The sequence below is a fragment of the Methanobrevibacter thaueri genome (assembly GCF_015062905.1).
Lineage (GTDB): Archaea > Methanobacteriota > Methanobacteria > Methanobacteriales > Methanobacteriaceae > Methanocatella > Methanocatella thaueri_A.
On the sequence record NZ_SUTK01000008.1, the window covers coordinates 1 to 57,671 of the forward strand.

The following is a 57,671-nucleotide window of genomic DNA, read 5'->3' on the forward strand; positions in this document are numbered from 1 at the left end:
TAAACAAAGAGTTAAAAATCAAAACACGCAACTGGAAATGTCAAAAATGCGGAAAAACACTTGATAGGGACACAAACGCAGCAATTAATATTCTAAACCGCTGGTTCAACGGGGATAGCCTGAAAAATACTTAAATTAACCATTATTAAGTGAAAAAAAATTCAGGAATCCCCATCCTCTATAGGATGGGGTGGTTCAATAACTTATTCTTTTTATCGTAAACTTTTTTTTCATTAAATATTTAAACATTAAAAATCATATTTAATTATAATATTGACTTAGTCAATGTAAGATATTTTCAAACCAAGAGGTTATATTTTATGTATGTAAAAAAATTTGAGGAGTTAAGCAAATCCGATATTGGAATTGCAGGTGGAAAAGGTGCTAATTTGGGTGAATTAACTCAAGCGGGCATTCCAGTACCGCCAGGTTTTGTAGTAACTGCACAAGCTTATAAATATTTTATGGATGAAGCTGGAATTAATGATCAAGTAATGAGTATCCTTGATGCAATCGATATCAACGATACCAAAGCTCTTCAGGCTGCAGCTGAAGAAATCAAAACAATCATTATTGAATCTCCTATTCCAGAAGATTTGGTTTTATTCATCCGTGAATATTATAATGAACTTTGTCAAAGGGTTGGCGAGGATGACACCGATGTTGCAATCAGGTCATCTGCAACTGCTGAAGATTTGCCTGAAGCATCATTTGCGGGCCAACAAGATACTTTCTTGCATGTTTCCGGTGATGATGAAGTAATTGAATACATCAGAAAATGTTGGGCATCATTATTTGAAGCAAGAGCAATCTTTTACAGAGAAGAAAATGACTTTGAACATTCAAAAGTTTACATTGCAGTAGTTGTTCAAAAAATGGCAAATGCTGATAAAGCAGGAGTAATGTTTACTGTAAATCCATCCACTGGTGAAGAAATTGCATTAATTGAAGGATCCTGGGGACTTGGAGAATCAGTAGTGTCCGGAGATGTAACTCCAGATAACTATCAAGTTGATAAAAAAGACAACGAAATCATCAATGTAACCATCAGCGACAAAAAAGTAATGTATACTAATGATGAAGCTGGTACTAGTGTAAAAGTTGATGTTCCTGAAGATAAAAGAAAAGAAAGAGTATTGTCTGATGATGAGCTCATTGAATTAACCGAAATGGGTAAAAGAGTTCAAGCTCACTACGGTGAACCAATGGACACCGAATGGGCATTTGAAAAAGACATGTTATTCTTATTGCAAGCAAGACCAATCACTACATTAGGCAATGCCGATGAAGATGCTGGTGAAGCTTCATCCGAATTAGGGGATGTTTTAGTAAGAGGTCTTGGAGCAAGTCCAGGTATGGCTTCAGGTACAGTTAAAATCATTTTAGACATTGATGAACTCGATAAAATCAAAGATGGAGACATCATGGTTACAACAATGACCACACCAGATATGGTGCCTGCTATGAGAAGAGCAAGCGGTATCGTAACTGACGAAGGTGGAGTAACCTGTCACGCTTCAATCATATCAAGAGAACTTGGAATTCCTTGTGTTGTAGGAACCGGTGATGCTACAACCGTATTAGAAGAAAATTCCGGTGTTACCTTGGACGGTAAAAAAGGATTAGTATTTGAAGGAATCTCCCAAACTAAAGAAGAGGCAACTGTTGTTGCAGGAACTGTTGAAGCAGCTCCAATCATAACAGTAACTGAAGTTAAAGCTAATGTAAGTATGCCTGAAGCAGCTGAAAAAGCAGCAGCAACCGGTGCAGATGGTGTTGGACTTTTAAGAACTGAACATTTAATGTTAACCTCTGGCGTTCACCCTGGTAAATTCATTGCTGATGGAAGGGAAGATGAATTGATTGATACAATTGCAGACAATGTTCAAATTGTAGCAGATGCATTCTATCCAAAACCAGTATGGTACAGAACCTTGGATGCACCAACCGATGAATTCATCACATTAGAAGGTGGAGAAAACGAACCTAGAGAACATAACCCAATGCTTGGTTGGAGAGGAATCAGAAGAGAACTTGACCAACCTGAAATCCTTAAATGTGAATTTAAAGCAATCAAAAAATTACACGAAAAAGGATACACAAACATTGGTATCATGATTCCATTATCACAAAGTCCTGAAGAGCTTAAACAAGCTAAAGCACTTTGTTCCGAAGTGGGCTTCGAACCTCACAAGGATGTTGACTTTGGTATGATGGTAGAGATTCCAGCAGCTGCAATTATGATTGACGAGTACATTAAAGTTGGAATAGACTTTGTAAGTTTAGGAACCAACGACTTGACCCAATACACTCTTGCAGTTGACAGAAACAATGAGTTTGTAGCAAAACACTATACTGAAGAACACCCTGCAGTAATGAAATTAATAGAAAGAACTATTAGAAAATGTGCTGAAGCAGGTGTTAAATGCAGTATCTGTGGTCAAGCAGGTAGTGTGCCTCACATTGTTGAAAAACTTGTTGGATATGGAATTTCAAGCGTATCATCAAATACTGATGCTATCGCTGATGTGAGAAAAACTGTTGCACGTGCTGAACAAAAAATTATTCTCGACGCTGCCCGTAAACGTCTAGAATAATCTTTTTATTCTTTTTTTATTTTTATTTTTATTAAATTATTTTTAGATAGGTTACTTTATGGACGATAAGCCAATAGATAAGCAGGATATATTGAAGGAATTGGATGAACTTCACAAATTGGACCATAACTATGCTGATGGAAGGATATTAGGTTCAATGTGTACTGAAGCACATCCCTTTGCAAAGGAAGTATTTTGCAAATTTCTAGATACCAATTTGGGAGATCCTGGCCTCTTCAGAGGCACTAAACAAATTGAAAATAATGTCATAAAATCTATTGGCGAGTTATTGTCTCTTGATGATGCTTATGGCAATATTGTCACTGGCGGAACTGAAGCCAACTTGATGGCAATGAGGGCTGCAAGAAATCATGCAAGAAAATATAAGGGAATAAGTGATGGTGAAATAATAATTCCCGAATCTGCTCATTTTTCATTTAAGAAAGCTGCGGACATGCTTAACCTCAAAATTGTTGAAGCTAAAATCGATGAAAATTATAAGATTGATGTCGAATCTCTTAGGGATGCAATATCCGATAAGACAGTGGCAATCGTGGCAATTGCAGGAACCACTGAATTGGGATTAATTGACCCTATCGAAGAGATTTCCGAAATCGCTTTTGAAAACAATATTTATTTCCATGTCGACGCCGCTTTTGGAGGATTTTCAATTCCATTTTTAAGGCAAGCAGGTTATGATTTGCCTGTATTTGATTTTTCATTGGACGGAGTTTGCTCTATAACTGTTGACCCTCACAAGATGGGACTGGCTCCAATTCCTGCCGGAGGGATTATTTTCAGGTGTGAGGAATATCTTGATGTGATGGCAGTCGATTCACCTTATTTGACTGTTAAAACACAATCCACAATTGTTGGAACTCGTTTGGGCGCTTCTTCAGCTGCAACCTATGCAATAATGAAATATTTTGGAAGGGAAGGTTACACTAAGTTGGCTCAAAATCTAATGGAAAACACTAAATTCTTTGCCCAAAACTTAAAAAAATTAGGTTATGAAATTGTTTGTGAACCTGAACTGAATATTGTTGCATTCAACCATCCAGATATGGATACCAATGTTTTGGCTCAAAAATTAGAAGATTTGGGATGGAAGGTGTCTGTTGCAAAATGCCCTGTTGCAATCAGGGTAGTCTTAATGAATCATATTAAAAAGAATCATTTGGAAGAATTATTGAAAGATTTAGAAGATATATATTAATCTTCAATACTTTCAACATACATTAAAGGATAATTTAACTCTTCAATAAATTCAATTCTGATTACTGCAACAACTTCATCCACTTTTGTATGGATTTTAACGTCAAGCATATCTCCTGTAAGTGAAGTGTAGTCGAATTCTGTCATTGATTCTTCCAGCTTGTCAAATCTGATTTCAACTTCCACCTTTTCAATTGCAGGCTGCAGGTTTAGGGAGTCTTCCATTGCTTTTTCTAGACTTCCTTTTGTGTCTTTATTGACGGGTGTTCCTACAAATTGATGAAATAATGCTCCCATGCTGATTGCGCCTTCAAATATGGCGCGTTCACGTGTTGTTATATTTGAAAAGTATTCCTTGTCAACGTCCATTATAATCCTCCGTTTAAAAATATTATCTTATCGTATATCAGCTCTGATGGTATTGGATTTATGCAGCAATAGAACAGCACGGCTGAGATGATTATTACTGTTGCTAAAATGTATGGTCTGTTGTCTTTCGGATAGATTAAACTGAATATGAATCCAACAACCATGAATATTGCTGAAATTATCCATGCGTTTGATTCCTGCGGATTATCTTCCATGACTTGTATATTAACCGGACCTTTCTCGACCAAATCTCCCTGAACGATTATTCTGTTTTCAGTTGAACCGATAGGGTCACATGTAATCAGGTAAGATGAATTGGTTCCTTCAGGATAAAAGTCATATGTTCCAGGCACGATTTTTGTATCCACCACATTATATTTCAGTTCTCCAATTCCCGGCCATTCAATCAGGAATGTATCTCCAACACCCAGTTCATTCAGCCTTAAAAATGGGGATCCCTGAAGTGTCCTATGACCATATAATGCAACTGATTCTTCAGTTGGAATATTCTCTCCCGGATCGCTTAAAACTCCATAATTTAAAGTTTCATTGTTTATTTTTTCATTAACTCCAATTGAGGGGATTACGATTTTGGGAGAATCGACATTCACGCTTTTTTCAACAACGACTTTTGTTGAAAAATAATTCACTTCCCCCATTGCATATAATCCAATTATCAATAAACAAATTATAACAATTATAGTTGAAATGCTAGGTTTATTCATATTATCAAATTTGTCATCACTACTATAATACTATTTCTTAATTTTGGCTTGTTTCGCTGATTTCTTTCACAATCCAATCAGGTGCTTCTGATGTTGGAATTGTCAGAACGATGTTATCCATGTTGTTCAATATGAAATTGACCTTGTCTTGCGGTGTTTCAATCAAAAGCATATACTCTGCATCCAAATCGCCCAAGTTTATCTGTCTTTCGTAATTTGATAGTTTCACACCGTAATCCTCAAGCAGTTCAAAGGTTTCTTTTTCATCATATCCATTGATGATTGAAGCTTTAATCATTTCCAGGACATCTGATGAGAACGCCTTTGTGTCTTCATGGGGATTTGTGGAATTTCCTTCAACATTCATCTTGGATTTTGAATATTCCGAATCAATCTCTCCATTCTCCTCATATCTCATTATTGACAAGACGGTGCACCCTCTGATTTCGGGGGATGTCGAATTTGTAGCGTTTTCATCTGTCGAATTTGAATTTGTGTAGATGTCTACAATGCTGCCTTCCTTTACAAGGCCTGCCCCCGCCTGGAGACGTGAGACTAATATTGGAACTGAAACGGTGTTCGGCTCTTCAAATTTGATTTGTGAGAGAATCCTTGCGTCATTTTCATTTACAATTTCCATGGCTTCATATGTTGGAATGATTGTGCTTTTGTTTTCATTTTCATAAACTGCCATTGTTCTGTTGTATTTGTCCTGATGCAGATTAATGGATTTTTTGTGATGCTCCTTCCAGTCTTTTGTTGCGGGAGTCAAAATGTTAATTGATTCAACTTCATGTGCATTTCTGCCATCATTGATTTGGTTTTCAAGTAGTAATGCATTGGGGGAGGTTGTTAGCGCTCCGGAATACAGGTCGTGAAGCTCATTTAACTTTGTAGTTTTTGCTAGTGACAATGCCTCTTGTGCAGGTTCATAGATTATAAAATAATATGCTGTGATTATCAATGTCAATAGTATCAATGTTGTAATAATCACGCCTATTTTTCTTTTTTTCTCATCGTCAGTTATATCGATTGATTTTGGAGATAAATATATGCCAATTTTTCGATTTAACTTTTTCAGTGGTGTTAATTCATCAGTTTTTTCCTTTTTCATGGGTTTTCGAAGTTCGCTGGAAATCTGCTTTTTCAGTTCCTGTGTTTCTTCAAAACCTCTGGGATATAGTGGATCACGCGGTTTTTTGGTACTCATTTTAAAATACTCCTAATTTCAATTATTGATGGTTAACTTAATTAAATAGGAGTAATAATTACTTATCTTTTAATTAAATTAATTATTAGGTAGTAAAGACAGAATAATAGTAATATTAATGCAGGTATGTTAATATTGAATATTATAATGTTAATTGGAAGAATTAGAATCAGTATTAATACTGCAGATATTGCAATTATTGGTATGTTGTCGAATTTTTGATATCTGATATTACTTATCATCAGCAATGAAATGATGATGCTTAGTATTAACGCAATATATGGGTTAAATAATCCACTTAGGTAAAATGTAGCTATTACAAATGAAATTCCTGGAATTGGAAAACCGATAAAATCTGTTGTATCTAGTTTACCGGCAATTACATTATATCTGGTCAATCTTAAAACTCCACAAATAACAATGAATAAGCTGGTTAGAATTACTATTGCTTGAAATATGCCTGGGGTGGTGTTAATGCAACTGTAAATGAATATTGCAGGTGCTACTCCGAATGAAACGATATCGGATAATGAATCGATATTTTTCCCGAAGCCTAAATCGTCCTGTCTGTTTATTTTTCGTGCTACCCAACCATCTGAAGAGTCAAATATGATTGCAATAAGCATAAGGATTGCAGCCAGCTCAAAATTATGATTGATTGAGCTGATGGCTGATAAGAATCCAGAACTCATATTTAATAAGGATATGATGTCTGACAGTGCTATAAAACTTTTCATATCTGTGTTCATGTCGCTCATAATTTAACTCCAGTATTACTTTCTACTTCATTTCTTATTAATGTTATCTTATAATCCATGTAATTTTCACTTATATTCACATTTATTAATGCAGATATGTTATTTTTACCCAATTTGATAAATTTCTCTTATATATAAATATTGAGTTTGTATTATATAGTAATTTTGCTTAGATGTTATTGGTATTGTTTTAATATGTTAAAATCACGATTTTTCCAACTTTTTTTTAAAAAAAGTCCAATAAAAGATAAAATATATATAATAATGTTTTTAATAAATATTAATGGTTAGACTTTATAAACATCAATAAAATTCTTTATTTATGTATTAAATTGGGAAGTTCTTTCCTTAAATTTAATATTTTTAAATAATGTTTCTTGTTTGTTTAAACGACTAATTTATATTAATATATTGCGAGTAGTTAAATGATTGAAGATAATATACGTATGCTCAGAGAAGCCGCAATGGCTACATCAAGCGAAGACTATGTAATCGAAAAGGCTTGGGGTATTGTTGCGGGAAATGTTGAATTGGTTGACAATATGGCATATAAAGCTATTGCATCCAATTATCAAATTAAAATTCTATTCAGAGAGCATGTTATATTAACTAGTGGTAAGATGGATAAGAAATTCGATTTTATCATGTTTCATGGAAACGCGCTCAAATTAAAGGAGTTCAAGTCTGAAACCATAAGAGATGGTGGGGCATATGTTCAGGTCTCTAAAAATATTCTGGAAAAGAATCCCAATTTAATGGTATTTGTCGCTCCGGATGATGTGATTAGAAACATAGTGTCCACTATTGAAAAATTGAAGATTTCCTTTGCAATCTTACAGGAATCACAAACTACTGGATTTATAGATATTGATATAAGTAGCGAAGTTAAATTACCAAACTTTATTAAATCCTTTCTCAGGCCATTTTATGATGCAAATGAGGTTGTTTTATCAACAGTGTTATTGTCTGTTGAAAAAAAAGAGGCAGTTAGTAGAGTTCAAAGTATAGCTACATCTAATAAGGTTTTCGTTATCGATTTTAGAGACATTGTAACGGAGGATTAATCATGAATATTTTTGGAAATGAAGAGGAAGAACCACAAACTGAAAATACTAAGGTTATTAGTAACAGTTTAGGAATTGATTTAGGAACTTTAAACACAGTAATTGCAAAGCCTTCAGGTGATAAATTTGATTTATATCAAATCCCATCTGTTGTTGCAGTTAAAAAAGACGATCCTGCAGAAGTATTGGCTGTTGGTGAAGAAGCTAAAAAAATGCTCGGTAGGACTCCTGAAGATATTCTTGCAGTAAGACCTTTGAAAAAAGGAGTTATAGAAAACGTTGTACAAGCACAGGCATTACTTATTAAGGCAATGCAAATCGGTATTAATGAAGGTGAAACTGTAGGTAGAATCGTCATTGGTATTCCTGGTGATGCTTCTGAAGTGGAAAAAAATGCTGCTGAAGAAATCGGAAGAAAAGCTGGTGCTCAAAACATTTTAGTAATTAGTGAAGGATTGGCTGCTGCTATTGGTGCAGGCTTGCCTATTGCAGAACCAAACGGAACTATGGTTGTGGACATTGGTGCCGGTTCAACAGATATTGTAATCATTTCCCTTGGTGGTATTAATGATATTGAAACCGTTAGATGTGGTGGAGACGACATTGATACCAAAATAGTTGAACTTGTAGCGGAAAAATACGATGTAGCAATTGGTATTCATGATGCAGAGGCTGCAAAGATTGAAGTTGGTATGGTACATTGTTCCGAACAGCTTGAAAACTTAAGTGTTGAAGTAATCGGTAAGTCTCTTGAAACTAACAGGCCTAAAAAAGTTGTAATTGATTCAATGCTCGTTGCAGATGCAGTAGAACCATATATGCAACAAATCGTAGATGGTTTAAATGTGATTCTAGAAAGATTATCTCCAGAATTGATGATGGGTGTTTACAATAACGCTGTTGCTGTTGGTGGAAGTTCAAGACTTCGTGGACTTAAAAACAGAATTTTCGATGAAATTGGTATACCAATAGAAATTTCTGAAGATCCTATGACTGTTGTGGCAAAAGGTACTGCAATTGTTGCTGCTGAACCTCTTGCTTTAGAACCTGAAGTCCGTCTTAGGGCTATGAAATAAATTTATTTTATTTCATTTCTTTTTTTTATATTTTTTTTGATTTTTATGGATATATTAGGCATTGATGAGGCCGGAAGAGGATCTGTTTTAGGTCCTATGGTGATTGCAGGAGTAATTGTTCCTGAAAAGATGGAAAAGGTACCTGGAAGAATGGGCGTTAAGGACTCCAAAAGGCTGACTCCAAATCGTCGTACAATCCTGTCTCGTAAACTACGCAAAATGTTTGAATATGACATGATAATAATTTCAGCCCGTGAAATCGATGAGATGAGAGCTGATGGAATCAATCTCAACGAAATAGAAAAAAATGCTATGGAAGAATTGATTTTAAGATTGAAACCGGAAAAAGCCATTGTCGATGCTGTTGATGTTAAGGCTGAAAGGTTTCAGGAAAACCTTAAAAGGGATACTGGTTTTGATGTGATTGCTGAGCACAAGGCTGATGATTCGTATATTCAAGTAAGTGCAGCATCAATTATCGCAAAAGCTGAAAGAGATGCGCAAATTGCTGAGATAAACAAGGAATTCATCAAATCCGGAGGCATCGGTTCAGGCTATCCATCCGACCCGACAACAAAGGAATTCCTGGCTAACTATTCCTATGATGAAATGCCGGATTTTGTTAGAAGGTCATGGAATACTGTAGCAAAAATGAAATAGTTTCCAATCGTTTTTTAAATAATATTTAAGTATATGAATTGATAAAACATTACTTATAAACAATTTTCAATATAATATATTTAGGGATAAAAATGATTATTGAGTATATTATGCCATTAATTGATGGAATAGTTGACATTTTTACTCAAGGGGGAATTATCACTTATATAATTCTTTTCATAGGTATTTATGGTCTTATTATTGCATTGAGGAAAATAGCATATCTTAGAAGGATTAGTAAAGTTGATACAACCGAAATATTCGGTGTTGTTACCGCATCAATGGAAAGAGGCGGTGCTGTAGAAGCTTTAAAACAGATAAACGGTTTTAAAAATCCTATTTCTAGAATCATTTCCGAAACTTTAAAAATAGGATATAAGAACAAAACTGAAGTTGAGGAAAGTATGGAGCAGATCTTCATCGTTGAGGTTGCTAAGATGACTAAAGGTTTAAGCACCCTCAAGACCATTATCGAGCTTGCTCCATTTTTAGGTTTGATAGGTACTGTTATCGGTATTTGGATGACTTTCAAATCATTAGGGGTTCATCCGGATTCTGCTGCAATGGCGGAAGGTATTTATGTTGCCTTGACAACTACAATCATGGGGCTTTTGGTGGCTATTGTTCTATTGCCAATATACACATATATTCAAGGCCTTATTGAAGCGGAAATGGATAAGATTGAACTCGCTACAAAAATGACCAACTGGGGATATGCTGTTGTAAAAATTAGAGTTGATTCTAATGTAGAATGTGCCCTTGAAGCTCTTCAAGAAGCTGAGGGTGTTGTAAATACCAGATTAATTTCTGACCCTTATGCTAATATCAAGGTTTCTTTTAAGCCAAGTATGTTAGATAAGAGTATTGCGAATATTATTTTAGAAAAGTGTAATGTTAATGCTGAGATTACCGAAAGTAAACTAAGACAATAGGTGATTAGATGGCTATTGATGTAAAAAAGCATAAAAAGAAATTTTTAAATCAACAACCAAGTATCAATTTAGTTCCTTTTATTGATATCCTTTTCACAATCATGATTTTCTTAGTTGTAACTAGTAATTTTTCAGCTACAGATGTTCAAGCGGATGCTGCGGATGATGTTGAAGATTCCGGCGGAAAACCTAATGTAACTGATGTTTCTGGGGACCAGGAATATTATGTTATGCCAGTGGCCAATCTGCATAAGGTTACTGTAAACGGTCAAGATCGGTCGGATGCGATTGCGGGCAGTGCCGTGGGTGTTCAAGCTAATGTTATTGATCAAGGACAAGTTACCATTAAACCTGGTGAAATTGTTATAGAAACTCCTCCAGGTGTGCCTCCAGAGGTTGCTGTACAACGTCCTGAACTTAATTAAGGAGATATAAAATGTATACTGGTAGAATTTTATCAACTGGGATGAATAGTGAAGGTAAACCTTTTGTAGCCTACAGGGTATCAAGCAGGTCATTTCCAAATAGGGATTGCTATAAATTTGATGACCATGTGGCTGTTGTCCCGAAGGAAGGTTTTGAAAAAGATATTTATAAGAGCACTTATATTTCTTACAATTGCATCTGTTTTGCAAATGATGTTGCAGTTGTATCAAATGGTTCTCAGACAGATGTTATAGCGGATAAGATTCGTGTAGGAATGAATATCAGGGATGCAATGGCATATTCATTGCTTACTATGGATTATGAAAAAGATGATTATAATACTCCAAGAATTGCCGCTGCTGTAACTGCAACCGACAATGAAGATGAATATGAGTGTTATATTGGAATTGTTAATGACAATAAAATATTAGTTGAACAAGTGCCATATGGTGAAGCAGCATTTATTTCAACATACGGCAGTCAAGTGCCTGATAAAGTAGATTTCGAAGCTAAAACTTCTGAAGAGGCTGCAAAATATATTTTTGATGAAGGTACTTTTGCAAATTATGAAAAACCTGTCACATCCAGTGCAGCTGTTTTTGATGGAAAATGGACTACTGCGGTCTATGTTCCATAATTTTTTCTTTTTTTTAAGTTTTTTTAGATGATTATTATGAGTATTGAATTGTTTGGTTTAGAAGGTATTCCCATTATTGACGGGGATAGTGACATTTCTCAAATTATTAAAGAGGCTATTGAAAAGCAGGGTTGCGGTTTAATTCATGGTGATGTTGTCTTAATCGCAGAGACTCTGATTTCAAAGTCTGAAGAAAATTTCATCAGGTTGGATGAATTGACACCATCCGATTATGCAATCAGGCTTTCAAATGATTCCGGCAAGGACCCTAAACTGGTTGAAGCTATCTTAAACGAATCAAATGAGGTCGTACGTGTCGGACCTAATTTCATCATAACCGAAACAAAGCAGGGTTTTGTCTGTGCTAATGCAGGTATCGATGAGTCCAATGTTGGCGATGGACTTGCCACTCCAATGCCAAAGGATGCAGACAAGTCTGCTCGTGAAATTCGAGAATATTTGGAAGATGAATTCGGAGAAGAGATTGCTGTTATAATTACCGATACTCAGGGAAGAGCGTTCCGATTTGGAGCAATCGGTACTGCAATCGGGTGTTCTGGAATTTCACCTATCTGGAAACGTGTTGGTGAAAAGGATTTATACGGAAGGGAATTGGAAACAACTGAAATAGCAACCTGTGACGAACTGTCTGCAGCTGCATCCCTTATTATGGGACAGGCTGATGAAGGTCTTCCTGTTGTTATTATTCGTGGTTTCGACAGTTTTGATATATTGAGAAATGTTGATTCAAACATTAAACCTGTTTTAATGCCTAGAGAAGCGGATGTATTTAGAAAGTAGTTGATATTATGATTACTGTTTTATCTGGAGGAACTGGCACTCCAAAATTATTGCAAGGGCTTAAGGAAATTGTTGATCCTAAGGATTTGACAATTATTGTAAATACATTGGAAAACAATTACTTTTCCGGAGTTTATGTCTCAGCAGACATTGATACTGTACTGTATACTATGTCTGACATGATAAATGATGAGTTTTGGTATGGGGTTAAGGATGATACATTCATAACTCATGACAGGCTTGAAGAGCTGGGTTGTCCTGAACTGCTTAGAATAGGCGATATTGACCGTGCCACAAAGATACAGAAAACCCAACTGATGGAAAAGTATGGCCTTGCAAAGGCATGTGAAATCCAGGCCAGGAATATGGGAATCGAATCCAAAATCATTCCTATGAGTGAAGAGGACTCTGAAATAAAAATCGTCACCGATATCGGCGAGCTTGAGTTCCATGACTTTTTAATAAAGCACCAATCAGAACCTGAAGTGTTGGATGTCAAATTTTCCAATGTCAATCCAGCAGAAGGAGTTGTTGATGCCATTAGAAATTCAGATGCAGTAATTATCGGACCATCCAATCCAATCACTTCAATTTTACCAATATTATCTCTTGAAGGTGTTCGCGATGCTCTAAAAGACACTTATGTCATTGCGGTTTCACCAATTATAGGTTCAGGTGCTGTTTCAGGACCTGCAAACAAGTTCATGAAAGCTTTGGATATTGATGTTTCAGCTGTTGGCGTTGCATCACTATACAATGATTTCCTTGACAATATTGTTATTGATGATAAGGATGTTAATCTGAAATCACAAATAAAACAAATAGTTAATAAGGTAACAGTTACAAATACAATAATGAATAATTTAGGTGTCAAAAAAAATTTGGCGCAAATTATTGTAGATAGTATTCCTTAATAGAAAGAGGCGATTATCAAATGATACAAATGACATTAATACAAATTGACAATTATGGGCCTTGGACCGTAACTCCGAGACCAAGAACTGAATCCGACTTACAGATGCTTCAAGCAAGCTTATTTGCAGATTTAAATAACCATTTTGGAAACAAGAAAGGTTTAGTATTCTTTACAAGATTCGATAATTTACTTGCTGTTTCAAATGGTTTGGATGAAGAGGACCATTTAAGAATTCAAAGGTCTATCAGAAACAGATACCCAATTACCATAAGTATGGGTGTCGGTGCTGCTGAAACTCCTCATGAAGCTCAAAAATTAGCTACCATTGCACTTCAAAAAGCAGGAAGCGCTCAATCAGGTGAAAGAAAAGAAATTTTAGCTATTGACAGTTTGGTAAGTGAGGAAGACAGTTTTGTTCAAGCTGCTCATATTGACATCAACAGTGTTACAGAAACTTTAACAGATATTGAATCTGCTTTTGATACAAGTTTCATGGTTAATAAGGCTCAACACTATTTAATGACCAAATTGATTAAAAAAGGAGCATTATTGTTCTTCATCGGAGGAGATAATTTCATGTCTCCATGTAACGGATTGTCCGAACAGGAAATTGAAGACATCATGGTTGAAATTGATGAAGAGATTGGCATTAAACTCAAAGCAGGTATTGGCAGAGGTAAGAATGCTGAAGATGCTGCTTACATGGCAGATATAGGTCTTGAAGAAATCAGAGCTAATAATAATGAAATGTGGACCTGGGTAATCGAAAAAGAATATTAAGGGATATTATGATTAGAGTAGTTGCTCCAATGGCCGGAATAACTAACGCTGATTTTTTAAATAAGGTTATTCCATTGGGTTTTGATGTAGCTACTTTGGGCGGATACAGTTTAGATGCGCCTACAATTGAAGCAAGTAAAAAGATCATCGAGAGGGGAAGGGCAGAATTTGATTTTCCTTTAGATGAGATTTTTACCCATATTCAAAATGAAGTGAATTCAATAAAAAGTGTTCACAGTGATGTAAAAGTTTCAGCCAATGTGAGGGCAACAACCGCACAGCCGATTATTGATGTAGGCAATATCGAAAATTTGGATATTGTTGAAATTAATTGTCATTGTCGCCAAGAGGAAATTTTAGCTATTGGCTGTGGTCAGGAAATGTTGAGTCGTCCGGATTTATCTAATTTTATTTCTCAAGTCGTTGATAATGTAAAAAGCCAAGTGTCAGTCAAAATTCGGGCAAATGTAGAAGGAACTGATACTTTGGAAATTGCAAAGTTGATAGACGATGCCGGCGCTGACTATTTGCATATTGATGCAATGAAGAAGGGTGTTTTTGAAGCTGACTGGGAACTTTTAAGTGAAATTTCTAATAATGTTAATATTAAGGTTATTGGTAATAATTCAGTTAACAGCAGGGAAAATCTTGAAAAAATGATTAATACCGGTGTTGATGGATTTTCAATAGCTCGTTCAGTTATTTCTGGAAATTTGGATTTTAATATTACTGATTTTTAAAAAATTTAAAACAATTGTTATTAGAAAGTATTATTAATAGTTTAAAATAAAGATTAAATCAATAGGTGATTTCATGGATTTTATAACTCTTAAGAATATTACAAAAACTTTTGATGGTGTTGATGTTCTTAAAGATATTAATTTAAAGATTATTGAAGGAGAGACTTTAGGTATTTTGGGACGTAGTGGAAGCGGAAAATCTGTTTTAATCAACATGCTTAGGGGAACAAAGGAATACACCCCTGATGCAGGTAATATTATAATGAATATTGCTGTTTGTCCAGATTGTTTGGCTGTTGAATCCCCATCTCATGAAGGTGAAAAATGTAACTGTGGCGGAACATATGAAGCTAGGGAAGTTGATTTCTTTAATGCTGAAAGAAAATTATTTGCAAGTATCAAAAGAAGAATTTCCATCATGTTACAACGTAATTTCGCTTTGTATGATGAAGAAACTGTTATTGAAAATGTAATGAGGGCAGTGCCTGATAATGTAGAGTATGAAGAAGGATTATATTTTGCTTTGGAATTATTGGAAATGGTTCAGATGAACCACAGGATTACCCACGTTGCCCGTGATTTGAGTGGTGGGGAAAAGCAGAGAGTTGTGCTTGCAAGGCAATTGGCTAAAAATCCTATGATGTTTTTAGCAGATGAACCTACTGGTACATTAGACCCTCAAACTGCTGTAAAACTTCACAATACCTTGAAAGAAGGTGTTAAAGACAAAAATATTACCATGCTTATCACTTCTCACTGGCCTGAAGTAATGACAGAACTTGCAGACAATGTAATCTGGTTGGAAGACGGTCAAATTAAAGAAGAGGGAGATCCTCAAACAGTTGTAGATAATTTCCTAGAAACAGTTCCTGTTCCTGCAAAACCAGAAATTCCTGAGTTTGGTGAAGAAGAAATTATCATTAAGGACCTCAAAAAACATTATTATTCCATTGAACGTGGTGTAGTTAAAGCGGTTGACGGAATCAACCTAAACATCCACCATGAAGAGATATTTGGAATTGTCGGTTTAAGTGGTTCCGGTAAGACAACTACCACAAGAATGCTAATCGGATTAACTGAGCCAAGTAGCGGTGAAATTGACATCAAACTTGGTGATGAATGGATTGACATGACAAAAGGAGGTCCTCTCAACCGTGGTCGTATTGTTCCTTATATAGGTTTATTGCACCAAGAATATTCACTTTATCCTCACAGAACAATTTTAGGTAACTTAACCGATGCTATTAGTTTGAACTTGCCTGCTGAATTCGGTAAGATTAAAGCTATTCATGCATTAACTACTGTTGGTTTCGGTGAAGGTGAAGCTAATGTGATTTTAGATAAATATCCTGACCAATTAAGTGTGGGAGAAAAACACAGGATTGCTTTGGCACAGGTATTAATCAAAGAACCTAAAATCATCGTTTTGGATGAGCCAACAGGTACCATGGACCCTATTACTCGTGTTAATGTTACCGATTCTATTCTAAAAGCCCGTACAGAATTAGAACAAACTTTCATTATCGTTTCTCACGATATGGACTTTGTTTTAGATGTTTGTGACAGAGCGGCTTTAATGAGGGGAGGAAAACTCTTGGATGTTGGTACTCCTGAAGAAATTGTTAATCAATTAACTCCAGATGAAAAAGAAGATATGCTCAAAGACAGATAAATCTTCTTATTCATTTAATCTTTTTTTTATTATTTTCCAATCAGGACAGAATTTGTCCATCAGTTTTTTAAAATTTTTTCCATGATTGAATTCAATCAGATGGCACAGTTCATGTATCATCACATATTCAAGGCATTCCTTATCTTTTTTTGCAAGATTCAAATTAAGTGTGATTCTGCCGTCCTGCTTGCAGTTTCCCCAGTTTTTCATCTTTCGAACAGTGATGCTTTTAGGTGTTCTTCCAACGATTTTGCTACATTTGTCTAAAGCTTCTGGAATTGCCCTTTTCAGTTCCTGCCTGTAAAATTCGTCTAGAATATTTTTTCTTTTTTCTATTGTGCTTCTTTTTGGAATTGGCAGATAAATGATATTTTCATTAACCAATACATGCTTCACATTATGGTTTGAAATTAGCTGCAGTGTATGCTCCTTTCCCCACAGGTAGTGTTTTTCACCATTGACATATTTTAGGGGGGCTTTTATGTCATTTTCCAAAATGTACTTCTGTTTTTTCAAGATCCATTCCCTTTTTGACTTGACAAATGCAATTATCTCCTCATCACTTACAAACAAGGGTGCAGATACTTTTACATTTCCATCTGGTGGCTGGATACGGATATACATGTTCTTAATGTTTTTTCTATTTACGGTGACGGCAATATTTTCGATTAACATTTCATTAAAGAATAAGTTTTATAAGATATTTAAAATTTGTGTAGGTAAGACCTAATGGTATTTCTACAAAAAAGATTATATATTCATACTTTAAATAAATTATATTATTATTTTATAAATTTACTTGGAGAAATGAAAATTATTTTTGGAGGATATTATGACTTGGGAAGATGCACCATCTCACATTTGTAGAGGGGGAGATGTAAGAGGACTTGCTTTTTGCTGTCCGCCAGTAAAACCATGCCCAGTTTTAAACGCATTACAGGAAGTTAACTTAACTCCTCAGGAGTTCATTAACATTAAGATTCAATTTGGTAAAGAAACTAGATTAGGTGAGGGGGCTGGAACCTGTTTCGGTTCACTTGTATGGTGCTGTAAACCATCAAAACCATGCCCATTGAGAGACATGACTTTAAGGAATATGGGAATGAGTCATGAAGAGTATTTGGATTTAAAAAAGCAGTTATCCGAAAGATTGGTTGGAGTAAAAAAACCTGATCCTGATCAAAGAGCTGAAGCATTGGCTGAAACATTCAATATTTCCAAACTTGAAGCAATGAATGTTTTGACTGAATGCAATAATGATTTGAGAGCTGCTGTAAAAGTATTGCATGCAAAATCTCTTGAAAATTCTGATTAAAATGGATTGGACATCTATTTATCTAAAAACATCAACTTTAAATGTTTTTATTTTAGGCACCGGTGAAGTTGCAGCAAGAAGGGCCAATAAATTCTTGGACCATGGAGCTAACGTTAAGCTGGCCGGAAATAATCTGTCTTCCGATTTGATTGATAAGGGGGCAGAATTATGCGCCACAGAGGATGTTGATGAGCTGGTCAACTGGGCTGATTTGGTTGTGGTTGCCAGCGGTGATGAAGAAATGTCTGATTATGTTTCTAAAATTTCTGGCGACAAATTAATTAATCGGGCAGATTATCCATTAAAGGGCAATGTTATTGTTCCTACAAGTTTTAATATCGCAGACATTGAAATATCTATTTTTACCAATGGAAAAAGTCCATTGATGGCCCGTCAATTGAGAAAAAAGATCCAATCCATAATTACTGAAGAGGATATTTTAGAAATTGAGCTTCAGGATTATGCAAGGTTAAAATTAAAGGATGTCGTTGAAAATCAAAAGGAACGCAGAAAGTGCCTTTATGAGATTTTTGAGGATGAAAAGATAAATGAGTTAATTAAGAATAGGCAGATTGATGACGCTAAAGTTTATATTGATAATTTGATAAGGGGATTAAATTGATACTTAATTTGAGGGTTGACCACAAGATTGCAGATATCCAATCCATGGAGAATATTTCAAAGGACATGGATGAATTGTTTGGGCAATTGCAGGAAAAATATTCTATAAATGAATATGTTGAGATTTCCACCTGCAATAGGAAGGAATATTACATTAACAATGATTTCATTTCAGAAGATGATGAGCTTTTGTCTCATGAAAATCAAAGCATCATAATAGAATATGGACAATCTGCTGTTATGCATCTGCTTAGGATGACCTCAGGTCTTGAATCAATGATTGTTGGAGAGGACCAGATTTTGGGCCAGGTCAAGGATGCCAAGCACAAGGCGGTTAAAAACCATCATTGCGGCAAATCTCTTGATGCTGTTTTTACAAAGGCAATCCATGTTGGCCAGGTTGTCAGGAACAAGACCAATATCAACAAGGGTGCTGTTTCCATAGGTTCAGCGGCAATAGACTTGGCAGAAAAGCACATCGGCAGTTTGGATGATAAGTCTGTTCTTGTAATCGGTGCCGGAAAAATGGGTAAATTGGTTGCAAAAGCTTTGGCTGAAAAGAATCTGAACGCTATTTTCGTTGCCAACCGTACTTATTATGTTGCAGTTGACCTTGCCAAGGATTTAGGTGGTGAAGCGATACTATTTGCTGATTTGGAAGAGTATTTGGCCACTGCTGATTTGGTGATAAGTGCTACAAGTGCTCCACATGCGATAATTACAAAAGAGCGCCTTTTGGGAATAGATATGGATTATGAAAACATAATGATGGTCGATATTGCCAATCCTCGTGATATTTCAGATGATGTTTGTGAATTGGGCGTCAAGTCATTCAATATTGATGACCTGCGTGAAATTGCCGATGAAAATACCAGGCTCAGAATTAAGGAATTCGGTGAAGCGGAAAATATCATCAATGAAGAGTTCATTTTGCTTAAAGAATCGTTTAAAATAATGGAAGTTGATGAGATTCTTGGTAATTTAAGAGCATCTATGGAAGAGATAAGAGAACGCGAAACTCTAAAAGCATCAGTTAAGTTGGCTGATGTAGATGGAAGTGTCAAAATTCTAAATAATTTAACAAATTCCATCGTCAACAAAATTTTCTATGATATTTCTAAAAATCTGAAAAAAGCTGCAAAAGAAGAAAATAAAGATGTTATTGATGCAGCAGAGTATATTTTTGATTTTAATTAGAAATTTACTCAAACATTCCTTTAACATCACTATTTTTAATTTTAAATGAATTTAAGGCATATTCGATATTTTCCATTGTGATTGTGTATGAATCATTGGATATTGCATTGTGAAGTGAAGTCTTCAATATCTTTTCTTTGATGTCCCTGCCGGACAGTCCTTTGGTTAATTTGACAATCCTTTCCAAATCCAATTCATGATCCAGAGGCATTGTATTGAGATTTTTTTCCAAAATTTCCAGTCTTTCATTTTCGTCAGGCAATTTGAATTCGATTTCCTCTTCAAATCTGCTTCTGACTGCCAGATCCAAACTGCTTTGATTGTTTGTGGCTGCTATTGTAATGACTGATTTGTTTTCTTCAATGCCGTCCATTTCAGTTAAAAGTGAGTTTACAATCTCGGAGACGTCCCCCCTTAATGACTGAAATGACCTGTGAAGTGCAATGGCATCAATTTCATCAATGAATATTATTGAAGGTGCATTTTCAGACGCCTTTTTGAACAGGTCATGGATTTTAGATGAGGCATCTCCAACATGTTCTCCAATCAATGAGGTTGCCTTGACCAGATATAACGGAACGTCAAGCTCATTGGACAGTGCCTTTACAAGCATGGTTTTGCCTGTGCCGGGAAGTCCATAAAACAGAATGTTTTTTGGTGCCCAAGGTCCAAAGCTTTCAGGGTCCTCAAGGTATTTTGTTATGACCTTGACTTTGGATTTGGCATTTTCCTGGCCGACAATGTCATTCAGGGTGATGTCGAATTTGACATTTTCCTGCTTGTTTTCTATTTTATCCACAATAATCTTGATTTTTGTGTTGTCGGAAATTATTGAGTTGTTCGGTTTTGCAGTCACGATTTCAAAACCGTAGTCGGGGATTATTTTTTGATCAAATAAAAATGAGTTTTCACAGACAACCAAACCCAGCCATTGTTCCCGTGCATACTCTTCGAATAGATTGATGTTTTTGATTTCAATGTTTTCATCCATCATCGTGAAATCGAATGGATAACCAACAGGTTTGACTACAACCAGTTCCGCATATTCCTTATTTTCGCTTTCGATTTTCGCTGATTTTTGATTGGTTGTTTTGATTTCTGGTATTTTATTGTCACTTTTCAAATAATCACCTCCGAGTTTTTGTTACACATTCAAACATTAGCTTTAATAATTTAAATAGTTGTGGTAACAAAATTGTTTTTAGGAGTTGGATTCATGAGTTCTAGAATAAATAAGGTTATGTTTATAACGCCATTTTACATGCTGTTTGAATTTTTCTTGCTTAAATATATCTTTTTGTTAGTGGGAGGCATTGAAGATGGCTATTTATTAATATTGACTTTATTCATAGGTCTGAATCATTTCGTGCCGATGTTTTTTGAGTTAAAAAAATCCAGAGCGCTGACAAGATTTTTAATGGCGGTTGACGGGCTGTGGATGTGGGCATCGGTGATGTTTTTTATAGATATTGTAATCATTTACATTGTTGGAAGATTCATAACCCTACCGATTGAAGTTATTTTCATATTATTGGCTATTGTGCCTGTTTTGGGAATTTATAATTATTGGAAAGCCCACAATTTGGTTGTTAATGAGAAAACTTTGGAATTAACAAATCTAAAAAGGGACATAAACATTGCACACCTTTCAGATGTGCATTTTGGACCTATACGTCACAAAAAAATTATTTCAGATATTCATGACAAATTAAATGATTTGGATTGTGAACTGGCCATCATTTCCGGTGATTTGGCTGACGGGTCATCTGTTGTTGAGGAAGATGATTTGATGGCTCTAAAGGATGTTAAGATGCCGGTCTTGTTTACTCCGGGTAATCACGACTTCTATCATGGAATAGAAAGTGTAATCAACGCATGCAAAAAAGCGGGAATCACTGTTTTGGATAATCAGTCAATGCAATATGAATGTTTAAACATTCATGGCCAAACTTTTAGCTTTGATGATAGGGACGAACCTGAACTTGACGAATCCGTAATCATGGATGATATGGTAAACATTATTATTTATCATCCGCCTTATTTCTGGGAGAAATTTTCCTCGTTGGGCTTTGATGTTCAATTGTCCGGCCACACTCATGGCGGACAGTTTTATCCGGTTGTTTGGATAGGTGATTTGATATTCAAATACAATAAGGGCTTGTTCAAAAATGACTTGGGAAAATATATCCATGTAACAACGGGTGTCGGTTCTATGGGCACTCCGATGAGGTGGGGAACTGATTCCGAGATTGTAGTATTAAGGTTGAAAAAAGTTCAATAGTTTTAATGTTATATAATTTGAATATTAATTTTGACATAAAGTTATTAGTGTAGTGTATATAAACTTAAATATCATTTTGGAGTTATTAATTATAACCGGAATGATAGTATGGACGACAATACACTAAAGACGCTTGCTTATATAAAGATTTCCTCGTATAGAGTAAAAGCGATAAAAGCAATGAAAGAGGGAAACGAAACTCCAACTCAAATTTCTAATCATGCAGATATCAGATTGAGTCATATTTCAAAAGTTTTAAAAGAATTGAAAGATTGTAAAATTGCCGAGTGTATTAATGAGCAAGACCGTAAGAACAGGATATATAAGTTGACTGACTTGGGTCAGGAAATTGCTGATAATCTGGACTGAATCTAATACTTTTTTAAATTAGTTTAATCAAATATGTAGTCATGGTAGAAGATAATCACAATCATTTTTGTATTTACTGTGGGGCGAAGTTAGTTCCAAACCAGCATTTCTGTTCACAATGCGGTAAGGAAGTATATCATGACCCCGTTCAGGGTTTTAAAATTCATTCTAATTATGAATCAAAAGTCAAACAACTGGAAGAGGAATATAACTCAAAACAGGCGAAAGCTAGGGAACTGGTTGATAAGCTGTTTGACCCATCACACATATCATATTCCAATTTCACTGCAGCAATAGACAGATCCAATCAGTTATTTGCAAATCAGTTAAAGATAACCCAAAAGATGATGGAACTGGAAAGCAGTGAGGTTGTCAATAGGCAAATTGAAGATAAAATAAGGGTATTAAACACTTTCATTGATAAGATGGAAGAGCTGATAAACGAACTTGTAATCCAACTAAGCTCCAATAAGGATGACAATGATGACATTAATGCATTATTTAAGGATATGGATGATCTAATAGGCTCTGTTAAAGACTATTAAATCATTTCTTCATATATTTCCTTCATTTTAAGTGCATCCAAATCTCTTTGCGGAGTTTCACAAATGATATTTGCATTCCAGCCATTGTCGATTAGATTAGAGAGCAGATCTCTAATGTTTGGACCGTATTCATCACTTTCGTCCAATGTGTGATGCTTTACCTCACCGCCTTTGCCATATTCTATGGTGGTAAAGTGACAGTGCAGGATGTCAATGTCCAGGTTATCTTCAATTATTGAAAATATGCAATTGTAATCCTCTTTTTCATTTAAGAATCCTCGGCCTCTTGCATGGACATGCGCAAAATCAATTGTCGGCTCGAAATGGTCGAATGTGGCGCATAGTTCAACAACTTCTGAGACATTTCCAAGCTGAGTACGTTTTCCTGTAGTTTCCGGGGCAAAAGTAAACTCTTCAATGCCTTCGGCTTCGAGCTCTTCAAACAATCTGTTAACAGTATTTTTTGATATTTCCATTGCCTTTTCCGGCTTTCTGTTAAGGTAAGCTCCCGGATGGAACACCAAACGGTATGCTCCCATCCATTCGCCGGCACGGGCTGCAGATACCAGATGTCCGATGCTCTTATCGAGTTTTGACTCTTCCTTTGCACATAAGTTAATGTAGTATGGGGCATGCATTGAAATTAGAATGTCATGCTTTTCAGATTCCTCTTTTAATGTGGTTGCTGCCTTTTCACCAATCCTCACACCATAGGGTGATTGGTATTCATAGGAGTTTAGCCCTTCGTCTTGAATGTATTTGGGTGCCTTATAAGCTGCACCTTTATAGTTTACAGGGCTTCCGGCAGGTCCAAAAAGTACATTATGTTTCATGTTAAATCAGTAAAAAAATAGTAAAAAAAGAGGGAATTTAGAATATTCCCATAGCTTTGTTGGTTTTTGCAATTGATTTTTCGCTGTCACTTTCCATTTCTAAAAGTGCACGAATTGCATCAATGTTTTCAGGTATTACATCAGATTCCTGATGCACTGCTTGCATGTAGAACAGTTCATTGTCCACAACATTTATGGATTCTCTCCAAACTGGAATTTCGTATAGGTCATTTCTGTTTCTTCCAAGTTCTTTGGCATATTCCATTAGCTCGGCAGTTGAACCTAAACCTTCTTCAGCGGACACGACAATCACTCTTGAGCGTTTTTCCAATGCTTCAATGATTTCTTCGGTTTCAACATCGTTGTTGATTTCAACCATGATGTTGTGTTGGTGCATTAGTGTAGTAGGCACGAGCAATGCCATGGTTGTAACGTCGATACCTTTCATAACGGTTTTTACGTCTGGTCCGTGGTGAGATGGTACTTTTGGAGGGTTTGGGACAATAGCGTTGATTGGTCCTTTTTTAATTTCAGATGGGTCTGATCCTCTTCTTACCATTACTGCTCTCACTTTTTTAATGTCTGCAATCGGATCAATTGTTGATAATGTACGGGTTAAACCAGTAGTGTTACATGAAACTACTCTTGTGTAGTCTGCACCGTAGGAGTCATCATAATTACCAAAAGAATTGAATGAAAGACCTGTTAGTTCATGGTCTTCTCCACCTTGATAGATAGCTTTTACGCCAGCTTTCTTATACATTTCAAGGTTTTGCGGACCGATGCTTCCAGGGGTACAGTCAACAACAACATCAGCTTCCTGAATCATGTCTTCAACGGTACCTGCTATTTCAATTCCTGCATCTTTGAATAATTGTTCTCTTTCTGGAATTCCGATGTATAAAGGATATCCCTTTTCTTCAACAGCGGTTCTTGCTTCGTAGTTTGGTCTAGTTTTACTTACACCAATTACTTTCATATCATCTTGAGCGGAGACAGCATCAGCCACTCTTTTACCGATGGTTCCATAACCATTAATTGCAACAGTTTTCATTTTTATCCCTTTTTTTATAATAATTTAAATATTATATGGATTTAAATCTGTTTTTTAAATTATATATAATTTGATATTTTCAATTGAGGTGATTTTGTAAAAAAAGAAAAAAGTTTATCTGAATTTGATGGATTCAGCCATTGTTTTCATTAAAGTTTCATTATCACATTGGATTAATAGGTACTTGGTGCTGTCCCCGGAAATGGCCAGGTCATGATAATTCTCCTCTCCAATGATGTTGTTTCCTTTAAAATGGATTACTGTGGTGTTGTTGTAAGATTTTATGGTTATATTCTTATCATTTTTGGCGGTGTCCTCATAATATTTTAACAGATTGTCTTTAGCACCAGATTCGGAGTAAATGATGTTGATTTTTTCGGTATAGTTTTTGTAGTTTACACTGGTGTTGGTATTATTGCTGGGAGACCCTTCCTTTTTTTCAAATGTGATTCCTTTAGGAACTTTCATTTTAAAGTGGGAATCGAAATCCTTCTCTTCTAAAGTGGCATTGTCAACGGCATATCCTGTGCCAGCAACCAGGAGTGCGGCCAATGCCAAAACAGCAAGCAGAATTAAACTTTTATTAAATTTCATATTTGTAATTCTCTTCACAATTCTATAAAAATTTTGCTAAAAATTATATATATCATCATTTAAACTTAATTGTGCTGTTATTTTGAATAGGATAAATTTGAATTACAAACTTGAAGGAAGTGGTGAAACTTTGGTTTTTATCCATGGGCTTTCGGACAATCTATTGTATTGGGAATTCTTGGCTAGCAATCTTAAAGAGAATTTTCAGGTTTTAAGGGTTGATTTGAGAGGACACGGCCAGACAGAGTTAGGGGATGATGAAATATCAATCGGCACTTATGCTGATGTAAGGCACAACCTTCTAATCGGCAAAAACAATGAAATATTGGATATATTAAAAAAAGAATTTAAGTAGAATGATTATTCTACTTTAAAGCCTGCTTCTTCAACGGCTTCATTAATGTCTGCATCACTTACGTCGCCAGACATTGTGATTGTTGTAATTCCGGAATCCAAATCAGCTTTTGCTTCTTCAATTCCGTCAACATCTGTTAAACATAATTCTACAGCTTTTACACATGACGGGCAGTGCATGCCCACTACTTTGATTTCTTTTTCAGCCATGATAAATCACCTTATTATCGATAGTTAATATTATACTTTTGACTTATTTAAATGTTTAGTCATGCCTAACTTTCTTGGGTCCTTGCAGTCTCTTCTTGAAAGCTTGTATTTCACAAGGGTTGATGAGTAGATAATGACTATCACAGACCCTATATTGTGAATCAGTGCACCTTCAATCGGGTTTAGGATTCCTAAAATTGCCAGTGCCATTGCAATGAAATTCAGGGCCAATGCAAAACCAATGCCTATGCTGATTATTCTTATTGTTCTTCTTGCAATTCCGATTAAATGTGGAATGTCTTCAATATTGTCATTGATCAAAGCTATATCTGCCGCATCAACACTGACATCACTTCCAATGTCTCCCATGGCTATTCCGACATTGGCTTTTCGTAGTGATGGGGCATCGTTTATCCCATCTCCAATCATAGCCACCTTGTGCCCAAGGGTCTGCTCTCTTTTAATGTATTCGGTTTTATCTTCCGGAAGGCAGTTGGATAAGACATTTCTGACCTTCACCTGTTTTGCAATGTGGTTGGCGGTCTTTTCATTGTCTCCTGTAAGCAGGGTAGTCTTGACTCTCAATCCTTTCAGCTTTCTTATTGTCCTTTTTGAATTTTTACGCAGGGTGTCTGCAAGCTCTATGCTTCCAAGTATTTTCCCATCCTTTGCAACAAATATTTGAATTTCTCCATTTTGAGGTCCCATATCGGATTCTAAATCAATACTTTCCTTTTTTAGAAGTTTTTTGTTTCCCGCCATTATTTTTGAGCCGTTTATGATTCCGCTGACTCCATTGCCGAGATGCATCTTGAAATCTGTAACATCAGCCAAGTCATCATCATTGTAATATTTGACGATTGATTTTGCAATAGGGTGTTCAGATTTTGATTCGAGTGATGCAAGCAGATACATCATTTCCTTTGGATTGTCAGATATTATCTTAACGATTTCAGGAGTGCCGTTTGTCAATGTTCCGGTCTTGTCGAATACCAGTTCGTCAACTTTCGCCAGTTCTTCCAGTGATTCGCCGTCCTTGACAAGAATTCCATATTTTGTCAGATTTCCAATTGCGGCCATTATTGCGGTCGGTGTTGCCAGAACCAGTGCACATGGACAGAATACAACCAGGATTGTAACTGACCTGTATATTTCGAAGGTATAGAGATAGGTCAATACAGCTGCAGCAAATGCTATTACCACTATGAGTGTTGCCCATTTGTCTGCAGTCCTGACGATTCTTGCATTCTCAGGCTTGGATGATTCAACCAATCTTATTAATTTTTGAAAGGAACTCTCTTGGCTGATTTTTGTTGTTCTCATTGTAAATGATCCGTAAAGATTGATTGTGCCACTGAACACTTCATCATTTTCTTTCTTGTCTATTGGGAGGGATTCTCCGGTTAATGTGGATTGGTTGATGGAAGCTTCGCCTTTTACAATGACTCCGTCGGTAGGTATGCTTTCGCCTGGCAATACTTTCAGTATATCTCCAATTTGGACATCTTCAACGGGAATTGTCTCTTCAACTCCATTTTTGATTCTTGTTGCGATTTGTGGGGTCATTTTTACTAGTTCTTCAATTTTTCCCTGGGTTTTTGATACGGTATACTCTTCTAGAAATCCTCCTATTGCCATGATTGTTGCAATTTCACCTGCCGCAAAAACTTCGCCAATTATTATTGATGCTATAATTGCAATTGAGACAAGCAAATCCGCTTTGATATCAAATTCAGTTATTAATCCTTCACAACATTCTTTAATTATTGGTGCCCCACATAGAATTACAGCAATCCATGATATATAATCGAGAGATAGGGTAAAACTGGTGATTAAACTTATTGCAGAAATTGCAATAATTATGATGTCAATTTTTTCTTTCTGTGTGAATTTCATTTTTATCAACCTCAAATTATAGGTATACCCCATAGGGTATAAAGTCACTTTAAAAAAAATTAAAGTCTAGAGTAGTATTCCAAAATTGTTGAAATGTCACTTATTGCTTCATCAGCATCTTTATCTTTAATTGCTTGCTTTACGCAATGTTCGAGATGTCCTTCAACAATAATGTGTCCGACTTTGTGCAATGCTGATTTGACTGCATTTACTTGCATTAATATCTGTTCACAAGGGATGTCCTCATCTATCATGCGATCAATTGCATTGACTTGGCCGTTGATTTTTTTGAGTCTTCTGTGAAGGTTGTCACTATCCATACATTCTTTCATGATATCACATCCTATACCTGTAGGGGTATATGTTAGAATTAGTATATAAACATTTGCATTAATGAAATGTTAAAAAATAAAAAAAGGAGGAAAATATCAAGACTATGCTTGATTTTCCATTTCTTCAAATTTGGCTGGGAAATATTCGTCTACAACGTATTCAAGCCCATATTTTGAGAAAGATTGCTGTTCTGCTTTCTTACCAATTTTAAGCATCTTTTTGATTTCTGTTTGCCAGAATTCATCTTTATACCTTGGGTCTTTAGAAAGCTCTTTGAGTCTTAGCACATCAACATCTTTGAGTTTATCTGTTGGTAAATCATAATTGATGATGTCTGATGCAGTTACTCCAATGAATTTAGCATCAGGGGTTGCTAAATCCTTATTAACGTGAGCTAATTTTGCACTTCCAGAGATGATTACCTGTGCAATGTGGAATCCCCAAGGGTCTCCGTCGTTACAGATATAAACTGGTAAGTTAAGTTCTGTATTGACTCTTTTAAGGAATCTTCTTGTAGCACGAGCAGCCTGTCCTTTAAGCCCAACAATCAAACAGTTAAATCTTTTGTGTGCATCTTCCTGCACTAATCTGTGGAACATTCCCATGGTTTCCACTGCAAGTACTTTATCAACGTTATGGTCAAGGAAATCCACCTGATCTATTGTTGGTGAGATTGTATAACCTGATTTTCCCATTTTTGAAGCATTGATTTCCACTTCATCATGTAAGGTCAAGTCTCCATAAACGGATGCTCCGTCCTCTTCAGGCATTAATCCTAAATCTTCACGGGTGGTACCGAGGGTTACTTCCAGGTCTTCTCCAACAATGTTTGATTCCTGCTGGTTTTTGAAACTGATTCCCCAACCTTCGGAAACGTAATACATTTCCCTGATGGTTGCGGTTTTTTCACGAGCAACAAGGTCTTTACAGAAATTGGCAACATAAACCATTTGGCCCATTTTTCTGATTTGCTTTACGTTACCTAATGATCTTTTACCGTACCTGTCACCTAATACGTAGTATCTTTTAGCTTCATCATAAACGATGTTTCCAGTACCACGGGATGGAACTCTAACTGAAGGAACTTTATTCTTTTCAATGTCTTCAATAATTTCCTGACCTAATCCTTTAAGCTTATTGAAGGTATATTCTTTTCTTTTTTCTTTGTGTGATTGTCCTCTTTTTTCAGCCATCTAAATCACCTAATCCTCAAAACCATCTTCAACATCATCTTCCTGGAAGTTGTCTAATGCAGATTGACCTTCTTCAACTGCATGTCCGAATTCGTCAACTTCCTCCATGATGATTGCATCAAGTTCTTCTTCTTCCTCTTCCTCTTCAACTGTTTCACCAAGCAACTCTGCAAGAGCTCTCTTGGTCACTTTTGCAAGCACTTCATGGTATTCAGGAACTCCGGTTTCACCGAGCTTTGCAGCTTCTTCGATAATGACCGGAACGTATTCTTCAAATACTTTTGAACGTTTTTCCTTTTCTTTAGCTGCTCTTTTGGCTCGAATATGCTTTTGAAGTTTACGGGCTAATTTCATGGTTGCTTGTCTGATTTCATGAACGATTTCAGGCTCAGGGGATACACTCTGTTTACCTGTTGAAAGGTATGGCACTTGAGTTGAAATAATATTGACAAATAAAGTCAATGGGGTATTGTCCATATCTTTTAAACCGTAACGTCTCCAGTCAATACTTTTGAGTGCTTCTGTAATGGCACAGCTTCCAGCATCGAATGTTAATGGAACCCTGTTTGCAAATCTCATGATTTCGGATTTTCTTTTCTCATTTACAACTCTTCCGGAATCTCCACCATATGCAAGACCTGCTTCAATAATGAATGAAACACCACCCTGATAGGTCACTGGTTTTCTTGTGATTGTGGTAACGAATTCAGGTTTAAGGATTTGTTTCATACCTTTTTCCACCTGTTCAGATCCGATTGGTATAAGTCCGTCTGTTGGAGGTGCCATGAATTTCATCTTCTTAAAGCAGTGAACGATGGCTTCTGCTTCAGGGAAGGTCATGGCTTTCGGACGTTTGTTCATGTCGATTCCAGTCATCTCTGCAATTTCATCAACCCTCTTGTTGGACATTCTTGACATTGATGAAGTCAGCATGCTTTTGTATCTTCTGCTGTCTGTATTTTTTGCCATTGTCATTAAATCGTCAGCGCTTACACCTTTAGGGTGAGGTAACACTTCTTTTGGTTGTACTGGAACAACGTTTGCTGCCCTTTTGAAGATGTATTTGTGTCCGGATGGGTCTCTGAAAGTGATTTTTGCATGAGGGTTTCCAATCATGGTTCTTCTGATGTATTCAAAAGCACCCTGTTCTGCAAGTGAGTATGATACGTCTTTAAATTGCAGTTCAATGCATACTCCAGTCTGTTCTGCAGGGTAATCTTCCCTTTCCATTAAAATTCCACGGTTGTTTTCAACATCCATTTGGAATTTCATTTTCACTCCTTTTATTTCGTCTCCATCCTTGTAGCATGAAATTACACGGGCAGGCTTACCAGTAGTCATTTGTGATAAGAGCACACAACCACTACAACCTAAACCTTGCTGTCCTCTGGATTGGATGTTTCTGAATTTGGATCCTGCAAACATCATACAGTATACCTGCATTACATAGTCTTCAGGAATACCTGGTCCGTTATCCTTATGTCTTAAGATGTAATGTTCCTTGTCGACACGTTTTAATTCGATGTCGATGTCTGGCAATATTCCAGCTTCTTCACATGCATCAAAACTGTTTGTAATCAGTTCGTGGAAGACAATAGTCAATGAACGGATTTTTCCAGTAAATCCTAACATCTGTTTGTTCTTTCTAAAGAATTGGGACGGAGTCAATCTGTCGAAATCCACATCCCAATCAATTCCTTGTTGAGCCAAAATTTTTCCTCCTTCATAATTGATATGATTAAATGTATTATAGTTACTATATTTAAATAAAGTGAGAGAGCATTTGAAAAGTAATATTCATACCCTCCCCTATCTATCTTATCTAAATTTATGGTAAAATAATAATTTAAAAACATGTAAAAAACATAGTATTTACACTGCACTATCTATATATGTTGGTTACAGTATATAAAAGTTTTCAACTATTAACATAATTTTTATATGTAAGTATTATTTTAATTGACTCATGGTTGTAATATTTATTTGATGGGGAAAATTGAGAAAAAAGTATGACTCTAAATATATTATAGAATATTGTCTTAAAGAGTAATTTTGTGAAATAGGGATTATTGTCACTCCTAAAGAAATGACATATGTTCATGTTCACGATTATATTAAAAATAAGTGTTAGGAGCAGTTAACTCCTAATAATCCTTCTCATCAAAGTCGATGCCGTCCTTGAACTCAATCTTGTCATCATCAATTCCGACAAGGTCCTTGAATTCTCTCATCTTCAGGTCTTCTTTTTTGTGTTCTAAAAATCCGTAAACTGACTTGTGCCTTGATCCGTTAAGAATCATTTCAATGGCTTCCTTTGCAACCATGATGTTGTCCATTTCACCGATAAGTGAAACTGTTTTTCCATAGATTGCCATGTCAACTTCAGCCATTTCCATGATGATTTCACGTGTTTTTCCGTCTTTTCCAATAATCCTTCCTTTGTGTCTTGCAAGGGCCTTTTTGGATTTGCCGATGTATAATGGTAAACTGATCACTTCTAAATAAATGTCATCGCTAATTAGCTTGAGAGCAACTTCCGGATTGAATCCACGGGCTACCGCTTTAACAATATGATTTGCATTCCAGACTCCCAATGGGTCTTCCATGTCATCTCTAGGTGTAATATAGACTGTGCCTTCATCACTATCAATATCTAGGATGGTTCCAGTTGCTTTTTCAATGGATTTTTTAACGTTACCATTGCTTCCTATTAATGCCCCCACTCTATTTTGAGGTATTTTCAAATAATCTGTTTCTGGCATAAATATCACCTTATTAATATTATCTTATTTACCTTTAAATGTTTAAATGTTTTGATAGTTATTATTTTCGTTAAATCAAGTGGTCTTAAAGATAACATAACTTAAATAAGATAAAAAACTTAGTTATATTTGATGGCGAATAATAAATTTTTAAACAATTCAAATGATAGGCATGCTGCTGTTACTGATGGTGTTTTTGCAATCGCCATGACCATTCTTGTTTTGGAATTTGCTGTTCCAACAATCAACGATATTTCATCAGGGGTTGCTTTAAACCAATATTTCATTAATTATTTGGCACCGTCCATTTTGATATATTTCGTAAGTTTTTATATTGTATATAATTTTTGGGAAAATACCGTCATTCTTTTTAATTTCAATAAGATAAGCTATGGAATATTGACATTGAACATGGTTACAATGGCTTCTGTCTGTCTGATACCCTTCGGAACAGGATTTCTTTTCAAATTTTACCATTACACTAATGCAAACATATTCTTTTCATTATTGATATTGATAATCAGTTTACTGTACATACTGTTATTCTTTTTATTGGTTAAATCTAATTTTGAGGATTATTTCAAAAACAAGGATTTAATAAAAACAGCCGTGCAGGATTCTTATGATGATGGAATTGAATTAACAAACTTGAAAATATATATGAGGGGCGTTACATTAACATTGTTCTATCTTTTGTTGGCTCCGGTCATAAGTTCACTGTTATCCCTTTTATTTGCATTTGTATCTCCAATTGCCAGCATATTGTCTTTTTTATTGACTTTAATTATGGTATTCATAATTCGCACTAGACGTTTTGCCAATGACAAATTGGTGGAATTAGATTTAACTGATGACGAAAAGGAATTTCTTGAAAATATCCGAAGAAGTATCTATGGTGAATAAGCGGTCAACCTCTTGAATTGGCAAAAAAATTTTAGCATATTTCTAAAACTGTGGGTTCACATATTCCCAAACTTCTTCAAAGCTGGTTTTAACGCCAAGTTTAGTGTATTCACGAACAAGTGTGTTGATGTCTCGCTCAAGCAGTTCCTTTGAAATCGGATTGTCCAGAACCACGGATTGTGAAACGTCAATAATAACAGGTTTTTCATCCAAATTCAGGATATTATAGTTGGAAAGGTCTCCGTGAACGAGCTTTGCATCATTCACGAATCGTTTTAAATCAACAAGCAGCAGGTTCCAGAATTCATCCGGATCTTGTGGAGGCTGGTTTCTGACAGGCTGTGCAGGATTTCCATTCTCATCTCCAATGAATTCGATTAGCAATACATTGTTTGCACTGGTTATAGGTTTTGGAACTCTGACTCCCGCATTTTCAAGTCTTGTCAGGTTTTTAAACTCCTTTGTCACCCAAGAGTAGATTATTTTTCTTTTGTTTTTGGTCTTTACATTGAATCTTGGGTCGCCCTTTAGGTAGTAATCCATCTTTTTAAAATCAGAAGTGGCAATCCTATAAATCTTGACCGCAACGAATTTTTCTTCATCTGTGATTCCTGTTAAGACATTTGCCTCTTTTCCGGTACTTATGGCACCGTTTAAAACATCAATGTATCCCTGATTAGCTAATTTGTATAATGTTTCCAGTGTGATTTTATCAAAAACTTCATTTCCGGTTTTTCTATCGGAGCTGTCCTTTCTTCTTTTTTCGGAATGAATTTTTGCATGTTTTGCATCAGCTTTAGCTACTTTAGGATCCATCATAATCAAAAAAATAAGTAAGTGAGACTACATTTTCAAGTAGCCTTTTCTTTCAAGCCAATTTGATTCTGTTTTGGTGTATCTCCAGATTACATCGGCTTTTTCGTCAGATTGGAAATCCCATGGTTTTACTAAAATTACATCTCCTTCACGTATCCAAATACGTTTTTTCATTTTTCCAGGGATTCTAGTCATCCTGATGTGGCCGTCAGCACAACGAACTTTTAATTTACCATGTCCCATGATTTGTTCAACTACTCCAGGTATTTCTCCTTTTTTGGGAGTCCTTACCCTTCTATACTCTTGCTGTTGATTGTTGTTAGGCTTAGACAAATACTCTCCTCCAAAATAATAATATAATTTTATCCATTAGATTAAATTATTTATATTTATAGTAATATATTATATATTAATTTATTGGATTTTACTATATTGTGATATTATGGGAACAGAATTTTTAAAAATTAAGGAATGTGATGAAGCTATTGATATTATTCAGGATTTATTCGATGAAAATTTAAAGCCTCAAAGCGAAGAGATTGAAGTTAGCGAAGCTTACGGCAGAATACTATTTGATGATGTTTATTCCCGAATGGACTTTCCGCCTTTCAACAAAGCCCTGAAGGATGGGTTTGCAGTTCTTTCAAGCGACAGTTTCGGAGCTTCAGAAGAGTCACCGAATACTCTTGATGTCATTGACTTTTTGGAAGCCGGTGCCACTACCGATAAAAAGGTAGAGAAGGGCAAGTGCATTGAAATCAGTACCGGTGCTGCAATGCCTGAAGGCGCAGATGCAGTTGTTATGGTCGAATATGCCGAAAAAGGTGAAGGCACTGTTAATCTGTTGACTACTGCAACTCCATTTCAGGATGTTGCCAAAAAAGGTTCAGACATTGAAGAGGGAAAATTGATTCTTGAAAAGGGTGATTTCTTAAATCCTGGCAAAATCGGTGTATTGCTGTCACAGGGCTTTGAAACCATTGAAGTTTACAAAAAGCCTAGTGTAGGCATACTTTCATCAGGTAATGAAATAACCCTTCAAGGCGAGGACTTGGAATATGGTAAAATCTATGATGTGAACGGCGGAATGATTAAAAACGATGCCGTTTCCTGCGGTGCAGATGCCCACTTTTTGGGGGTCATGAGGGATGACTATGAAGAGGTCAAGCAAAAGATAACCGAATCATTAAAGGAAGTTGACGTATTGTTCTGTTCCGGCGGAACTTCCGCAGGTCTTGGAGATGTGCTGAAGCATGTTCTTGATGAATTGGGTGAAGTGCATATCCACGGAATTTCAGTTCAGCCTGGAAAGCCGACAATTGTTGGTGTTATTGATGGCAAAATCGTAATAGGACTTCCTGGAAATCCGGTGTCCGCATTGATGATATTCAATGCTTTTGTAGCTGAACCTTTGACAAGATTGGCAGGAATCGACAGAGACTTTGAGTTAAAAACCCATAAAGGCAAAATCACAAAAAGAATCCATTCCCAGGTTGGAAGAATGCAATATCAATTGGTCAAGGTTGATGGGGAAAATGTCCAACCGATATTCAAGGATTCCGGAGCAATATTCTCCCTATCCACTGCGGATGGTTATGTGAAGATTCCAAAATTGGTCGAACTTGTAGATGAAGGGGAAGATGTCGAAGTATTTTTATTCAATTAAGATGATAATTTAATGTAGGTGTAATTATGGATTATGAAGTGAAGGTAATTCCAGAACAAAAGTTAGGAGTTATTAACTGCAAAACCCCAATCGGTGATTTGGACGTATTCTTATCCATGCTGATGGATTGGGTTGATACTGAAGGAATTGAAACTGATGGAGAACCGTTTATCGTATATTTCTCACCAAGACATGAAGTGAATCAGGGCGATGTTGTTTATGATGTAAGTATACCAATTAAAGACGATGCAGATGAAACAGACAGGATTCGTGTTGTCGACATGATTGAAAATAAGGTTTTGGCCGCCAAGCATTTCGGCGCAACTGACAGCATCATGGATACTTACGCTGAGCTTGTTGAAGTTGCCCAAGCCAATCACTATGATATTATCGGATCACCTAAGGAAGTCCTAATCAAAGGCGTCCACAACTGTGATGATGAAAACGATTATATAACTGAAATTCAATTGCCTATCATTGAAATGTAGGTGTTAAAATGGCTAAAAAAGACGAATTGGATATTGATGAGGAAGTCCGGAGGATTTCCCGCAAAACTAATGTAAATATTAAAAAAGCCGAATATTCATTTTCAAAACAGCTCGAAAGATTAGATAAGGAAGTCGACAAGGCGGTAAATGATAAGATTAAGTTATTTGATCAGGATAAGGAGCTGACTGAAAAATATTTGTCCATTGAATACAAACATGATACAATTGACAGATATAGAGAAAAATTGAAAAAAATCTAATTTTTCTCAATCTCTTTTTTTGACTATTGGCCAACTACCCTTAGATTGTGCACCAATAATTTTGGAATGATGAATGACCCGTATTGTTTTATGTCGCTTTCAAGGCCTTCAACGCTTTTCATGATTTCAAATACGTTTCCGGAAATCATTGCTTTTGAAATCGGATCGGTCAATTCTCCATTTTCTATTTTGAATGCATTGCTTGCCTCTACAGAGAAATCTCCTGAAATAGGGTTTGCAGTGTGTGCCCCTAGAACGCTTGTTGTTAAAACGCCTCTGTCAATTTCGCTCAGGTCCTTCATTTCGCTGAACTTGAACTCAAGGTTGGTCGGGCTGATCATAGGTGTTGAGAAATATGAGCCTCTAAGTCCGTTGGAGGTTGTTTTGACGCCTTCACAATTTGCAGTATAAATGTCGTAAATAAATGAATTTAATTTTCCATCCCTTATCAAATCTGTTTTCTGGGATGCACTTCCTTCACCATCACATTTTGAGGAATACATTCCCTTTTCAAGAAGAGGATTGTCTGTAATGGTCAATTTCTCATTGGCGATTTCCTGGCCGGTTTTGCCTTTCAGGAGTGATCTTCCCCTGCGCACATTTTCTCCATCGAAAGCGCCCAAAAATGTTTGAAGCAGTCCTACTGCAGCATAGTAATCGAGAACAACGCTGTAGTCTCCAGTCTCTACAGGTTTTGTATTGAGTGAACTTTTTGCCAAATCGCAAACGTCATTTGCCAATTTTTCACCATCTAGGTCGAAAAATCTTGAGGATTCGGAGTTGTATGCAGTTGCTATCTTTCCATCTTCCTGCATTATTACGGATAATCCTATACCGTATCCTGTTCCTTTGTTTTCGATTGAGACCCCGTTTGAATTCACAATCAATGACCTTCCTTCGCTTGCGCTGAAACCGGAACCGGTCACTTCACAGCCGCTGTCATTTGCAATGGCTATTGTGTCCTTTAAAAATTCGACAGATTCGTCAACACTCAAGTCACTGAATTTGCTGTCATAAACATTTTTGACTTCACTTACCTTTTCCACTTCTGCAAAGGCATAGTTTTCATCGGTTTTGGTTAGTTTGGCATTTTCAATGGCTTTAAGAGCAGTTTGTGAAACTTGATTAATGTTTGATGTAAATGCAAAGCCCTGTTTGTTGTCTTTAATGATTCTTACTCCAAGGCCCAATTCAATTTCCTCTTTTGCAAAGTTCAATTCATCCTTGAGGGAATCCAGTTCGATTGTTCTTCCCTCATCAATATAAATTTCGTAATCGTCACATTTGTTTTCAAGTGTCTTCTTAACGTCTTCCGCAATTTCATATATCATTTTATCACTACAGTGCAAATTTTTCAATGGCTTCTGCCACTCCGTCGCCAAACATGTTTTCACAGGCATATGTGCTTATCTCTTTTAGCTTGTCGTCTGCATTGCCGACAGCTATCTTGTATCCTACCTCTTTTAGGAAATCTTCGTCGTTTTCACTGTCCCCAATTGCCATAACGTTTTCCATGTTTATTCCGTTTCTCTCACAAAGGTATCTTAGTGAACTTCCCTTGTTGACGCGCTTGTCAGTAATGTGGAGCGCAAATCCGCTGTCATAAATTTCAAGCTGGTCAAGGTATTTAAAGTCTTTCAGGGCATCTTCCAGTTCTTCTCGGGCAAGGGTCTTGTAAAATACGGTTTCGGTTAGTCTGTACATGTTGTCGTGGGAGGCATGCTTGTCGAACTTTTCACCAAGTTTCTCCTTCAAGTGGTCTTCGGCAGAGGTTACGAAATCCCTTTCGACCATGGTTTCAACGGCGTTGTTGTTTTCTCCTTCCTTAAAGACGACTCCTCCATTTTCTGCTACAAGGCCTCCGCTGCAGCCTATTAGAACTTCTGCTGCATAGGCATAGTTTACGACGTTTCCGGTCACTATAATTGTTGGAATTCCTTTGGCTTCTGCCTTTCTTAAAGATTCAATCGCTGAGATGCAGATTTGCCTTTTGTCGTCTGTTATTGTTCCGTCGATATCTACTGCTATTGCTTCGATTGCCATTTTATCCCCTTGAATACCTGTGTGCAATGTTACATGTTCCTTCCTTACTTACCATACATGCTCCTATAGGGTGCAGAGGATTGCACGCTTTCCTGAATAGCTTGCAGTCTTCTGGTCTTGCAAGGCCTCTTAAAATAGGTCCGCAGATGCATCCTTTTGGAGCTTCATTAACGTCCTGGACTTCAATGTCGTATTTTTCACGGGCGTTGAAGTCTGCAAATTCCTTCTTGACTTCAAGAATGGAATTAGGTATTTTTGGAAATCCTCTCCATTCCCTTGATGTAACGTCAAATACCTGGTCAATCATGTCTGTTGCTATTACGTTACCTTCTTCCTTAACGGCTCTTTTGTATTCATTTTCTATTTTCGGTGTTTCGTTATGGATTTGTCTTAAAATCATGTAAACAGACATCAGTATGTCCAATGGGTTGAATCCTGCAACTGCCTGTGGTATTCCGTAATCTGTTGAGAAGTATTCGAAAGGTTTGGTTCCGATGATTGTACATACGTGTCCTGGCTGAATCAATGCATTCAATGTGGTTTCGCCTGAATTGATCAAAAAGTCGATTGCAGGTGGAATCATTCTGTGGCAGGACAGTACTGAGAAGTTTTCCGGAGGTGTTGAGAGCAGCTCTGCAGCGGTTGTTGGTGCAGTTGTTTCAAAACCTGCTGAAATAAATGCAACATCATTGTCTACCTTTTCAGCTATTTCAATTGCCTTGTTGATACCATACACAACCCTTACGTCTCCGCCTTCTGCCTTTGCGTCTGCAAGGGATCTTTCTGAACCTGGAACCCTTAGCATGTCTCCGAAAGTGGTTATTGTAACTCCCTTGTCAATGAGTTCCAATGCTTCATCGATTTCACGTGATGGAACCACACATACTGGACATCCTGGCCCTGCGATGATTTCAACTTCCTCTGGAAGCAGGCTTCTAATTCCGTTTTCCATGATTGTGTGTTCGTGGGAACCGCACACGTGCATTATTTTAACGGGTGTTGCTAGGTCGTTGATTTTATCTATTAACTTTTTTGACATTTCTTTCATACTCATAATAACACCGAAGATTTAATATTATATCATTACTATATCTATTATTGTATTAATTAAATTTATTGTATTTTAAGGGAGATATATGTTTAACAATAATAAAATTTTAGTAGTTATTCCCGCAAGGGGAGGTTCAAAAGGCATTCCACGTAAAAACATTCGTTTGCTTAATCATAAGCCCTTGATTTCCTATGCTATCAATATAGCCAAATCATCACAGTACGTTGATGACATTGTGGTAACTACTGATGATTCTGAAATTGCATTGTTGTCAGAAAAGTTCGGAGCAAGTGTAATAAGGCGTTCTGAAGAATTAGCCGGCGATGAGGTTCCGCTTGATCCTGTCATATATGATGCAATGGTTAAAAAAGAAAAACAAGCTTTTGATGAGTATGATCTTGTAGTAACGCTTCAGCCGACTTCACCTTTGCTGAAATCATCCACTCTTGATGCTGCAATTGAAAAATTTGAGGATTTTGCGATTGACAGTGTGCTGTCAGTTGTGGATGACAGACATTTGAGTTGGGGATATGATGAGAATAATGAAAGGTTTTTCCCGAATTACATCGAGCGAAAAAACAGGCAGTACCTTCCAAAGGATTTCAGGGAAACCGGAGCAATTCTAATAACCCGAAGAAACTTTGTTCATGAGGATTCACGTTTGGGAACCAATCTTGACCTGATTGAAGTGTCCCGCCAGGAAAGCGTTGACATTGACAATTATGAGGATTGGTGGATTGCTGAGAATTATCTGCAGAAGAAGAAGGTTGCAATCGTTGTAAATGCCTATGATGAAATCGGAACCGGACATGTTTACAGATGCCTGTCCATAGCTTCAAAACTGGTTTTCCATGAGGTTTTGTTCCTGATGGATGAGCAGCGCCAGCTTGGAATTGACATTGTCGGCAACTACAATTATCCATATAAGCTCTATGATGGTGAGGATGATCTTGTAAAAATATTAAGGGAGTACTCTCCACAGATTGTCGTCAATGATATTCTGGATACTTCAATTGAATATGTGTCTCAATTGAAGGAGGACGGATATTTTGTAGTAAACTTTGAGGACTTGGGAACCGGTACGGAAGCGGCTGATGTGGTCTTTGACGCATTGTATGAACATGATGTCGGCGAGAAGAACATATTCACAGGCCATAAGTACTATATCCTGAAGGATGAGTTCTACTTCCAGCCACAAAAGATTATTGCTCAAAAGGTTGAAAATATCCTCATCACATTTGGAGGAACTGACCCGAACAATTTCACGGAAAAGGTAATAGATTCAATCTTGGCAACCAGCTATGACGGAAGAATCAATGTGATTCTTGGATTAGGATATGATGGTCTCGAAGAGTTGATTGACAAATATGAATCAAATCAATCCATTCAGATTTACAGAAATGTTTCAGACATCAGCGAATTCATGTTTAAGGCGGATATGATATTTACTTCCGCAGGAAGGACCATGTATGAGGTCTGTTCACTGGGAGTTCCGACAATCTGCCTGTGCCAGAATGAACGTGAGTTGACTCATGTTTTTGCAAATGAGACAAACGGGTTCATAAACATGGGTCTGGGTGCTGAAGTTGGAAAACAGCAAATCATTGATGAGTTTGTTAAGCTGGTAAACGATTATGACTTAAGGCTTGAAATGAACCAAAAGATGTTGAATGTTGACTTGAAGGATGGTTTTGAAAACATCTGGTCAATTATTCGTGAAGAATACAGGAAATTTGAGCTAAGAGGTAAAAAGCATGAAAATATTCAATAAATATCCATATCTGATTGCGGAAATCGGTGTTAATTTTTATGACATTGCCAAAAAGGAAGGAATCTCAGACATGGATGCTGCCAAATTCATGATTAATGAAGCAAAGAAATGTGGTGTAGATGCGGTTAAATTCCAATCATATAAGGCGAATACAATTGCATCCAGGAATTCTCCTGCATATTGGGATTTGTCTGAAGAGCCTACAACATCCCAGTATGAGCTGTTTAAAAAGTTCGATAAGTTCGGTGTCGATGAGTACAGGGAGCTTGCCGAGTATTGCCAACAGATAGGAATAAAGTTTTTATCCACTCCTTTCGACTTTGAATCTGTGGACTATCTGGATGAGTTCATGGATATTTATAAGATTTCATCTTCCGATTTGACCAATATTCCATTCATAAAATATATTGCAAGTAAGAATAAGCCAATCCTGCTTTCAACCGGTGCGGCAACATTAAATGAAATCAAAGAGGCGGTCAATGCCATTGAAGAGGTTTCAACTGTTGATATTGCAATAATGCATTGTGTTTTGTCATATCCTACTGCATATGAGGATGCCAATTTGCTGATGATTAAGGATTTGGCTGAAAATTTCCCGGATTATGAGATTGGCTATTCCGACCATACAAAGCCGGATAAAGACATGGCGGTTTTAACAACTGCATATAATTATGGTGCCACAATCCTTGAAAAGCATTTCACAGTGGACAAGACCCTGCCGGGCAATGACCATTATCATGCGATGGATCCGGATGATGTTATCAAATTCAAGTGGAATGTTCATTTCATATCCAAAATCAACGGTATGAAAAACAAGCAGCCTCTGATTTGTGAATCTTCATCAAGGCGTCAGGCAAGAAGATCTATTGTTGCAGTTAGGGATATCAATAAGGGTGACGTTATCTGTGAGGATGATTTAACATTCAAGCGTCCGGGCACTGGAATTTACCCTTCAAAGATTGATGAAGTCATTGGAAAAACTGCCAAAGTTGATATTTCAGAAGATACATTGCTTGATTTTGACATGTTAGAATAATCGGTGTTTCAATGTCAGTTAGTGTTAGAGATATTTGTGAAGTTTTCTTCGACCTTGAAAATAAATACGGTCTTAATTATCAGGAAATTCAAGGTTGTTATGCATGGAAATTAATCAGAATGCATCTCTATTATGACATTACACGCAAAACAAAAATCTTCGGAGCCCCTCAGCAGAAATCATTGTCTCTTGCAGATAAATTCAACACATTCTTACCTTTTTTTAAAAATTCAGTATTGCATAATCCATTCAATGGAAAATACCAAAAGGATATTCTGATTTTTGATCATCCCCGTAAGGTAATCTTTAATGGGGAATACTGTGACATCTACAGCAAGTTCCTGGTTGATTTTTTAAATGACGATTACTCTTTTCAAGTTTTGGAATCCCCTTATCTGAATCATCACTATACTCAAAAGCAAGATTACATTCGCTATACTGATGCAATCCAATTGGGGTCCTATGTTCACAAGAAGTTTAACAAGGTCGAATTCACTAAAGAAGAGGAAGACCTTATTTTAAAGGTTCAAGGCGAATTGGAAGCCGCTTTCAATATAAAGCTCAATATCCCATGGATGCTGAAGACCCATATCCTAAATTTCCAGTATGATTATAAAAAATACATTGAATTATTCAAGAAAAGAAAGCCTAAACAGATTTTTGTTGTTGTAGCATATGAAAATCATGCAATTGTTGCGGCGGCAAAGCATTTGGGCATTGAAGTCATCGAACTTCAGCATGGAACGATTACATATTATCATTTGGGATATTCATATCCTGAAAAAACCAGATTGGATGGTGAAATCCCATATTTCCCTGATAAGATATTGTCTTTTGGGGAATACTGGATGAATGGCGACATGTCCCCTATAGATATGGAAAACATCATTCCGGTGGGATTTCCATATTTCGAATATCAGTCAAAGGATTTCATTGACCTTGATGCCATCGACAATCAGGTTCTGTTCATATCCCAGGGAGTGATTGGGAAATACCTCTCCAAACTTGCATTTGAGTTTGCAAAGACTAATGATGATTTAAATATTATTTATAAGTTGCATCCGGGAGAGTATGAAACCTGGAGGCAAAACTATCCTGAACTGGTTGAGGCTTCATCTTTTGACAACTTTGAGGTCATAGACAACAGTGAGATTCCGTTGTATAAGATGCTGGCCCAGTCCAATTATCAGGTTGGCGCATTTTCGACAGCTATTTATGAGGGAATGATGTTCGGCTGCAAAACATTTATCCTTGATGTTCCGGGTGTCGAATATCTCGATGATCTTATTGAGAGAGGTTATGTTTTTAAAATTGAAGATGCTGATGACTTAACTGATAATCTGGAGAATTTCAAACCTACGGATTATGATGGAAATTTCTTCTTTAAGAATTTGGACAAGGAACTGTTGAAGATGGTGGTTTACAATGGATGAGTATGTCAAGTTCATTAAAAGGATGGGAGTAGTAGGTATTGCAAATATACTGATTTCCCTAAGTGGATTGATATTCATTCCGATTATCACCAAAAGCTTTTCAACAGCGGATTATGGTGTTTGGGCTCAGGTAAACACCTTTGTATCACTTGTTCCGAATTTTGTTAATTTGGGCCTTCCATACACTATGGTCCGGTTTTTAGCGGCTGAAAAGGATAAAACGATTATTAGGCAATCATTTTATTCAATGATGCTATTGGTTTTGGCATCAACAGTGATTGTGTCATTCGTATTCCTGATGTTTTCAAATCAAATTGCAGGGGCCCTGTTTGATGGAAGCATGCAGATAATGTATATTGTTATTGCAATGTCATTTTTCGCATGTTTGGATTTGATGCTTTTAAGCTATTTCAGGACATTTCAGCAAATCGTTCTTTATTCAGCATTTCTGGTATTGCAGACTTATATTGGGGTAGTGCTCAGTATAGTTCTGACTTGGATGCATCAGCCTATTGATGTGGTTGTTTTGGGACGTTTCTTCGGTTTCTTCTTTGTATTTGTCGCAATGGCCATTTTAATTGTTCGTGAATTGGGCGTTACCACTAAACTGAAGAGTTTAAGGGAGGAATTGAAATTTGCAATTCCAACAGTTCCGAATAACATATCCTCATGGGTTGTTGATTCAAGCGACAAATTTGTAATCGGAATATTTCTTGGATCTGCTGCAGTCGGATGCTATTCACCGGGATATGCGTTGGGAAATATCATTCTAATGTTTTTGACTCCATTTGCGGTTTTGCTTCCTGCAGTGTTGCCGGAATATTATGAAAAAGGAGATATGGGTACTGTAGACACATTTTTAACATATTCCATGAAATATTATCTTTTAATCACTATTCCCGCAGCAGTCGGCTTAAGTCTTCTTTCAAAGCCGTTGCTCTACATATTGACAACAACCGTCATAGCAGACAATGGGTTCATGATAACTCCATTGGTGGCATTGGGCGCACTATTTATGGGAATCTACGGTATTGTAAACAATATTATTATTTTAGAGAAAAAGACAACAATTCTTGCCCATATTTGGATTGCTGTAGCTATTTTGAACATCGTTTTAAATGTCTTTGCGGTGCCGTACATCGGAATTTACGGTGCGGGGCTTGCAACACTGATTTGCTATTTCTTTGCATTTGCCGTTACCCTGTTCTACTGTAAAAGGTATGCTAGATTGCCGTTTGACTATAAATCCATTGTAAAAATAATAATTGCCTCCATAATCATGGGAGTCTTTGTAATTTTCGCAAATCCTACTGGTATCATCAATATTTTAATAGTTGTTGCCGTTGCCGTTGCGATTTACTTTGCTGTGGTGTTCCTCTTAAAAGGAATTGACAAAAAAGAGATTAATTTAATTAAGGGCATGATTTAGTGGAACTTTTTTTCTTTTTTCAATTTTTCGTAATGGTCGATATCTCTATATTTAAAGACTTTTGCAGGATGGCCTCCAGCTATTGCATATTTTTCAATGTCTTTAACCACTACGCTGCCCGCCTGGATGATTGCGCCTTCACCAATCCTTACGCCAGGCAATACTGTAACGCGATTTCCCAGCCACACGTTATCTTCAATAATGACGTCTTTTGAGATTATAGTATCATCATATGGGATTGCATTGCCCTTGTCATAATTGTGTATGCTTGTGATTATCATGCACTCTATGCCTGAATGGAAATTGTCTCCGATAATTACATTACCATTTCCCTGAATTTTCATTCCATTAAAATTAACATTGTTTCCTAAAGTGGTATTTGGTGTAACGTAACTTTTACCATTTACCTTGAAGTTATTTCCATAGCTTTTTGCAACACTCTCACATCTATGTTGATAGAGTTTTTTCTTAATATTGCCAAAAATCATAGTATCAAAAAAAGAAATTAAATTTCTGCAGAACAGTCTGCAGAATATTTACTAAGTAAAACAGCACATTTGTCAATGGTTTCTTGATCTAATTTGATTGTACTATTTTTGATTTTAAATAACAGTTCTTCCATAAATAAGTCTTCATCAGTCAAAGGCATATTTATTACAACAACTTCATTATTAATAAAACCAACTAAAGGTTCAACAAAGCAATTTTTGATATTATTATCGTTTAAGAAGTTAATTAAATCTTCACCTAAGGACAGTGCTTTTTGTTTGATTTTGTCATCTTGAGAAAATTTAGCCTGTTTTGTAGTGTATCTAAATCTTCTTTTGTTTCCATCAACAGGGATTTCTTCAATTTTATCCTCATCTAATTCAGTGGAACCAATTAAATTTAAGTTTTCATTTTCAGCTTCCAATCTGAGTTTAGGATTATATTTTTGTGAAAGAAGAGCATAAATTCCAGTTGGACCAACTACTACGTGGTTAATGCTTGAAGAAGATGTAGGGGTTTTCAAATTGTAGAAAACGTAGTAATCATTAGAAAGGGTTAATAAGTGTTCTCTAATAATTCTTGTTCTTTCTTCTACCTGTTTTTCATCTCTTGTTTTATAGAGTCCATAACTGAGCATTATGACTCCAAGAAATATTGCAACAATACCTATACCACTATTGATGAGTAAAATCTCAATAATACTAATTATGAAAATACCAATTCCAACAACTAAAATGATTGAATTTGTATCCATGTTATTAATGTCAAATCCGATATCAGGATTATGAATGGAGTTTTTCTCAGGTATCACTTCGCCATTATCAGGTTCTGCCATACTTATTTTATCCAAGAAACTTCCAGATGATTTTTTGGAGAATTCGTTGTCGTCCGGATAATAAACTTTCATGCTTTTGAAAAATTCATTTTTGAGGAAAGTCTTCAAAACATTATAGTCATTTGTGTTCGGAACTGCAAATTCTTTTCCAAATTTGGATAGGACTTCCGCAGGAATTGTAGTTCTGGCAGTGTTGTTAATGTTCTCATTTGTTTCTAATTCTTCTCTTATTTCGTCATCTGCAATTTTTTGCATATGCTCTTCAGAAAAGAATTTTCCAAGTCTATCGGTGAATGATTTTATAGAGAAATCTGGTTCATCATTTGTAAATTCTTCAGATGTTGGGGTTTCAACTTTAGAGTTTTGCCTAATGGTTTCTAGTTCAGTTTTTCTTTCTTCAAGATATTTATCCAATTCCTTATTCATTTCGTCATCCAAATATCTTAAAGGTCCTCCACAACTGTCACATTCGTAATCAAGTATGCTATCGCTACTTCTTATCTTATATTTTAATCCACAATCTTGGCATTGCACAATATAGGAATTATCATATTTTAATGTGCTAGTGTATGAAGAATTTTCGCTGGTTTCGTCATTAGAATAATCTTCTAAGTATTCTAAGTCACCTGCACATGAAGAACACTCAAATGTTGTGATATCGTCATCATCATCGAGTTGGTATTTTGCACCACAGTTCTTACAGCATACAACTTTCATAATATCCTCTTAAAATTGCTTTATGATATTAGTTATAAATTTTTTTTATTATATATGTTTCTAATAATTATTAATGCAGTCATGGTAAATGCCTTCAATTTGCTTTGAAACCTTGTCCCAATCATATTTTTCTTCGATTAGTTTTCTTCCATTTTTTCCAAATTTTTCACACAATGAATCGTCATTTAATAATGTTTCAATGCAATTGAACAAGTCATTTTCATCAAATTCGCAAACGAGGCCCACATTATCCTTTACCCAACTTTGGATATGGTTGTTTTTTGTCAATATCAATGGTTTGAAACAGGCCATGGCTTCAAGTCCGCTTGTGGTGAATGATTCGTATCTTGAAGGCATGATGAATATATCACAGTCAACCAGTGCTTCAATTTTATTTTTTCCGGTCAGGACGCCTGGAAACAGTACTTTGTCTTTTAAATCAAATGTTTCAATTAATTTTTCCAGTTCCTCTTTAAATCCATAATCTCCGCCGACTATGGCCAATTTGACGTTGTCTTCGGATATCCTGCTGAAACTTTTAACCAGTAGGTCAAGGCCTTTTATTTCATGGATTCTTCCTAAAAAAAGAATCAGCTTTTCATCGCTGCCGATATTGTGCTTTGATTTGAAGTTGCCTTTTTCAGGCAAATTATTGTACTCATCTATATTGATTCCTAATGGAACGATTTCAATTTTATCTTCTGGAACTCCCATTTTCAGATATTGTTCCTTTTCCACTTCTGTCAGGGCGAAAAGCTTGGATGCATCATGCAATATGTCGAATCCCCACATATTATCGAATATCTCTTTCAATTTTTCTTTTTGAAAAACCAGCAGAACAGATCCGTGGGCCTGAAGGACATAGGGGACATTATTTTTTTTGGCATACCTGTGGGTTGCAATGGCCAGGGATTGCCTGTGTTCGTGGATATGGATTATGTCGAATTCTGTGATTGTCTTTTTAAGATAGTTGATCAGACTGACGGGAGTGTCAATTGTCATCTTGTTTTTAAAGGTATTTGACAGGTTTTTAAAATAAAATACTTTAATGCCGTCAACATCGACATTGTAATTGTCTTTGAATTTCAATCTTTTATCGCAGCTGTCTGTTGTATAGACGCTGACATTATGTCCGTTTTCCACCTGTTTTTTGGCAATTTGATATGATGCGTTCACGACCCCTCCATGTGAAAAGCAGGGAGCAAATGACGGCACAACATGTAGGATATTCATTTTAAACACTTTTCTCGTATATGTAAACATTGCTTATGTTTTTTGTCTCTGTAAAGTTTGTCAGATTCAGGGTTCTGTCCGATATGTAATATGTGACGTTGCTTGAGTCAATCGTTTCGGTATCATAACTTTTTATTGGCACGAGATTTCCTCCCAGCCACCAATTGTAGGCTCTAACATTGTACACTCCAATTGAAATGTTTTCATAATCGGGATGGGTGGTAATGATGTAATCTGAAACGTCTTCTATTGCTTTGAATTCGCTTGTTTCTTCAAATGTATATGTAAACGCGAAAGCTTGAATGATGAACAAAACAACCAGTATGAGAGGTATTATATTTTCATTGATTTTAATACGTTTGTTGATTGTGTCGACTGAAAGCAGAATGAAGTACACTATTGCCGGAAATGCTGGTAAGAAGTATCTGTTAACTTTAATTGAATAATAACTGTAGAATATCACATTTGAAAATATCCAGGCGAGCATAAAACATTCGTTTTTATTTTCACTGTCTTTGCCCAGGAAATAAATGCCTATTAGAACCAATACTGTTGTGATTACAGAACTGATTCTTGTAAAACTCGCAATTGCCAATATGAAGAATAATAATGGAATGATGTCCTTTTTTTGTGGTTTTCGCTTATTGTCATATAGCCACAGCCCAATTCCAAATATTAATATGCCTATTATTCCCCAGGCCAGGGGTGTTGGATCCTTTAAAACAGGATTGCCATCAATTACCGTGTGTGAATTTGATATGAAATTGATGAAATTGGTTGCATAGTAGCTTACGTCTTCATTATATGCGGGATCTTTCTGTGACCCTTGGGCTCCACTGACTCCGGATGAAATCTGGCTTCCGACACCAAAATTGCCATGCCCCATACTTACTATTGACGCCATGATAATTGCTGTCAAAATCAAAGCTATTGCAATTCCTCTGAGAATATATTTTAAATCATTTTTATCGATTTTAAACCCTTTTTTGTAAACGTAGTAAAGTGCAAGCGCAGGTAAAACCAATAGAATTGTATATCTTGTAAAGATTCCCAATACGATGAATACTATGGCATGCTGATAGTATTTGGGATTGTCATCTATTGCAAGGATTGTAAATAAGACTATCCAGATAATCATTGACACGGCAGGAATGTCCAAACTACCATTTGCCAGCCAGGTAAGATAAAGAGTCAATGAACAGTAAATTACAGTGCCCGCCAGGCTTAGTGTTTCATTGAAGTATCTCTTAAATAATAGATATAATCCAAGATTTCCAAAAACTGCAAACGCTCCTGTCACTATATAAATGGCATTCTTGTCTACAAATCCAAAATAAAAGAATATTGATGTCAATCGACATATCAATGGGGATAGGTAAATAGTTCCTGTCGCGCGAATATTTGTTCCTGTATAATAAAGCGCATTTAAAAGATAAACGTAAACGTCGGAACAGTAAATTCCAATGTTATTGTTGAAGTTAATGTAGTATCCGACCAAAATAATGCTGTAAATCAGAATAAACAGCAAACAGTATTTATCCTTTTGTTTTATATTAAATTCCTCAAACATTATTACTATTTTTTTTAATTAGTTTTATTTAAATCTATGTTAGAAAAATGATCCAAGGGCAAAGGATAGAAATGCAATAAGCATTCCAATCTTCAACAGTTTTGAGGATTTGTGGGCTACGGATTCTTCCTGTGATTTCATAATCAAGATTGCGGAGTAGAGGAATATTATTACTGCAATTGCAATCACGACCAGATATAACACTCCAAAAATGTGGTAGATGTATAGCAATGGACATAATGCGCAGTCGATAATGATTAGGACTGTGGCAAGTATTGCAGGTGTCTTTTTGCCAATCAGGATAGGCAGAGTTCTTGCGCCATCCTTTTTATCTCCTTCAACATCTTCGATATCCTTGATGATTTCACGTGCGGTTGTCATGACGAATGCGAAGAATCCTAAAAATATGGAGGTCATCACGATGTCAGGATTGTTTATTGTAAATCCTCCAAAAACAAATCCGAAACCGGTCATGAATCCCACGGCCAGGTTTCCAATCAATGGGGTTGCCTTTAATTTATATGCATATAGGTAAAGGACCACATCTGCAATCAGAACAATTGCAAAAGGAATCCAATTGCCTGTCAGATAGCTGATTAGAAATCCGCAGATGGTGCCTGCCAAAAACAGGAGATATGCATAGTTTCTTCCATTTTTAAGGGAAATCCTCCCTGAAGGTATGGGCCTTTCAGGCTTGTTGACCAAATCTATATTGTAGTCGAAGTAATCATTGATGACATTTCCTGCGGCGGTTTCAAAAAATACGGCAATCATTGCAAGCACGATTGGTATGCTGATTGTTTTGTCTATGATTGCTATTAAAATAATTGAAATTGCACCCATTAGTGCATTTCCTGGTCTTAAAATTTCTATATATGGATTCATATGACTTCCTCAAGGATTTTTGAAAAATTCTTTGCAGTATTTCTTAAAGAGTAATCTTGTGCAAATTCATTTCCGGTATATTTCAGTTCATTTTTATTATATTTTGTGTAATAATCATAAATAGCTTTTTTGCAATCTTCAACATTGGACACATGATAGCCTATGTTGGTTTTGTCAATCAGGTCTTTAAGGGAACCTTCTTTATACCCTATTGAGAGAATAGGCTTTCTGCAGCCTATGCAGTCATAGACCTTGCCTGGAATGAACATCTTTTCGGATTCGTTCATCCATGAAATCAGCAGCAATACATCTGAGTTCATCTGATGCTTGAGAACTTCACTTTGTGTTATCCTTCCGTGGATATTGACATTGTCCGTGATGTCGTATTTCTGGGAAAGTTCTCTGAGATTGGTTTCATCACCATAAAAGTCAACAATGATCTTATCGGAATCTATTTTGTTTTCGCTGATCAATTGCCCTATTGCATCAAACAATATTGACGGGTCCCTTTTTCCACTGTAAAGTGATCCCGCATACATCAAGGTTAGCTTTTCGCTGTTTTTTGTCTGTTTTGTTTTTTCAAAATCCTCTGGATCAAATCCTGAAACCACAGTTGTGATTTTTTTATCTGGATGGATGCCCTGCAGGGTTTCTTTAGCCAATTCGGTTGTTGTTGTCAATGCGTCGACATTCTTAAATGTTTTCATTTCCAATCTCTTTTCAAAATGTCTTCTTATGAACGTGTGGTTGATGTAAGGATTCAGGTTCCATAAATCCCTCAAGTCTGCCACCCATGGAATGTTGTACTTTTCCTTCAAGTCATGGGCTATGATATGTGAAGTGATGGGGGATGAGGTTGAGAGTATCGCATCTATCTTTTCGTTTTCAATGATTTCTGAGGCCGCTTCTACTGCAGGCTCTTTCCAGTATTTCATGCTGTCCGGATATGCAAAAATCTCTCCTGCGAGGGATAATGATTTTGAAACGAACTTGTTTGTCTGGTCTCTTCCGCTCACCTCTCGCTTGCGGCCGGTATTATTGGATTTTGGCATGAATCTTGAAATCATGTCCTGATAATCGGTTTCAATGACTCTGACATTATCCATCTTTACAGTATCGTTGGATGTTCTCGGCACAATCACAATCGGTTGCCATCCGAATGAGGGCAGGTATTTTGAAACTCCCCTTAATCTTTTTGATGCAATTCCCGTATCATGATTATAGTTAAACGCGATATAAATGACCTTTTTCATTTTTTTATCTCAAATATTTTTAATTCAATATTATTGTTTTTGCTTTATCTTTTAAATTAATTTTTCCCTAACTTTTATTATTCAGTTTTTAAAAATATAATTATCAATCAGATGATTATTTCATCGAGGTTTTTTAATTAAATAATTGGGGGAAAACATGACTTTAGAAGACTATTATCTCAAACTTCCTGACTTTATAAAATTCAATCCGAAAATTCTAAAATTGAGTTTTGATGTTACAGATAAAATCAAGCAATCCAATGGAATCTCCACTGAGGATTACCTTTCAAGATTGTCTGAGGAATCTGAAGTCAACAATATGCGCAGCAAATTCCGCCAATTATATGTTGACCTGCTTATTTTCATCGATAAAATTTGCAAAAAATATGATATTGGCTATTGGCTGGGTTTCGGTACACTCTTGGGTGCTGTAAGGCATGGAGGATTCATTCCATGGGACGACGATATCGATCTGGTTGTCCTTAGAAAGGATTACAATAAGCTGATAGAAGTGCTGCCGAAGGAGCTTGAAAAATATGATTTGAAGCAATTCTGCGGATTAACATTGCTTCGTGAAAACCGGCGAAATCATTTCAATGATTTCAGAAGCGTTTATGATGTCCGGAATAAGGACGGCAACAACATGGTTGACGGAAAATATAACTTTCTGCAAATTGCCTGGATGAAACCATTCGTTAAAATAGACATATTTCCTTTCGATTTTATTGAAGATGACAAGCTGGACGCCATTTATGACAAGTTTGCTCCTGCCCAGTACAGGTTCTACAATGATATGCTAAAGAATAAGGTAAAATTTAGTGATAGGATTGATTCTGCACGCGGTGAAGTTGGATTTACGGATTCAAAGACTAAACAATTTTCAGATACTATTGAAGGCGTTCCTCATTGGAAAATACGAATTTTTGATTATGATAAGACGTTTCCATTGGAGTCCATTGAATTTGAAGGACACATGTTCAACTGTCCTAAGGACTGCAGTCATCATCTTACCAGCATGTTTGGACCTAATTACATGGAATTTCCCAAAGTAATTGAAAATCACAATACCCTTGAATTGATTGAGGCCCAATTCAGTTCAGCTGAAGAGATGTATGGTGCTTTTGAAGATGCAATTAAATGCATGGAAAATGTCAATGAAATTTTCGAATAAGGATAAATTATATATATTCTAGAATTGATATCATAATATAGTATTATAAATTAAAGAATTACTTTTTATAATTTTTAGTTGGTGTTATAATTGAATAAGATTAAGATAGCCATTGTCGGATTAGGAAACTGTGCAAGTTCCTTAATTCAAGGTATACATTATTATGATGGTAAAAATCCAGAAGATGCAATCGGATTGATGCATTGGGACATTGGAGGATATGCTCCTAGTGACATTGAAGTGGTTGCAGCTTTTGATGTAGATGCAAGGAAAGTTGGAAAAACAATCGATGAGGCAATATTTGCCAAACCGAACTGTACAACTGTTTTCCAAAAGGATATTCCGAAATATGATGTTAAGGTAAGTATGGGTCATGTTTTAGACGGTGTTGCTGAGCACATGTCAAATTATGATGATGAATACACATTTGTTGTAAGCGACGAAGAGCCTGTAGATGTTGTAAGCGTCTTGAAGGAAAGCGGTGCTGAAATATTGGTAAACTACTTGCCTGTAGGTTCCGAAGAAGCTGCAAGATACTATGCTCAATGTGCACTTGATGCTGAAATCGCATATGTTAACTGTATGCCAGTATTTATTGTAAGTGATGATGAATGGGATGCTAAATTCAGAGAAAAAGGAATTCCTATTGTTGGAGACGATATCAAAGCTCAAATTGGTGCTACCATTACTCACAGAACTTTGGCTAGCTTATTCATGGATAGGGGAGTAAAATTAGACAGGACCTATCAAATCAATACTGGTGGTAACACTGACTTTTTAAACATGCTTAATCGTGAAAGGTTAGACTCCAAAAAGGAATCCAAAACCGAAGCTGTCCAATCTGTATTGACTGAAAGAATGGATGATCGTGATATTCACATTGGACCTAGTGATTATGTCCCATGGCAAAACGATAATAAATTATGCTTCCTCAGGATGGAAGGCCGCACATTCGGTGATGTTCCAATGAACATCGAATTGAGATTGAGTGTGGAGGACTCTCCGAATTCAGCAGGATGTGTAATTGATGCAGTAAGATGTTGTAAAATTGGTTTGGAAAGAGGCATTGGCGGACAATTGACTTCAATTTCCTCATACACAATGAAACATCCTCCGATTCAATACACTGATGACGAAGCATATGAAAACGTTGAAAAATTCATTTCCGGCGAATTGGAAAGATAATTTTTCAATTTTTCACTACTTTTTTTTTATTTATTTCTATAACTTTTTTTTAAGCCTTTTTTAATTAACTTATATATTCAATTTATATATTACAAAAAACATATATTATAGTTGGATAATTTAAGATTATTTTATTGATGAAAAATTAAAAGAGGTGTAATTAATGGCAAAAGTGAGATTTACAGAAACAGCACTTCGTGATGCTCACCAATCTTTACTTGCAACCAGGATGAGAACTGAAGATATGATTCCTATTGCAGAAGAGATGGATAAAGTCGGATATTTCTCTGTTGAAGCTTGGGGTGGAGCTACTTTTGATACTTGTATTAGGTATATAAATGATGATCCTTGGGAAAGATTAAGGGATCTCAAAGCTGCATTTAATCGTACTCCAATACAGATGCTTTTAAGAGGGCAAAATTTAGTTGGTTATAAGCATTATCCTGATGATATCGTAACTAAATTCGTGGAAAAATCCTATGAAAACGGAGTTGATGTTTTCAGAATTTTCGATGCTTTAAACGATGTAAGAAATATGGAAAAAGCAATTAAAGTAGCAAAAGATCAAGGTGCACATGTTCAGGGAACAATAAGTTATACTATAAGTCCGGTTCATTCATTGGATAATTTTGTAGAACTTGCAAAGGAATTGGAAGCACTTGACTGTGATTCAGTTGCTATTAAAGATATGGCCGGTTTGATTACTCCTTCTGCTGCTTTTGATTTGGTTACAAAATTGAAAGAAGAAACTGATTTGCTTGTAGACTTGCACTGTCACTGTACCAGCGGAATGACTCCTATAAGTTATTATGCTGCCTGTCAGGCAGGTGTGGATGTTTTGGATACAGCTATTTCACCTCTTGCATGGGGTACTTCACAGCCACCAACAGAAAGTATGGTTGCGGCACTTCAGGGAACTGAATTTGATACAGAATTGGATTTGAAATTATTAACCTCCATTAAGAAATACTTCGATAATCTTAAAACAAAATATGGAGGACTTATCGATCCTATTTCAGAAAGTGTCGATACTGACGTATTGCTATATCAGATTCCTGGTGGAATGCTTTCAAATCTCATATCTCAGTTAAAAGAACAGAATGCCATGGACAGATACACTGATGTGCTTGAAGAGATGCCAAGAGTAAGAAAAGACATGGGATACCCTCCACTTGTAACTCCTACCAGTCAGATTGTAGGTATCCAATCCGTAATGAACGTCTTGGGTGGGGAAAGATATAAAAACGTATCCAATGAAGTTAAAGAGTACATGAAAGGAATGTATGGTAGGTCTCCAGCACCGGTCGACCCTGAAATATTTGAGAAGGTCATTGGTGACGAAGAGGTCATTACCTGCAGACCAGCCGATCTGATTGAAGATGAGTTTGATAAATTCAAGACTGAAGGTGAAGAGGCTGGATTTGTTAAATCTGATGAAGATGCATTGACTTATGCGTTATATCCTCAAATAGCTCCAAAATTCCTTAAAGGCGACTTGACACCGGAACCAATCCCTGGAACTCATGGAGGTCCTGTAGAAGTCGTTATCGCTAAGGAAATTCCAAATGAATATGATGTTGAAGTTGACGGAGACATCTTCAATGTAAAAATATTGCCTACCGGAATTGACATAGGTCCTAAAGAGGAGAAAAATGACTGCAAGGATAAGGAAGGCGCAGTATTGTCCTCAATGCAAGGTATGGTAATCAGGCTCACTGTTGAAGTTGGCGACGAGGTCAAAGCAGGAGACACCATCTGTGTTGTTGAAGCCATGAAAATGGAAAACGATGTCCAATCCGAAGTGGATGGGGTCGTTGAGGAAATTTTCGTTAAAGATGGTGACGAACTCAAGAAAGATGACTGCATAATGGTAATCAAATAGATTACCTTTATTTTTTCTTTTTTTTAGTAATTTTAAACTTACTTGTAAATTTATATGTTTTTAAAATTTAACTATTGTAGTGAGTAGTTATTTTGGTGATGATTATGAAAGATATTTTTGATGAATGTCAATTAGGAGATTTAAAACTTAACAGCAGAATTGTTAGAACCGGGACTTGGGAAACCGAAACCGAAGAGGGAGGATTTTTATCCCCTGCAGTCTATGATAAGTATGAAAGAATTGCAGGCAGCGGAACCGGTCTGATAATTTCTGAAATGTTTGTGCTTGACCGAAAGGACCGTTTTGCACCATATTCAGCAAACCTGAATTATTTGGGTTTCGTTAAGGAATACAAGATGGTAACCGACATCTGCCACAATCATGATGTGCCTATTTTAGGTCAACTGGCATTCTTTTACTATGATGACGGTGACAATCAGAAAGCGGAGCCGAATGATTTAACCTCTGAAGGAATAAGGAAACTGCAGGCCGAGGTGATAATGGCAGCCAAGAAATTCTCATTTGCAGGTTTTGATGGAATTCAAATCGACATGGGTAACAATTTCTATTTGGCACGTTTCATAAACCCTTACTTCAATCAAAGACAGGACAATTATGGTGGAAGCACCGAAAATCGTGTAAGGATTGCATCAGAGATTATTAAGGTTATCAAAAAGACAATGCCGGGTTTTCATGTAAGCATCAGAATCAATCCGTGGGATGTGAGAAAGGACGGTATGACTGCTGAAGAAAGTATCAGGGTTGCAAAGGAATTGGAAAAAGCGGGAGCTGACAGCATACAATTGACCGCACGTACAATATCCTATCTTTATGACGGCAAGGAAAAGAATCCATTTTTGGTATATGCCGATGAACTGATTGGATCTTTGGATATTCCTGTTATTCTGGGAGGATCTTTAAGGGACATGAAATCAATGAATGATGTTTTGAATCATAGTGAAGTCGAGTTCATGTCAATGTCCAAGCCGTTTGTGGCACAGGCTGATTTTCTGGCCGACTGGAAAGCTAATGGTGAGGGAGAATCAATCTGTCAAAGCTGCAATAACTGCTACTCTAAAAAAACCAGTACCTGTTTTAAGTATGGGGTCAATACTGACTAATTATTGTAGCGGGTTTTAACTAATTTTTTTTACTTATTTTTTCATTGTAATTTTTGCTTTCGGCATTCTTGTTGAAATGTGGATATAATCACTATTTTTTTCTTTTGATTTGCTTGGTTGTGCTTGACATTAATGGCATTGTTTCGGATTTCATTTTGCAACTTTAATATGATATTAATAAGGAATAGTCAGTTCAAAAATATCGCTTTATCAGATAATAGAATAATGAAATTAAAGATTTAAAGAAAAAATAATTTTTCCAATAAACTTATCTATTTTTTTTGACAAAGTATTTACCA

The 57,671-nt window shown here is 36.3% G+C and carries 59 protein-coding genes; 33 read left to right on the plus strand and 26 right to left on the minus strand.

Features of this window, described 5'->3' with window-relative positions; translation table 11 throughout:
• Positions 1-17: 17 nt before the first annotated feature.
• The 3 genes from E7Z79_RS09700 (at position 18) to mfnA (ending at position 3,813) form a co-directional block, all read left to right on the plus strand.
• Entirely contained in the window at positions 18-134 is a 117-nt protein-coding gene (locus E7Z79_RS09700; RefSeq protein WP_369693421.1) for a zinc ribbon domain-containing protein, read from the plus strand.
• Positions 135-320: 186 nt separating this feature from the next.
• Complete coding sequence (gene ppsA / locus E7Z79_RS02805; RefSeq protein WP_303738462.1) at positions 321-2,597, plus strand: phosphoenolpyruvate synthase; 2,277 nt, start codon at positions 321-323, stop codon at positions 2,595-2,597.
• A gap of 58 nt (positions 2,598-2,655) precedes the next feature.
• The gene (gene mfnA / locus E7Z79_RS02810) at positions 2,656-3,813 is read left to right on the plus strand and encodes a tyrosine decarboxylase MfnA (protein WP_303738463.1); all 1,158 of its coding nucleotides are present in this window, start codon (positions 2,656-2,658) and stop codon (positions 3,811-3,813) included.
• On the opposite strand, the gene E7Z79_RS02815 is transcribed toward mfnA, so the two are convergent.
• From E7Z79_RS02815 to E7Z79_RS02830, 4 genes are all read right to left on the minus strand, one after another.
• Complete coding sequence (locus E7Z79_RS02815) at positions 3,810-4,181, minus strand: dihydroneopterin aldolase family protein (RefSeq protein ID WP_303738464.1); 372 nt, start codon at positions 4,179-4,181, stop codon at positions 3,810-3,812. The genes mfnA and E7Z79_RS02815 overlap by 4 nt on opposite strands.
• The gene (locus tag E7Z79_RS02820) at positions 4,181-4,861 is read right to left on the minus strand and encodes a sortase (RefSeq protein ID WP_303738465.1); all 681 of its coding nucleotides are present in this window, start codon (positions 4,859-4,861) and stop codon (positions 4,181-4,183) included. Before E7Z79_RS02820 ends, E7Z79_RS02815 begins: the two co-directional genes overlap by 1 nt.
• 82 nt (positions 4,862-4,943) lie before the next feature.
• On the minus strand, positions 4,944-6,116 hold the full coding sequence (locus E7Z79_RS02825; RefSeq protein ID WP_303738466.1) for a DUF515 domain-containing protein: 1,173 nt from the start codon (positions 6,114-6,116) through the stop codon (positions 4,944-4,946).
• 62 nt (positions 6,117-6,178) lie between these two features.
• On the minus strand, positions 6,179-6,874 hold the full coding sequence (locus E7Z79_RS02830; RefSeq protein ID WP_303738467.1) for an archaetidylserine synthase: 696 nt from the start codon (positions 6,872-6,874) through the stop codon (positions 6,179-6,181).
• Positions 6,875-7,338: 464 nt separating this feature from the next.
• On the opposite strand from E7Z79_RS02830, the gene E7Z79_RS02835 reads away from it, so the two are divergent.
• From E7Z79_RS02835 to atwA, 11 genes are all read left to right on the plus strand, one after another.
• Entirely contained in the window at positions 7,339-7,938 is a 600-nt protein-coding gene (locus tag E7Z79_RS02835) for a hypothetical protein (RefSeq protein ID WP_303738468.1), read from the plus strand.
• Positions 7,939-7,940: 2 nt separating this feature from the next.
• Positions 7,941-9,014, plus strand: a complete 1,074-nt coding sequence (locus E7Z79_RS02840; protein WP_303738469.1) for a rod shape-determining protein — start codon at positions 7,941-7,943, stop codon at positions 9,012-9,014.
• 45 nt (positions 9,015-9,059) lie between these two features.
• The gene (gene rnhB / locus E7Z79_RS02845) at positions 9,060-9,674 is read left to right on the plus strand and encodes a ribonuclease HII (RefSeq protein ID WP_303738470.1); all 615 of its coding nucleotides are present in this window, start codon (positions 9,060-9,062) and stop codon (positions 9,672-9,674) included.
• Positions 9,675-9,766: 92 nt separating this feature from the next.
• Positions 9,767-10,606, plus strand: coding sequence for a MotA/TolQ/ExbB proton channel family protein (locus E7Z79_RS02850; RefSeq protein WP_303738471.1), 840 nt, complete (start codon positions 9,767-9,769; stop codon positions 10,604-10,606).
• 8 nt (positions 10,607-10,614) lie between these two features.
• Entirely contained in the window at positions 10,615-11,031 is a 417-nt protein-coding gene (locus tag E7Z79_RS02855) for a biopolymer transporter ExbD (RefSeq protein ID WP_303738472.1), read from the plus strand.
• Positions 11,032-11,042: 11 nt separating this feature from the next.
• Positions 11,043-11,669, plus strand: coding sequence for an IMP cyclohydrolase (locus E7Z79_RS02860; RefSeq protein ID WP_303738473.1), 627 nt, complete (start codon positions 11,043-11,045; stop codon positions 11,667-11,669).
• A 27-nt stretch (positions 11,670-11,696) separates the two neighbouring features.
• Positions 11,697-12,470 (plus strand): coenzyme F420-0:L-glutamate ligase, encoded by a 774-nt coding sequence (locus E7Z79_RS02865; RefSeq protein WP_303738474.1) that lies wholly within the window; start codon positions 11,697-11,699, stop codon positions 12,468-12,470.
• A gap of 8 nt (positions 12,471-12,478) precedes the next feature.
• Complete coding sequence (gene cofD / locus E7Z79_RS02870) at positions 12,479-13,384, plus strand: 2-phospho-L-lactate transferase (protein WP_303738475.1); 906 nt, start codon at positions 12,479-12,481, stop codon at positions 13,382-13,384.
• A gap of 20 nt (positions 13,385-13,404) precedes the next feature.
• On the plus strand, positions 13,405-14,166 hold the full coding sequence (locus E7Z79_RS02875; protein WP_303738476.1) for a GTP cyclohydrolase III: 762 nt from the start codon (positions 13,405-13,407) through the stop codon (positions 14,164-14,166).
• Positions 14,167-14,195: 29 nt separating this feature from the next.
• Positions 14,196-14,906, plus strand: coding sequence for an MJ0144 family RNA dihydrouridine synthase-like protein (locus E7Z79_RS02880; protein ID WP_369693422.1), 711 nt, complete (start codon positions 14,196-14,198; stop codon positions 14,904-14,906).
• 73 nt (positions 14,907-14,979) lie between these two features.
• On the plus strand, positions 14,980-16,578 hold the full coding sequence (gene atwA, locus E7Z79_RS02885) for a methyl coenzyme M reductase system, component A2 (protein ID WP_303738478.1): 1,599 nt from the start codon (positions 14,980-14,982) through the stop codon (positions 16,576-16,578).
• Positions 16,579-16,584: 6 nt separating this feature from the next.
• Here the strand turns inward: atwA and E7Z79_RS02890 are convergent, their stop codons facing one another.
• A complete protein-coding gene (locus tag E7Z79_RS02890) occupies positions 16,585-17,253 on the minus strand; it encodes a M48 family metallopeptidase (RefSeq protein WP_303738479.1) in 669 nt (222 codons plus the stop codon).
• A 157-nt stretch (positions 17,254-17,410) separates the two neighbouring features.
• On the opposite strand from E7Z79_RS02890, the gene E7Z79_RS02895 reads away from it, so the two are divergent.
• The 3 genes from E7Z79_RS02895 to hemA are packed head-to-tail and all read left to right on the plus strand — an operon-like array spanning position 17,411 to position 19,711.
• A complete protein-coding gene (locus E7Z79_RS02895) occupies positions 17,411-17,893 on the plus strand; it encodes a methanogenesis marker 9 domain-containing protein (RefSeq protein WP_303738480.1) in 483 nt (160 codons plus the stop codon).
• 1 nt (position 17,894) lies between these two features.
• Positions 17,895-18,515: a bifunctional precorrin-2 dehydrogenase/sirohydrochlorin ferrochelatase gene (locus E7Z79_RS02900; protein ID WP_303738481.1), complete on the plus strand. Its 621-nt coding sequence runs from the start codon at positions 17,895-17,897 to the stop codon at positions 18,513-18,515.
• A complete protein-coding gene (gene hemA, locus E7Z79_RS02905) occupies positions 18,512-19,711 on the plus strand; it encodes a glutamyl-tRNA reductase (RefSeq protein WP_303738482.1) in 1,200 nt (399 codons plus the stop codon). Before E7Z79_RS02900 ends, hemA begins: the two co-directional genes overlap by 4 nt.
• Before the next feature lie 4 nt (positions 19,712-19,715).
• Here the strand turns inward: hemA and E7Z79_RS02910 are convergent, their stop codons facing one another.
• Complete coding sequence (locus tag E7Z79_RS02910) at positions 19,716-20,834, minus strand: AAA family ATPase (RefSeq protein ID WP_303738483.1); 1,119 nt, start codon at positions 20,832-20,834, stop codon at positions 19,716-19,718.
• A gap of 93 nt (positions 20,835-20,927) precedes the next feature.
• On the opposite strand from E7Z79_RS02910, the gene E7Z79_RS02915 reads away from it, so the two are divergent.
• The 3 genes from E7Z79_RS02915 (at position 20,928) to E7Z79_RS02925 (ending at position 22,906) form a co-directional block, all read left to right on the plus strand.
• Positions 20,928-21,992: a metallophosphoesterase gene (locus E7Z79_RS02915; RefSeq protein ID WP_303738484.1), complete on the plus strand. Its 1,065-nt coding sequence runs from the start codon at positions 20,928-20,930 to the stop codon at positions 21,990-21,992.
• Between the two features lie 108 nt (positions 21,993-22,100).
• Entirely contained in the window at positions 22,101-22,361 is a 261-nt protein-coding gene (locus E7Z79_RS02920; RefSeq protein ID WP_303738485.1) for a winged helix-turn-helix domain-containing protein, read from the plus strand.
• A 41-nt stretch (positions 22,362-22,402) separates the two neighbouring features.
• Positions 22,403-22,906 (plus strand): zinc ribbon domain-containing protein, encoded by a 504-nt coding sequence (locus E7Z79_RS02925; protein WP_303738486.1) that lies wholly within the window; start codon positions 22,403-22,405, stop codon positions 22,904-22,906.
• On the opposite strand, the gene E7Z79_RS02930 is transcribed toward E7Z79_RS02925, so the two are convergent.
• The 3 genes from E7Z79_RS02930 to E7Z79_RS02940 all read right to left on the minus strand — a co-directional run bounded on the left by E7Z79_RS02930 (position 22,903) and on the right by E7Z79_RS02940 (position 25,387).
• A complete protein-coding gene (locus E7Z79_RS02930) occupies positions 22,903-23,739 on the minus strand; it encodes a TIM barrel protein (protein ID WP_303738487.1) in 837 nt (278 codons plus the stop codon). The two genes, E7Z79_RS02925 and E7Z79_RS02930, sit on opposite strands and share 4 nt — an antisense overlap.
• 37 nt (positions 23,740-23,776) lie before the next feature.
• Positions 23,777-24,793 (minus strand): phosphorylating glyceraldehyde-3-phosphate dehydrogenase, encoded by a 1,017-nt coding sequence (locus E7Z79_RS02935; RefSeq protein ID WP_303738488.1) that lies wholly within the window; start codon positions 24,791-24,793, stop codon positions 23,777-23,779.
• Positions 24,794-24,907: 114 nt separating this feature from the next.
• Complete coding sequence (locus E7Z79_RS02940; protein WP_303738489.1) at positions 24,908-25,387, minus strand: hypothetical protein; 480 nt, start codon at positions 25,385-25,387, stop codon at positions 24,908-24,910.
• An 82-nt stretch (positions 25,388-25,469) separates the two neighbouring features.
• Between E7Z79_RS02940 and E7Z79_RS02945 the strand changes: the two genes are divergently transcribed.
• Positions 25,470-25,742 carry an alpha/beta fold hydrolase gene (locus E7Z79_RS02945; RefSeq protein ID WP_303738490.1) on the plus strand — a complete coding sequence of 91 codons (273 nt, stop codon included), beginning with the start codon at positions 25,470-25,472 and terminating at the stop codon, positions 25,740-25,742.
• Between the two features lie 5 nt (positions 25,743-25,747).
• Here the strand turns inward: E7Z79_RS02945 and E7Z79_RS02950 are convergent, their stop codons facing one another.
• The 6 genes from E7Z79_RS02950 to E7Z79_RS02975 all read right to left on the minus strand — a co-directional run bounded on the left by E7Z79_RS02950 (position 25,748) and on the right by E7Z79_RS02975 (position 32,135).
• A complete protein-coding gene (locus tag E7Z79_RS02950; RefSeq protein ID WP_303738491.1) occupies positions 25,748-25,951 on the minus strand; it encodes a heavy-metal-associated domain-containing protein in 204 nt (67 codons plus the stop codon).
• A gap of 30 nt (positions 25,952-25,981) precedes the next feature.
• A complete protein-coding gene (locus tag E7Z79_RS02955) occupies positions 25,982-27,847 on the minus strand; it encodes a cation-translocating P-type ATPase (protein WP_303738492.1) in 1,866 nt (621 codons plus the stop codon).
• Between the two features lie 59 nt (positions 27,848-27,906).
• Positions 27,907-28,179, minus strand: a complete 273-nt coding sequence (locus tag E7Z79_RS02960; RefSeq protein ID WP_303738493.1) for a metal-sensing transcriptional repressor — start codon at positions 28,177-28,179, stop codon at positions 27,907-27,909.
• A 102-nt stretch (positions 28,180-28,281) separates the two neighbouring features.
• Entirely contained in the window at positions 28,282-29,373 is a 1,092-nt protein-coding gene (locus E7Z79_RS02965; protein WP_303738494.1) for a DNA topoisomerase IV subunit A, read from the minus strand.
• Positions 29,374-29,382: 9 nt separating this feature from the next.
• Entirely contained in the window at positions 29,383-31,083 is a 1,701-nt protein-coding gene (gene top6B, locus E7Z79_RS02970) for a DNA topoisomerase VI subunit B (RefSeq protein WP_303738495.1), read from the minus strand.
• A gap of 434 nt (positions 31,084-31,517) precedes the next feature.
• Positions 31,518-32,135: a KH domain-containing protein gene (locus E7Z79_RS02975; protein WP_303738496.1), complete on the minus strand. Its 618-nt coding sequence runs from the start codon at positions 32,133-32,135 to the stop codon at positions 31,518-31,520.
• 132 nt (positions 32,136-32,267) lie between these two features.
• Between E7Z79_RS02975 and E7Z79_RS02980 the strand changes: the two genes are divergently transcribed.
• Positions 32,268-33,038, plus strand: a complete 771-nt coding sequence (locus E7Z79_RS02980; RefSeq protein WP_303738497.1) for a TMEM175 family protein — start codon at positions 32,268-32,270, stop codon at positions 33,036-33,038.
• A 42-nt stretch (positions 33,039-33,080) separates the two neighbouring features.
• On the opposite strand, the gene E7Z79_RS02985 is transcribed toward E7Z79_RS02980, so the two are convergent.
• Both E7Z79_RS02985 and eif1A read right to left on the minus strand, forming a co-directional pair.
• Positions 33,081-33,854 (minus strand): serine protein kinase RIO, encoded by a 774-nt coding sequence (locus E7Z79_RS02985; protein WP_303738517.1) that lies wholly within the window; start codon positions 33,852-33,854, stop codon positions 33,081-33,083.
• A 27-nt stretch (positions 33,855-33,881) separates the two neighbouring features.
• Positions 33,882-34,187, minus strand: a complete 306-nt coding sequence (gene eif1A / locus E7Z79_RS02990; protein WP_292600781.1) for a translation initiation factor eIF-1A — start codon at positions 34,185-34,187, stop codon at positions 33,882-33,884.
• A gap of 109 nt (positions 34,188-34,296) precedes the next feature.
• Between eif1A and glp the strand changes: the two genes are divergently transcribed.
• The 3 genes from glp to E7Z79_RS03005 are packed head-to-tail and all read left to right on the plus strand — an operon-like array spanning position 34,297 to position 36,268.
• The gene (gene glp, locus E7Z79_RS02995) at positions 34,297-35,520 is read left to right on the plus strand and encodes a gephyrin-like molybdotransferase Glp (protein ID WP_303738498.1); all 1,224 of its coding nucleotides are present in this window, start codon (positions 34,297-34,299) and stop codon (positions 35,518-35,520) included.
• A 26-nt stretch (positions 35,521-35,546) separates the two neighbouring features.
• Positions 35,547-36,008 carry a GyrI-like domain-containing protein gene (locus tag E7Z79_RS03000; RefSeq protein ID WP_303738499.1) on the plus strand — a complete coding sequence of 154 codons (462 nt, stop codon included), beginning with the start codon at positions 35,547-35,549 and terminating at the stop codon, positions 36,006-36,008.
• A gap of 8 nt (positions 36,009-36,016) precedes the next feature.
• Positions 36,017-36,268, plus strand: a complete 252-nt coding sequence (locus E7Z79_RS03005; protein ID WP_303738500.1) for a hypothetical protein — start codon at positions 36,017-36,019, stop codon at positions 36,266-36,268.
• A 23-nt stretch (positions 36,269-36,291) separates the two neighbouring features.
• Here the strand turns inward: E7Z79_RS03005 and E7Z79_RS03010 are convergent, their stop codons facing one another.
• From E7Z79_RS03010 to hypD, 3 genes are read right to left on the minus strand one after another with little or no spacing between them, the layout of a single operon-like run.
• Positions 36,292-37,599 carry a TldD/PmbA family protein gene (locus tag E7Z79_RS03010; protein ID WP_303738501.1) on the minus strand — a complete coding sequence of 436 codons (1,308 nt, stop codon included), beginning with the start codon at positions 37,597-37,599 and terminating at the stop codon, positions 36,292-36,294.
• A 7-nt stretch (positions 37,600-37,606) separates the two neighbouring features.
• Positions 37,607-38,311 carry a phosphoglycolate phosphatase gene (locus E7Z79_RS03015; protein WP_303738502.1) on the minus strand — a complete coding sequence of 235 codons (705 nt, stop codon included), beginning with the start codon at positions 38,309-38,311 and terminating at the stop codon, positions 37,607-37,609.
• Between the two features lies 1 nt (position 38,312).
• On the minus strand, positions 38,313-39,359 hold the full coding sequence (hypD, locus tag E7Z79_RS03020) for a hydrogenase formation protein HypD (RefSeq protein WP_303738518.1): 1,047 nt from the start codon (positions 39,357-39,359) through the stop codon (positions 38,313-38,315).
• An 88-nt stretch (positions 39,360-39,447) separates the two neighbouring features.
• Between hypD and E7Z79_RS03025 the strand changes: the two genes are divergently transcribed.
• Genes E7Z79_RS03025 through E7Z79_RS03040 form a run of 4 tightly spaced genes read left to right on the plus strand, consistent with a single transcriptional unit; the run spans position 39,448 to position 45,031 of the window.
• Entirely contained in the window at positions 39,448-41,133 is a 1,686-nt protein-coding gene (locus tag E7Z79_RS03025; protein WP_303738503.1) for a cytidylyltransferase domain-containing protein, read from the plus strand.
• Positions 41,117-42,169 carry an N-acetylneuraminate synthase family protein gene (locus tag E7Z79_RS03030; RefSeq protein WP_303738504.1) on the plus strand — a complete coding sequence of 351 codons (1,053 nt, stop codon included), beginning with the start codon at positions 41,117-41,119 and terminating at the stop codon, positions 42,167-42,169. The genes E7Z79_RS03025 and E7Z79_RS03030 overlap by 17 nt, the downstream gene beginning before the upstream one ends.
• Positions 42,170-42,180: 11 nt before the next feature.
• Entirely contained in the window at positions 42,181-43,602 is a 1,422-nt protein-coding gene (locus E7Z79_RS03035; RefSeq protein ID WP_303738505.1) for a sialyltransferase, read from the plus strand.
• Positions 43,595-45,031, plus strand: a complete 1,437-nt coding sequence (locus E7Z79_RS03040; RefSeq protein ID WP_303738506.1) for a lipopolysaccharide biosynthesis protein — start codon at positions 43,595-43,597, stop codon at positions 45,029-45,031. Before E7Z79_RS03035 ends, E7Z79_RS03040 begins: the two co-directional genes overlap by 8 nt.
• On the opposite strand, the gene E7Z79_RS03045 is transcribed toward E7Z79_RS03040, so the two are convergent.
• From E7Z79_RS03045 to E7Z79_RS03070, 6 genes are read right to left on the minus strand one after another with little or no spacing between them, the layout of a single operon-like run.
• Entirely contained in the window at positions 45,028-45,519 is a 492-nt protein-coding gene (locus E7Z79_RS03045) for a DapH/DapD/GlmU-related protein (protein ID WP_303738507.1), read from the minus strand. The genes E7Z79_RS03040 and E7Z79_RS03045 overlap by 4 nt on opposite strands.
• 17 nt (positions 45,520-45,536) lie before the next feature.
• A complete protein-coding gene (locus E7Z79_RS03050; protein WP_303738508.1) occupies positions 45,537-47,072 on the minus strand; it encodes an NERD domain-containing protein in 1,536 nt (511 codons plus the stop codon).
• A gap of 60 nt (positions 47,073-47,132) precedes the next feature.
• Positions 47,133-48,305 (minus strand): glycosyltransferase, encoded by a 1,173-nt coding sequence (locus E7Z79_RS03055; RefSeq protein WP_303738509.1) that lies wholly within the window; start codon positions 48,303-48,305, stop codon positions 47,133-47,135.
• A gap of 1 nt (position 48,306) precedes the next feature.
• Positions 48,307-49,875: a glycosyltransferase family 39 protein gene (locus E7Z79_RS03060; protein ID WP_303738510.1), complete on the minus strand. Its 1,569-nt coding sequence runs from the start codon at positions 49,873-49,875 to the stop codon at positions 48,307-48,309.
• A 39-nt stretch (positions 49,876-49,914) separates the two neighbouring features.
• Entirely contained in the window at positions 49,915-50,760 is an 846-nt protein-coding gene (locus E7Z79_RS03065) for a UbiA family prenyltransferase (protein ID WP_303738511.1), read from the minus strand.
• Positions 50,757-52,013 (minus strand): glycosyl transferase GT4 family protein, encoded by a 1,257-nt coding sequence (locus tag E7Z79_RS03070; protein WP_303738512.1) that lies wholly within the window; start codon positions 52,011-52,013, stop codon positions 50,757-50,759. Before E7Z79_RS03070 ends, E7Z79_RS03065 begins: the two co-directional genes overlap by 4 nt.
• Before the next feature lie 157 nt (positions 52,014-52,170).
• On the opposite strand from E7Z79_RS03070, the gene E7Z79_RS03075 reads away from it, so the two are divergent.
• The 4 genes from E7Z79_RS03075 to E7Z79_RS03090 all read left to right on the plus strand — a co-directional run bounded on the left by E7Z79_RS03075 (position 52,171) and on the right by E7Z79_RS03090 (position 57,372).
• On the plus strand, positions 52,171-53,184 hold the full coding sequence (locus E7Z79_RS03075; RefSeq protein WP_303738513.1) for a phosphorylcholine transferase LicD: 1,014 nt from the start codon (positions 52,171-52,173) through the stop codon (positions 53,182-53,184).
• A 90-nt stretch (positions 53,185-53,274) separates the two neighbouring features.
• Positions 53,275-54,369 carry an inositol-3-phosphate synthase gene (locus tag E7Z79_RS03080; protein WP_303738514.1) on the plus strand — a complete coding sequence of 365 codons (1,095 nt, stop codon included), beginning with the start codon at positions 53,275-53,277 and terminating at the stop codon, positions 54,367-54,369.
• A 163-nt stretch (positions 54,370-54,532) separates the two neighbouring features.
• Positions 54,533-56,251, plus strand: a complete 1,719-nt coding sequence (gene oadA, locus E7Z79_RS03085; protein WP_303738515.1) for a sodium-extruding oxaloacetate decarboxylase subunit alpha — start codon at positions 54,533-54,535, stop codon at positions 56,249-56,251.
• 104 nt (positions 56,252-56,355) lie between these two features.
• Positions 56,356-57,372 (plus strand): NADH-dependent flavin oxidoreductase, encoded by a 1,017-nt coding sequence (locus E7Z79_RS03090; protein WP_303738516.1) that lies wholly within the window; start codon positions 56,356-56,358, stop codon positions 57,370-57,372.
• Positions 57,373-57,671: the final 299 nt, after the last annotated feature.

Excerpts from the sequence above, each read along its gene's own strand:
- ppsA (WP_303738462.1), top strand. The coding sequence starts at position 321 with ATGTATGTAAAAAAATTTGAGGAGTTAAGCAAATCCGATATTGGAATT.
- mfnA (WP_303738463.1), top strand. The coding sequence starts at position 2,656 with ATGGACGATAAGCCAATAGATAAGCAGGATATATTGAAGGAATTGGAT.
- E7Z79_RS02815 (WP_303738464.1), bottom strand. The coding sequence starts at position 4,181 with ATGGACGTTGACAAGGAATACTTTTCAAATATAACAACACGTGAACGC.
- E7Z79_RS02825 (WP_303738466.1), bottom strand. The coding sequence starts at position 6,116 with ATGAGTACCAAAAAACCGCGTGATCCACTATATCCCAGAGGTTTTGAA.
- E7Z79_RS02830 (WP_303738467.1), bottom strand. The coding sequence starts at position 6,874 with ATGAGCGACATGAACACAGATATGAAAAGTTTTATAGCACTGTCAGAC.
- E7Z79_RS02835 (WP_303738468.1), top strand. The coding sequence starts at position 7,339 with ATGGCTACATCAAGCGAAGACTATGTAATCGAAAAGGCTTGGGGTATT.
- E7Z79_RS02840 (WP_303738469.1), top strand. The coding sequence starts at position 7,941 with ATGAATATTTTTGGAAATGAAGAGGAAGAACCACAAACTGAAAATACT.
- rnhB (WP_303738470.1), top strand. The coding sequence starts at position 9,060 with ATGGATATATTAGGCATTGATGAGGCCGGAAGAGGATCTGTTTTAGGT.
- E7Z79_RS02850 (WP_303738471.1), top strand. The coding sequence starts at position 9,767 with ATGATTATTGAGTATATTATGCCATTAATTGATGGAATAGTTGACATT.
- E7Z79_RS02855 (WP_303738472.1), top strand. The coding sequence starts at position 10,615 with ATGGCTATTGATGTAAAAAAGCATAAAAAGAAATTTTTAAATCAACAA.
- E7Z79_RS02860 (WP_303738473.1), top strand. The coding sequence starts at position 11,043 with ATGTATACTGGTAGAATTTTATCAACTGGGATGAATAGTGAAGGTAAA.
- E7Z79_RS02865 (WP_303738474.1), top strand. The coding sequence starts at position 11,697 with ATGATTATTATGAGTATTGAATTGTTTGGTTTAGAAGGTATTCCCATT.
- cofD (WP_303738475.1), top strand. The coding sequence starts at position 12,479 with ATGATTACTGTTTTATCTGGAGGAACTGGCACTCCAAAATTATTGCAA.
- E7Z79_RS02875 (WP_303738476.1), top strand. The coding sequence starts at position 13,405 with ATGATACAAATGACATTAATACAAATTGACAATTATGGGCCTTGGACC.
- E7Z79_RS02880 (WP_369693422.1), top strand. The coding sequence starts at position 14,196 with ATGGCCGGAATAACTAACGCTGATTTTTTAAATAAGGTTATTCCATTG.
- atwA (WP_303738478.1), top strand. The coding sequence starts at position 14,980 with ATGGATTTTATAACTCTTAAGAATATTACAAAAACTTTTGATGGTGTT.
- E7Z79_RS02890 (WP_303738479.1), bottom strand. The coding sequence starts at position 17,253 with ATGTTAATCGAAAATATTGCCGTCACCGTAAATAGAAAAAACATTAAG.
- E7Z79_RS02895 (WP_303738480.1), top strand. The coding sequence starts at position 17,411 with ATGACTTGGGAAGATGCACCATCTCACATTTGTAGAGGGGGAGATGTA.
- E7Z79_RS02900 (WP_303738481.1), top strand. The coding sequence starts at position 17,895 with ATGGATTGGACATCTATTTATCTAAAAACATCAACTTTAAATGTTTTT.
- E7Z79_RS02915 (WP_303738484.1), top strand. The coding sequence starts at position 20,928 with ATGAGTTCTAGAATAAATAAGGTTATGTTTATAACGCCATTTTACATG.
- E7Z79_RS02920 (WP_303738485.1), top strand. The coding sequence starts at position 22,101 with ATGGACGACAATACACTAAAGACGCTTGCTTATATAAAGATTTCCTCG.
- E7Z79_RS02925 (WP_303738486.1), top strand. The coding sequence starts at position 22,403 with ATGGTAGAAGATAATCACAATCATTTTTGTATTTACTGTGGGGCGAAG.
- E7Z79_RS02930 (WP_303738487.1), bottom strand. The coding sequence starts at position 23,739 with ATGAAACATAATGTACTTTTTGGACCTGCCGGAAGCCCTGTAAACTAT.
- E7Z79_RS02935 (WP_303738488.1), bottom strand. The coding sequence starts at position 24,793 with ATGAAAACTGTTGCAATTAATGGTTATGGAACCATCGGTAAAAGAGTG.
- E7Z79_RS02940 (WP_303738489.1), bottom strand. The coding sequence starts at position 25,387 with ATGAAATTTAATAAAAGTTTAATTCTGCTTGCTGTTTTGGCATTGGCC.
- E7Z79_RS02950 (WP_303738491.1), bottom strand. The coding sequence starts at position 25,951 with ATGGCTGAAAAAGAAATCAAAGTAGTGGGCATGCACTGCCCGTCATGT.
- E7Z79_RS02955 (WP_303738492.1), bottom strand. The coding sequence starts at position 27,847 with ATGAAATTCACACAGAAAGAAAAAATTGACATCATAATTATTGCAATT.
- E7Z79_RS02960 (WP_303738493.1), bottom strand. The coding sequence starts at position 28,179 with ATGAAAGAATGTATGGATAGTGACAACCTTCACAGAAGACTCAAAAAA.
- E7Z79_RS02965 (WP_303738494.1), bottom strand. The coding sequence starts at position 29,373 with ATGGCTGAAAAAAGAGGACAATCACACAAAGAAAAAAGAAAAGAATAT.
- E7Z79_RS02975 (WP_303738496.1), bottom strand. The coding sequence starts at position 32,135 with ATGCCAGAAACAGATTATTTGAAAATACCTCAAAATAGAGTGGGGGCA.
- E7Z79_RS02980 (WP_303738497.1), top strand. The coding sequence starts at position 32,268 with ATGGCGAATAATAAATTTTTAAACAATTCAAATGATAGGCATGCTGCT.
- E7Z79_RS02985 (WP_303738517.1), bottom strand. The coding sequence starts at position 33,854 with ATGGATCCTAAAGTAGCTAAAGCTGATGCAAAACATGCAAAAATTCAT.
- glp (WP_303738498.1), top strand. The coding sequence starts at position 34,297 with ATGGGAACAGAATTTTTAAAAATTAAGGAATGTGATGAAGCTATTGAT.
- E7Z79_RS03000 (WP_303738499.1), top strand. The coding sequence starts at position 35,547 with ATGGATTATGAAGTGAAGGTAATTCCAGAACAAAAGTTAGGAGTTATT.
- E7Z79_RS03005 (WP_303738500.1), top strand. The coding sequence starts at position 36,017 with ATGGCTAAAAAAGACGAATTGGATATTGATGAGGAAGTCCGGAGGATT.
- E7Z79_RS03010 (WP_303738501.1), bottom strand. The coding sequence starts at position 37,599 with ATGATATATGAAATTGCGGAAGACGTTAAGAAGACACTTGAAAACAAA.
- E7Z79_RS03015 (WP_303738502.1), bottom strand. The coding sequence starts at position 38,311 with ATGGCAATCGAAGCAATAGCAGTAGATATCGACGGAACAATAACAGAC.
- hypD (WP_303738518.1), bottom strand. The coding sequence starts at position 39,359 with ATGAAAGAAATGTCAAAAAAGTTAATAGATAAAATCAACGACCTAGCA.
- E7Z79_RS03025 (WP_303738503.1), top strand. The coding sequence starts at position 39,448 with ATGTTTAACAATAATAAAATTTTAGTAGTTATTCCCGCAAGGGGAGGT.
- E7Z79_RS03030 (WP_303738504.1), top strand. The coding sequence starts at position 41,117 with ATGAAAATATTCAATAAATATCCATATCTGATTGCGGAAATCGGTGTT.
- E7Z79_RS03035 (WP_303738505.1), top strand. The coding sequence starts at position 42,181 with ATGTCAGTTAGTGTTAGAGATATTTGTGAAGTTTTCTTCGACCTTGAA.
- E7Z79_RS03040 (WP_303738506.1), top strand. The coding sequence starts at position 43,595 with ATGGATGAGTATGTCAAGTTCATTAAAAGGATGGGAGTAGTAGGTATT.
- E7Z79_RS03045 (WP_303738507.1), bottom strand. The coding sequence starts at position 45,519 with ATGATTTTTGGCAATATTAAGAAAAAACTCTATCAACATAGATGTGAG.
- E7Z79_RS03050 (WP_303738508.1), bottom strand. The coding sequence starts at position 47,072 with ATGAAAGTTGTATGCTGTAAGAACTGTGGTGCAAAATACCAACTCGAT.
- E7Z79_RS03055 (WP_303738509.1), bottom strand. The coding sequence starts at position 48,305 with ATGAATATCCTACATGTTGTGCCGTCATTTGCTCCCTGCTTTTCACAT.
- E7Z79_RS03060 (WP_303738510.1), bottom strand. The coding sequence starts at position 49,875 with ATGTTTGAGGAATTTAATATAAAACAAAAGGATAAATACTGTTTGCTG.
- E7Z79_RS03065 (WP_303738511.1), bottom strand. The coding sequence starts at position 50,760 with ATGAATCCATATATAGAAATTTTAAGACCAGGAAATGCACTAATGGGT.
- E7Z79_RS03070 (WP_303738512.1), bottom strand. The coding sequence starts at position 52,013 with ATGAAAAAGGTCATTTATATCGCGTTTAACTATAATCATGATACGGGA.
- E7Z79_RS03075 (WP_303738513.1), top strand. The coding sequence starts at position 52,171 with ATGACTTTAGAAGACTATTATCTCAAACTTCCTGACTTTATAAAATTC.
- oadA (WP_303738515.1), top strand. The coding sequence starts at position 54,533 with ATGGCAAAAGTGAGATTTACAGAAACAGCACTTCGTGATGCTCACCAA.
- E7Z79_RS03090 (WP_303738516.1), top strand. The coding sequence starts at position 56,356 with ATGAAAGATATTTTTGATGAATGTCAATTAGGAGATTTAAAACTTAAC.